55 protein-coding genes (2 of these 55 only partly in view) are annotated in these 54,677 nt (G+C 66.7%); 30 read left to right on the top strand and 25 right to left on the bottom strand.

All coding sequences use genetic code 11. The features are described 5' to 3' along the window. Together ACTHQV_RS04065 and ACTHQV_RS04060 are read left to right on the top strand one after the other, a co-directional pair. Positions 1 to 821, top strand: the 3' portion of a protein-coding gene (locus ACTHQV_RS04065) for a prephenate dehydratase (protein ID WP_440488496.1). 70 nt of this gene lie to the left of the window's left edge; 821 of the gene's 891 nt are visible here — the last part of the coding sequence; its start codon lies beyond the left edge, outside the window; the stop codon is at positions 819 to 821. A 90-nt stretch (positions 822 to 911) separates the two neighbouring features. Then, positions 912 to 1,775 carry a TIGR00730 family Rossman fold protein gene (locus ACTHQV_RS04060; RefSeq protein WP_440488495.1) on the top strand — a complete coding sequence of 288 codons (864 nt, stop codon included), beginning with the start codon at positions 912 to 914 and terminating at the stop codon, positions 1,773 to 1,775. Positions 1,776 to 1,898: 123 nt separating this feature from the next. Here the strand turns inward: ACTHQV_RS04060 and ACTHQV_RS04055 are convergent, their stop codons facing one another. Further along, positions 1,899 to 3,467: a lysine--tRNA ligase gene (locus ACTHQV_RS04055; protein ID WP_440488494.1), complete on the bottom strand. Its 1,569-nt coding sequence runs from the start codon at positions 3,465 to 3,467 to the stop codon at positions 1,899 to 1,901. An 81-nt stretch (positions 3,468 to 3,548) separates the two neighbouring features. Between ACTHQV_RS04055 and ACTHQV_RS04050 the strand changes: the two genes are divergently transcribed. The 5 genes from ACTHQV_RS04050 (at position 3,549) to ACTHQV_RS04030 (ending at position 8,645) form a co-directional block, all read left to right on the top strand. After that, positions 3,549 to 4,442, top strand: a complete 894-nt coding sequence (locus ACTHQV_RS04050; protein ID WP_440488493.1) for a bestrophin family protein — start codon at positions 3,549 to 3,551, stop codon at positions 4,440 to 4,442. A gap of 49 nt (positions 4,443 to 4,491) precedes the next feature. Then, on the top strand, positions 4,492 to 4,812 hold the full coding sequence (locus ACTHQV_RS04045) for a hypothetical protein (RefSeq protein WP_440488492.1): 321 nt from the start codon (positions 4,492 to 4,494) through the stop codon (positions 4,810 to 4,812). A gap of 73 nt (positions 4,813 to 4,885) precedes the next feature. Continuing rightward, complete coding sequence (locus tag ACTHQV_RS04040; RefSeq protein ID WP_440488491.1) at positions 4,886 to 7,588, top strand: ATP-dependent DNA helicase; 2,703 nt, start codon at positions 4,886 to 4,888, stop codon at positions 7,586 to 7,588. Further along, entirely contained in the window at positions 7,585 to 8,118 is a 534-nt protein-coding gene (locus ACTHQV_RS04035; protein ID WP_440488490.1) for a SixA phosphatase family protein, read from the top strand. Before ACTHQV_RS04040 ends, ACTHQV_RS04035 begins: the two co-directional genes overlap by 4 nt. A 71-nt stretch (positions 8,119 to 8,189) precedes the next feature. Continuing rightward, positions 8,190 to 8,645, top strand: a complete 456-nt coding sequence (locus ACTHQV_RS04030; RefSeq protein WP_440488489.1) for an ASCH domain-containing protein — start codon at positions 8,190 to 8,192, stop codon at positions 8,643 to 8,645. A 40-nt stretch (positions 8,646 to 8,685) separates the two neighbouring features. Here ACTHQV_RS04030 and ACTHQV_RS04025 read toward each other — a convergent pair whose 3' ends face one another. Beyond that, positions 8,686 to 9,957 (bottom strand): N-acetylmuramoyl-L-alanine amidase, encoded by a 1,272-nt coding sequence (locus tag ACTHQV_RS04025; RefSeq protein WP_440488488.1) that lies wholly within the window; start codon positions 9,955 to 9,957, stop codon positions 8,686 to 8,688. 463 nt (positions 9,958 to 10,420) lie between these two features. On the opposite strand from ACTHQV_RS04025, the gene ACTHQV_RS04020 reads away from it, so the two are divergent. After that, positions 10,421 to 13,150, top strand: coding sequence for an Rne/Rng family ribonuclease (locus tag ACTHQV_RS04020; RefSeq protein ID WP_440488487.1), 2,730 nt, complete (start codon positions 10,421 to 10,423; stop codon positions 13,148 to 13,150). A 57-nt stretch (positions 13,151 to 13,207) separates the two neighbouring features. Here ACTHQV_RS04020 and ACTHQV_RS04015 read toward each other — a convergent pair whose 3' ends face one another. Further along, complete coding sequence (locus tag ACTHQV_RS04015) at positions 13,208 to 14,611, bottom strand: PAS domain-containing protein (RefSeq protein WP_440488486.1); 1,404 nt, start codon at positions 14,609 to 14,611, stop codon at positions 13,208 to 13,210. 234 nt (positions 14,612 to 14,845) lie between these two features. Between ACTHQV_RS04015 and ACTHQV_RS04010 the strand changes: the two genes are divergently transcribed. Next, a complete protein-coding gene (locus ACTHQV_RS04010) occupies positions 14,846 to 15,355 on the top strand; it encodes a MucR family transcriptional regulator (protein WP_440488485.1) in 510 nt (169 codons plus the stop codon). Positions 15,356 to 15,389: 34 nt separating this feature from the next. On the opposite strand, the gene ACTHQV_RS04005 is transcribed toward ACTHQV_RS04010, so the two are convergent. From ACTHQV_RS04005 to ACTHQV_RS03995, 3 genes are all read right to left on the bottom strand, one after another. After that, positions 15,390 to 16,493 carry an ATP phosphoribosyltransferase regulatory subunit gene (locus tag ACTHQV_RS04005; RefSeq protein WP_440488484.1) on the bottom strand — a complete coding sequence of 368 codons (1,104 nt, stop codon included), beginning with the start codon at positions 16,491 to 16,493 and terminating at the stop codon, positions 15,390 to 15,392. A gap of 103 nt (positions 16,494 to 16,596) precedes the next feature. Then, positions 16,597 to 18,174, bottom strand: a complete 1,578-nt coding sequence (serA, locus tag ACTHQV_RS04000; RefSeq protein ID WP_440488483.1) for a phosphoglycerate dehydrogenase — start codon at positions 18,172 to 18,174, stop codon at positions 16,597 to 16,599. Between the two features lie 123 nt (positions 18,175 to 18,297). After that, positions 18,298 to 19,431, bottom strand: coding sequence for a phosphoserine transaminase (locus ACTHQV_RS03995; RefSeq protein WP_440488482.1), 1,134 nt, complete (start codon positions 19,429 to 19,431; stop codon positions 18,298 to 18,300). 183 nt (positions 19,432 to 19,614) lie between these two features. Here ACTHQV_RS03995 and ACTHQV_RS03990 point away from each other — a divergent pair, with 183 nt between their 5' ends. The 6 genes from ACTHQV_RS03990 (at position 19,615) to ACTHQV_RS03965 (ending at position 24,752) form a co-directional block, all read left to right on the top strand. Further along, on the top strand, positions 19,615 to 20,061 hold the full coding sequence (locus ACTHQV_RS03990) for a response regulator (RefSeq protein ID WP_440488481.1): 447 nt from the start codon (positions 19,615 to 19,617) through the stop codon (positions 20,059 to 20,061). 71 nt (positions 20,062 to 20,132) lie between these two features. Continuing rightward, the gene (locus ACTHQV_RS03985) at positions 20,133 to 21,488 is read left to right on the top strand and encodes a M48 family metalloprotease (RefSeq protein ID WP_440488480.1); all 1,356 of its coding nucleotides are present in this window, start codon (positions 20,133 to 20,135) and stop codon (positions 21,486 to 21,488) included. 2 nt (positions 21,489 to 21,490) lie between these two features. Next, entirely contained in the window at positions 21,491 to 22,222 is a 732-nt protein-coding gene (locus tag ACTHQV_RS03980; protein WP_440488479.1) for a DsbA family protein, read from the top strand. A 39-nt stretch (positions 22,223 to 22,261) separates the two neighbouring features. Continuing rightward, positions 22,262 to 23,197, top strand: a complete 936-nt coding sequence (locus ACTHQV_RS03975) for an ABC transporter ATP-binding protein (protein ID WP_440488478.1) — start codon at positions 22,262 to 22,264, stop codon at positions 23,195 to 23,197. Then, positions 23,194 to 23,961 carry an ABC transporter permease gene (locus ACTHQV_RS03970; protein ID WP_440488477.1) on the top strand — a complete coding sequence of 256 codons (768 nt, stop codon included), beginning with the start codon at positions 23,194 to 23,196 and terminating at the stop codon, positions 23,959 to 23,961. The genes ACTHQV_RS03975 and ACTHQV_RS03970 overlap by 4 nt, the downstream gene beginning before the upstream one ends. 11 nt (positions 23,962 to 23,972) lie before the next feature. Next, on the top strand, positions 23,973 to 24,752 hold the full coding sequence (locus ACTHQV_RS03965) for an SDR family oxidoreductase (protein ID WP_440488476.1): 780 nt from the start codon (positions 23,973 to 23,975) through the stop codon (positions 24,750 to 24,752). Between the two features lie 204 nt (positions 24,753 to 24,956). Here the strand turns inward: ACTHQV_RS03965 and ACTHQV_RS03960 are convergent, their stop codons facing one another. Further along, a complete protein-coding gene (locus ACTHQV_RS03960; protein WP_440488475.1) occupies positions 24,957 to 27,077 on the bottom strand; it encodes an AsmA family protein in 2,121 nt (706 codons plus the stop codon). A gap of 156 nt (positions 27,078 to 27,233) precedes the next feature. On the opposite strand from ACTHQV_RS03960, the gene rpmI reads away from it, so the two are divergent. Together rpmI and rplT are read left to right on the top strand one after the other, a co-directional pair. Continuing rightward, a complete protein-coding gene (gene rpmI / locus ACTHQV_RS03955) occupies positions 27,234 to 27,437 on the top strand; it encodes a 50S ribosomal protein L35 (RefSeq protein WP_056457646.1) in 204 nt (67 codons plus the stop codon). A gap of 13 nt (positions 27,438 to 27,450) precedes the next feature. After that, positions 27,451 to 27,822 carry a 50S ribosomal protein L20 gene (rplT, locus tag ACTHQV_RS03950; protein ID WP_055757215.1) on the top strand — a complete coding sequence of 124 codons (372 nt, stop codon included), beginning with the start codon at positions 27,451 to 27,453 and terminating at the stop codon, positions 27,820 to 27,822. A gap of 71 nt (positions 27,823 to 27,893) precedes the next feature. On the opposite strand, the gene ACTHQV_RS03945 is transcribed toward rplT, so the two are convergent. Then, entirely contained in the window at positions 27,894 to 28,532 is a 639-nt protein-coding gene (locus tag ACTHQV_RS03945; RefSeq protein ID WP_440488474.1) for a TetR/AcrR family transcriptional regulator, read from the bottom strand. Between the two features lie 112 nt (positions 28,533 to 28,644). Between ACTHQV_RS03945 and ACTHQV_RS03940 the strand changes: the two genes are divergently transcribed. Then, positions 28,645 to 30,882 (top strand): TonB-dependent receptor, encoded by a 2,238-nt coding sequence (locus ACTHQV_RS03940; RefSeq protein ID WP_440488473.1) that lies wholly within the window; start codon positions 28,645 to 28,647, stop codon positions 30,880 to 30,882. Positions 30,883 to 31,030: 148 nt separating this feature from the next. After that, the gene (locus tag ACTHQV_RS03935) at positions 31,031 to 32,257 is read left to right on the top strand and encodes a spinster family MFS transporter (protein WP_440488472.1); all 1,227 of its coding nucleotides are present in this window, start codon (positions 31,031 to 31,033) and stop codon (positions 32,255 to 32,257) included. Positions 32,258 to 32,374: 117 nt separating this feature from the next. On the opposite strand, the gene ACTHQV_RS03930 is transcribed toward ACTHQV_RS03935, so the two are convergent. The 6 genes from ACTHQV_RS03930 to ACTHQV_RS03905 form a co-directional block, all read right to left on the bottom strand. After that, positions 32,375 to 33,946, bottom strand: a complete 1,572-nt coding sequence (locus tag ACTHQV_RS03930) for a peptide chain release factor 3 (protein ID WP_440488471.1) — start codon at positions 33,944 to 33,946, stop codon at positions 32,375 to 32,377. A gap of 134 nt (positions 33,947 to 34,080) precedes the next feature. Continuing rightward, positions 34,081 to 34,950, bottom strand: coding sequence for an aldose 1-epimerase family protein (locus ACTHQV_RS03925; RefSeq protein WP_440488470.1), 870 nt, complete (start codon positions 34,948 to 34,950; stop codon positions 34,081 to 34,083). Then, positions 34,947 to 37,310 (bottom strand): phenylalanine--tRNA ligase subunit beta, encoded by a 2,364-nt coding sequence (gene pheT / locus ACTHQV_RS03920; protein ID WP_440488469.1) that lies wholly within the window; start codon positions 37,308 to 37,310, stop codon positions 34,947 to 34,949. The genes ACTHQV_RS03925 and pheT overlap by 4 nt, the downstream gene beginning before the upstream one ends. Further along, positions 37,307 to 38,476, bottom strand: a complete 1,170-nt coding sequence (pheS, locus tag ACTHQV_RS03915; protein WP_440488468.1) for a phenylalanine--tRNA ligase subunit alpha — start codon at positions 38,474 to 38,476, stop codon at positions 37,307 to 37,309. The genes pheT and pheS overlap by 4 nt, the downstream gene beginning before the upstream one ends. 127 nt (positions 38,477 to 38,603) lie before the next feature. Further along, positions 38,604 to 39,122 (bottom strand): YceD family protein, encoded by a 519-nt coding sequence (locus ACTHQV_RS03910; RefSeq protein WP_440488467.1) that lies wholly within the window; start codon positions 39,120 to 39,122, stop codon positions 38,604 to 38,606. Beyond that, complete coding sequence (locus tag ACTHQV_RS03905) at positions 39,119 to 39,631, bottom strand: ubiquinol-cytochrome C chaperone family protein (RefSeq protein WP_440488466.1); 513 nt, start codon at positions 39,629 to 39,631, stop codon at positions 39,119 to 39,121. The genes ACTHQV_RS03910 and ACTHQV_RS03905 overlap by 4 nt, the downstream gene beginning before the upstream one ends. Positions 39,632 to 39,748: 117 nt before the next feature. Here ACTHQV_RS03905 and ACTHQV_RS03900 point away from each other — a divergent pair, with 117 nt between their 5' ends. The 6 genes from ACTHQV_RS03900 to ACTHQV_RS03875 all read left to right on the top strand — a co-directional run bounded on the left by ACTHQV_RS03900 (position 39,749) and on the right by ACTHQV_RS03875 (position 45,176). After that, entirely contained in the window at positions 39,749 to 40,225 is a 477-nt protein-coding gene (locus ACTHQV_RS03900) for an outer membrane protein assembly factor BamE (RefSeq protein WP_242118779.1), read from the top strand. A 125-nt stretch (positions 40,226 to 40,350) separates the two neighbouring features. Then, positions 40,351 to 40,860, top strand: coding sequence for an RcnB family protein (locus ACTHQV_RS03895; protein ID WP_440488465.1), 510 nt, complete (start codon positions 40,351 to 40,353; stop codon positions 40,858 to 40,860). A 251-nt stretch (positions 40,861 to 41,111) separates the two neighbouring features. After that, entirely contained in the window at positions 41,112 to 42,488 is a 1,377-nt protein-coding gene (locus ACTHQV_RS03890; RefSeq protein WP_440488464.1) for a glycosyl transferase family protein, read from the top strand. 353 nt (positions 42,489 to 42,841) lie between these two features. Further along, positions 42,842 to 43,459, top strand: a complete 618-nt coding sequence (locus tag ACTHQV_RS03885; protein ID WP_440488463.1) for a hypothetical protein — start codon at positions 42,842 to 42,844, stop codon at positions 43,457 to 43,459. A 47-nt stretch (positions 43,460 to 43,506) separates the two neighbouring features. Further along, a complete protein-coding gene (locus ACTHQV_RS03880) occupies positions 43,507 to 44,421 on the top strand; it encodes a sulfite exporter TauE/SafE family protein (RefSeq protein ID WP_440488462.1) in 915 nt (304 codons plus the stop codon). Beyond that, complete coding sequence (locus ACTHQV_RS03875) at positions 44,418 to 45,176, top strand: TIGR02186 family protein (protein WP_440488461.1); 759 nt, start codon at positions 44,418 to 44,420, stop codon at positions 45,174 to 45,176. Before ACTHQV_RS03880 ends, ACTHQV_RS03875 begins: the two co-directional genes overlap by 4 nt. Positions 45,177 to 45,202: 26 nt before the next feature. Here the strand turns inward: ACTHQV_RS03875 and ACTHQV_RS03870 are convergent, their stop codons facing one another. From ACTHQV_RS03870 to ACTHQV_RS03820, 11 genes are all read right to left on the bottom strand, one after another. Further along, positions 45,203 to 45,700, bottom strand: coding sequence for an MmcB family DNA repair protein (locus tag ACTHQV_RS03870; RefSeq protein ID WP_440488460.1), 498 nt, complete (start codon positions 45,698 to 45,700; stop codon positions 45,203 to 45,205). A gap of 61 nt (positions 45,701 to 45,761) precedes the next feature. Next, the gene (locus tag ACTHQV_RS03865; protein WP_440488459.1) at positions 45,762 to 46,379 is read right to left on the bottom strand and encodes a cell wall hydrolase; all 618 of its coding nucleotides are present in this window, start codon (positions 46,377 to 46,379) and stop codon (positions 45,762 to 45,764) included. A 152-nt stretch (positions 46,380 to 46,531) separates the two neighbouring features. Further along, the gene (locus tag ACTHQV_RS03860) at positions 46,532 to 46,867 is read right to left on the bottom strand and encodes a DUF1491 family protein (RefSeq protein ID WP_440488458.1); all 336 of its coding nucleotides are present in this window, start codon (positions 46,865 to 46,867) and stop codon (positions 46,532 to 46,534) included. Further along, complete coding sequence (locus tag ACTHQV_RS03855; RefSeq protein ID WP_440488457.1) at positions 46,864 to 47,355, bottom strand: PaaI family thioesterase; 492 nt, start codon at positions 47,353 to 47,355, stop codon at positions 46,864 to 46,866. The genes ACTHQV_RS03860 and ACTHQV_RS03855 overlap by 4 nt, the downstream gene beginning before the upstream one ends. Next, entirely contained in the window at positions 47,315 to 47,782 is a 468-nt protein-coding gene (locus ACTHQV_RS03850; protein ID WP_440488456.1) for a PTS sugar transporter subunit IIA, read from the bottom strand. The genes ACTHQV_RS03855 and ACTHQV_RS03850 overlap by 41 nt, the downstream gene beginning before the upstream one ends. Before the next feature lies 1 nt (position 47,783). Beyond that, positions 47,784 to 48,383 (bottom strand): ribosome hibernation-promoting factor, HPF/YfiA family, encoded by a 600-nt coding sequence (hpf, locus tag ACTHQV_RS03845; protein ID WP_066692624.1) that lies wholly within the window; start codon positions 48,381 to 48,383, stop codon positions 47,784 to 47,786. A gap of 58 nt (positions 48,384 to 48,441) precedes the next feature. Further along, positions 48,442 to 49,128: a DNA polymerase III subunit epsilon gene (gene dnaQ / locus ACTHQV_RS03840; RefSeq protein WP_440488455.1), complete on the bottom strand. Its 687-nt coding sequence runs from the start codon at positions 49,126 to 49,128 to the stop codon at positions 48,442 to 48,444. Positions 49,129 to 49,135: 7 nt separating this feature from the next. Continuing rightward, the gene (gene coaE / locus ACTHQV_RS03835; protein ID WP_440488454.1) at positions 49,136 to 49,732 is read right to left on the bottom strand and encodes a dephospho-CoA kinase; all 597 of its coding nucleotides are present in this window, start codon (positions 49,730 to 49,732) and stop codon (positions 49,136 to 49,138) included. 60 nt (positions 49,733 to 49,792) lie between these two features. Continuing rightward, the gene (locus ACTHQV_RS03830) at positions 49,793 to 50,602 is read right to left on the bottom strand and encodes a shikimate dehydrogenase family protein (RefSeq protein WP_440488453.1); all 810 of its coding nucleotides are present in this window, start codon (positions 50,600 to 50,602) and stop codon (positions 49,793 to 49,795) included. Further along, a complete protein-coding gene (locus tag ACTHQV_RS03825; protein ID WP_440488452.1) occupies positions 50,599 to 51,195 on the bottom strand; it encodes a Maf family protein in 597 nt (198 codons plus the stop codon). Before ACTHQV_RS03825 ends, ACTHQV_RS03830 begins: the two co-directional genes overlap by 4 nt. Next, on the bottom strand, positions 51,192 to 52,010 hold the full coding sequence (locus tag ACTHQV_RS03820; RefSeq protein WP_440488451.1) for a pyruvate, water dikinase regulatory protein: 819 nt from the start codon (positions 52,008 to 52,010) through the stop codon (positions 51,192 to 51,194). Before ACTHQV_RS03820 ends, ACTHQV_RS03825 begins: the two co-directional genes overlap by 4 nt. 307 nt (positions 52,011 to 52,317) lie before the next feature. Here ACTHQV_RS03820 and hemE point away from each other — a divergent pair, with 307 nt between their 5' ends. The 5 genes from hemE to rho all read left to right on the top strand — a co-directional run. Then, positions 52,318 to 53,352, top strand: coding sequence for a uroporphyrinogen decarboxylase (gene hemE, locus ACTHQV_RS03815; RefSeq protein ID WP_440488876.1), 1,035 nt, complete (start codon positions 52,318 to 52,320; stop codon positions 53,350 to 53,352). Next, positions 53,349 to 53,804 (top strand): CopD family protein, encoded by a 456-nt coding sequence (locus tag ACTHQV_RS03810; protein WP_440488450.1) that lies wholly within the window; start codon positions 53,349 to 53,351, stop codon positions 53,802 to 53,804. Before hemE ends, ACTHQV_RS03810 begins: the two co-directional genes overlap by 4 nt. 11 nt (positions 53,805 to 53,815) lie before the next feature. Next, the gene (locus ACTHQV_RS03805; RefSeq protein WP_440488449.1) at positions 53,816 to 54,154 is read left to right on the top strand and encodes a hypothetical protein; all 339 of its coding nucleotides are present in this window, start codon (positions 53,816 to 53,818) and stop codon (positions 54,152 to 54,154) included. Between the two features lies 1 nt (position 54,155). Beyond that, the gene (locus ACTHQV_RS03800; protein WP_440488448.1) at positions 54,156 to 54,497 is read left to right on the top strand and encodes a hypothetical protein; all 342 of its coding nucleotides are present in this window, start codon (positions 54,156 to 54,158) and stop codon (positions 54,495 to 54,497) included. A 144-nt stretch (positions 54,498 to 54,641) separates the two neighbouring features. Next, positions 54,642 to 54,677 carry the 5' end (the start) of a transcription termination factor Rho gene (gene rho, locus ACTHQV_RS03795; RefSeq protein ID WP_066692595.1) on the top strand. Its footprint extends 1,221 nt past the window's final position, so 36 of the gene's 1,257 nt are visible here — the first part of the coding sequence; it begins with the start codon at positions 54,642 to 54,644; the stop codon falls past the right edge of the window.

Genomic DNA, 54,677 nt, shown 5'->3' with positions numbered 1-54,677 from the left:
ATCGCGCGGTGGCGTTTCAGGGCGCGCCCGGCGCCAATTCGCACGTGGCACTGGCACAGGCGTTTCCCGACGCGCTGCCCCTGCCCTGTTTCGGCTTTGCCGACGCGATCGACGCGGTGCGTTCGGGCAAGGCCGATTGTGCGATCATCCCGATCGAGAATTCGCTGCACGGCCGCGTCGCCGACATCCATTTCCTGCTGCCCGAATCGGGGCTGGTCATCACCGGCGAACATTTCCTGCCGATCCGCCACGCGCTGCTGGGGCTGGGTCCGATCGAGGCGGTGCGCCAGGCGATGAGCCATGAACAGGCGCTCGGCCAGTGCCGCCATTGGCTGAGCGCGCGCGGGATCGAGCCGGTGGCGCATCCCGACACGGCGGGTGCAGCCGCCTCCGCCGCAGCGATGGCCGATCCCAGCGTCGCCGCGCTCGCCCCGCCGGCCGCCGCCAAACTCTACGGGCTGGAGGTGTTGGCCGACGACATCGCCGATGCCGACCACAACACGACCCGCTTCGTCGTCCTCGCCCGCGCCGCGCCGCCCGAGCCGCCCGCCGGTCCGTGCATGACGACACTCGTGTTCGAGGTGAAGAACGTGCCGGCCGCACTCTACAAGGCGATGGGCGGTTTCGCGACCAACGGCGTCAACATGACCAAGCTGGAAAGCTATCAGCGCAGCGGCACCTTCGCCGCGACCGAATTCTTCTGCGATATCGAAGGACGCCCCGGCGAGCCGCATGTCGACCGCGCGCTGGAGGAACTGCGCTTCCATAGCAAGAGCATGCGCCTGCTCGGCAGCTACGGTCGCGCACGCGAGCGGGGCTAGGCTCGTGCGAACCCCGTCCGGCGCACACCGTTCGGGCGGCGTTCGCGGCCATTGCCGTTTGAGGGTCCGCACCCTACAACCCTGTCACCTATGACCGATACAAAAGTACCGTCCCGCGTGTTCCGCGGGGCCAAGCAGGAGGCCGAGGCGGCCCGCGCCCAGCTTTCCACGCCGCAGACCGAGCATCCCGCCTATCGCCTGGCGTTTCAGGACATGGAGTTCCTGCTGCGCGAGGATCTGCGGCCGGTGCGCTTCCAGCTGGAGTTGCTCAAACCCTCGCTGCTGCTCGACGAGGCGAACATCGCCTCGACCTTCGTCATCTACGGCTCGGCACGGATCCCCGAGCCCGAAAAGGCCGAGGTGCTGCTCGACCTCGCGCAGGACGACAAGGCACGCGCGATCGCCGAACGCATCGTCGCCAAGTCGCATTATTACGACGTCGCGCGCGAGCTTGCCTTCAACGCCAGCCAGTTTCCCAACGATCTGAACGGCAAACGGCATTTCGTCGTATGTTCGGGCGGCGGTCCGTCGATCATGGAGGCCGCCAATCGCGGCGCGAACGAAGCCGGTGCCGAATCGATCGGTCTCAACATCGTCCTGCCGCACGAACAGGCGCCCAACCCGTACGTCACCCCGGCGCTGTCGATGCAGTTCCACTATTTCGCGTTGCGCAAGATGCACTTCCTGCTGCGCGCCCGCGCGGTGGCGGTGTTCCCCGGCGGCTTCGGCACGTTCGACGAAAGTTTCGAGCTGCTGACGCTGATCCAGACCGGAAAGATCGAACCGATCCCGGTGCTGTTCTACGGCCGCGAATTTTGGGACCGGGTCGTCAACTGGGACGCGCTGGTCGAGGAAGGCGTGATTTCGGAACGCGACCTCGATCTCATCACCTTCGTCGAAACGGCGGAGGAAGGGTGGAACGTGGTCAAGAAGTTTTACGAGGACCGGAAATAGGCGGACCTTCTCCCCTCCCTGGCAAGGGAGGGGGCGGGGGTGGGTTGGCCGGTTGTAGTGCGCTACCGTTCCCTCGCGGGCCGACCCACCCCCAACCCTCCCTTGCCAGGGAGGGGAGCAAACTTACCGCGCCAGCGCCTCGGCGATCAGCTTGCGGCTGTTGTCGATGCCGTACAGCGCGATGAAGCTGCCCATGCGCGGTCCCTGCGACGTGCCGAGCAGCGTTTCGTAACAGGCCTTGAACCAGTCGCGTAAGGATTCGAAGCCGGCGGTCTTGCCGATCTCGTACACCGCGTTCTGGATCTGCTCGGCACCGGCATCGGCGGGCATCGCCGCGAGGTCGGCGTCGAGCCGTTCGAGCGCCGCGCGTTCGATCTCGGTCGGGGCGCGGCGGTCGGGCTTGTCGGCGACATCGCGGACATAGGCCAGCGCATGGTCGATCAGCGCGTCGAGCGCCGGATAGCGTTCCGGCGAAGCATCCTCGACATAGTTCGCCAGATAGCCCCACACCTGCGCCTTGGTCGCGTCGCCCATTACGCCCACGAGGTTGAGCAACAGTCCGAAGGTCACCGGCAGCGTCTCGGCCGGCGGCGGGCCGCCATGGATGTGGTGGACCGGGTTGCCGAGTCGCTGTTCGACCGCCTGATCGGCGTAATTGGCGCGGAACTGCCAATATTCGTCGATCGCGCGCGGAATGACGCCCAGATGGAGCTGCTTGGCCTTTTTCGGCTCGCGATAGGCGTAGAATGCGACGCTTTCGGGCGGGCCGTAGGTCAGCCATTGTTCGAGGCTGAGGCCATTGCCCTTCGACTTCGAAATCTTTTGCCCATGTTCGTCGAGGAACATTTCGTAGTTGAAGCCCTCGGGCGGGCGGGCGCCCAGCACGCGGGCGATCTTCGACGACTGGGTCACCGAATCGATCAGGTCCTTCCCCGCCATTTCATAGTCGACGCCGAGAGCCACCCAGCGCATCGCCCAGTCGACCTTCCATTGCAGCTTCGCGCCGCCCGACAGGATCGATTGTTCGACACGGGTGTCGCCATCGCTGAACGCGACCATGCCGGTCTCGGCGTCCAACACCTCGACCGGCACCTGCAACACGATGCCGCTCGTCGGGCTGATCGGCAGCACCGGCGAGTAGGTCGCGCGGCGTTCTGCGCCGAGCGTCGGTAGCATGATGTCGAGGATCGCCTGATAGTGCCGCAGCACGCCCTTCAGCGCATCGTCGAACTTCCCGCCGCGATAATAATCGGTCGACGAAGCGAATTCATACTCGAAGCCGTACTGGTCGAGGAAGCGGCGCAGCCGGGCGTTGTTGTGCGCGGCGAAACTGGCGTGCGTCCCGAACGGATCGGGGATTTCGCTAAGCGGCTTGCCGAGATGTTCGCGCAGCATGTCGCCGTTCGGCACATTGTCGGGTACCTTGCGCAGGCCGTCCATATCGTCCGAAAACGCGATCAGGCGGGTCGGCTGATCCGACAATTCCTCGAACGCGCGACGCACCATCGTCGTGCGCAACACTTCGTTGAACGTGCCGATATGCGGCAGTCCCGACGGGCCATAGCCGGTTTCGAACAGGATCGGTGCGCCACCGGGCTTGCCGTCCGGATAGCGCTTCAGGAGCTTGCGGGCTTCCTCATACGGCCAAGCCTTTGAAACCAATGCTGCATTGCGAATAGCGGGGTCGATCATCCGCCCCAGATACGCGGTCGGCCGCAATATTTCCACCGGTTGCAACGCAACCTTGATGCAGGTTGGGCGTAGCGTGATGCGATGATCGTATCTGACGCACCCCGCCTGTCCCGCATCGTGTCCGAAGTCTGGAAACCGGCACTGGCCCTGTTCATCTGGGACGTGATCGTCACGGTCGTGTATTTCGTGCTGCCGTTCAAGGCGCCGTCGCTGCCGCTGACCATCTTCGGATCGGCGCTGGCGCTGTTCCTCGGCTTCCGAGTCAATTCCGCCTATGCCCGGTGGTGGGAGGGGCGGTCGCTATGGGGGCTGATGATCAACGCCTCGCGCAACCTGGCGCGCGGCGCGATCTCGTTCATCGGGCCGGAGAATGACGGTCAGAAGCGGGACCTCAAGCGATCGATCGTGCTGCGCCATATCGCCTATGTCCATGCGCTACGCTGCCAGTTGCGGCGGCTGGATTCGAAGGACGAGGTGCACCGGTTCCTGTCGCGCGACGAGGCGGGCGAGCCGTTGGGGCGGACCAACGTCGCCAACGGGCTGCTCGACGGCACCGGCGCACGCATCGCCGAGGCGCAGCGGCGCGACTGGATCGACAGCATCCAACAAACCAGCCTTGAAAGCGTGCTGATCGACATCGCCAATGCGCAGGGCGGCATGGAGCGGATCAAGAACACGCCGTTGCCGGTGCAATATCGCTTCCTGCCGTCGCTGTTCACCCGGCTGTTCTGCATCGTACTGCCGATCGGGCTGGTCGAGACGCTGGGCATCGCCACCCCGCTCGGGTCGGGTCTGGCGGGGCTGATGTTCCTGGCGGTGTTGCAGATCGGCGAAGATCTGGCCGATCCGTTCGCCAATACCGTCCACGACCTGCCGTTGACCGCGATGTGCCGCACGATCGAGATCGACCTGTTGCAGGCAATCGGCGATCCCGCACCCGAACCGGCCAAGCCCGAGAAGGGCGTGTTATGGTGACGGAACGCGGCAACGCCCGAAATGGTTGAGCCATCGACGGAGGACGACGATGGCCGACGAGCACAAACCGACGAAGAAGATGGCGGCGAACGCCGAAAAGGGCCTGAAGCTGCGCGAAAAATTCGATCGCGGCGGGACCGAGGTCGGCGTGAAGCGCGCCAAGCAGATCGTCGACGGCGGACCGATGTCCGACGAAGACGTCAAATCCATGCACAGCTATTTCGCGCGGCATGGCGTCGACAAGGATGCCAAAGCGCATAATTGGGGCGATGATAAGGACCCTTCCGCCGGTTATATCGCGTGGCTGCTATGGGGCGGCGACGAAGGCAAAGAGTGGGCCGACCGCCAGCGCGAGAAGATAGAGGACTAAAAGTCCTCCCCGGCACAGGGAGGATTTTTGTGTTCCACTTCCGTTCTGACCCCATGCGCGGTAAGGCTCGCAAATGTTCCCCTACCCCGCCCTGCACGCCAGCCATTCGGGCGTCTGGATCGCCGACGCCGATGGCACGCGCGAGGTCAGCCGGGGGGAGGCGATCGCGTGCGTCGCCGATACGCCGACCATCGTCCTCAACGCCCCGCTGATCGGGCAGCGGCTGGGCTATGCCGAGCTGTCGGGCCTCGACCTGCTCGAACTGTTCGCCTTCGTCCATCCGGCGCGCTTCGCGGTGCCGACGCCCAAGGGGATCGCGCAGGCGGTGAACCTGACGCCGCCGTCCGACGAGGCGAGTGTCGCGACTTTGCTGCGCACGGCGGCGGCGGCGCTGATCGCGACTGCCTCGGCACCCTGGAGCGAACAGGAGGGCGCATGGACCGCCGCGCAGTCGCTGTTCCGGCTGCGCTGGCCCTGGGCGCCGGCGCTGGGACAAGTGCTGCCCAAGCCCGCGACCGCCGAACGCTGGCTATTTGCGAAGCTGCCCGAATGGGAGGAGGCACCGCCACGTGGCGCACCGCGTACCGTGACGCTTGCCCCCGATGCGGTCGCCGAACGGCTGGCGACGCTGACCGGTCAGGGGGCGGAGACACGCCCCGGCCAGCGCGCCTTCGCTACTGCCGCCGCCGATGCCTTTGCCCCGCGCGTCGCGCGCGATACGCCCAATCTGGTGCTGGCCGAGGCGGGAACCGGCATCGGCAAGACGCTCGGCTATCTCTCGCCGGCATCCTTGTGGTCGCAACAGGCCGATGGCGCGGTGTGGGTGTCGACCTTCACCAAGGCGCTGCAACGCCAGCTGGCGCAGGAAAGCGAGCGCGTCTTTCCTGATCCGGCCGAACGTCGCGAGCGGGTGGTGACGCGCAAGGGACGCGAGAATTACCTGTGCCTGCTCAACCTCGAAGATGCGTTGCAGGGCGGGTTTCAGGGGCGGGCGGCGGTGCTGGCGCAGCTGGTCGCGCGCTGGGCGGCCTATAGCGCCGATGGCGACATGGTCGGCGGCGACCTGCCTGGCTGGCTGCCGACGCTGTTCCGGCGCAACGGGTCGACCGCGCTGACCGACCGGCGCGGCGAGTGCATCTATGCCGGGTGCCCGCATTACCGCAAATGCTTCATCGAACGCGCCGGGCGCGCATCGGCACAAGCGGACATCGTCATCGCCAACCATGCGCTGGTGATGGTCAACGCCGCGCGCGGGCGCGAGACCGGCACCCGCCCGACCCGCTATGTCTTCGACGAAGGGCATCACCTGTTCGATGCCGCCGATGCGATGTTCTCCGCCGCGCTGACCGGCATGGAGTCGATCGAGATCCGCCGCTGGGTGCTGGGTCCCGAGGGCGGCGGGCGCGGGCGCCGGCGCGGGTTGGCCGCACGATTGTCCGATGTCGCCAGCTATGACGCGGCGGGCGCCGAGGCGGTAGCGGCGGCGGTCGATGCCGCACGGCTGCTTCCCGCCGATGGCTGGCTGGCGCGGGTGCAGGAAGGCAATCCGTTCGGCCCGGTCGAGGAACTGCTCGCCTGCGTGCGCGGCGCGGTGTTCGCGCGGGCCAAGGACGGCGAAGCGGGCTATGGGCTGGAGACCGAACTGACCGAACCGCCGCCCGAACTGGTCGATGCCGCCGGGCCGGCCGCACAGGCGCTCGACGCGCTGCTACGGCCGCTCATTGCGCTCGGCAAACGGCTCGAGGCGGTGCTGACCGAGGGCCCCGACTGGATGGACGGTCCGGCGCGGGCGCGGATCGAGGGAGCGATCGCCTCGCTCGGCTGGCGCGCGGAGACGGTGGCGGCATGGGGGCGGCTGCTGGCGCGGGTCGGCGGCCCGGTCGATCCTGATTTCGTCGACTGGCTGGCGGTCGACCGGGTCGAGGGACGCGAGTACGACATGGGCCTGCACCGCCACTGGCTCGACCCAAGCCGGCCGTTCGCCGAAACGGTGCTGAAGCCCGCGCACGGCGTGCTGGTGACGTCGGCGACGCTGCGTGCAGGCGGCGACTGGGATGTGGCCGACGCCCGCGTCGGCGCGCCGCACCTGATGCGACAGCCGACCCATTTCGCCGCGACCAGCCCGTTCGCCTATGCTGATCAGGCAGAGGTGCTGATCGTCACCGATGTGAAGCGCGGCGACCTTCCCGCCCTCGCCAATGCCTATGGCCGGCTGATCGTCGCGGCGGGCGGCGGCACGCTCGGGCTGTTCACCGCGATCCGGCGGCTGCGCGGCGTCCATGCCCGCATCGCCGACCGGTTGGCGCGTGACGGATTGCCGCTCTACGCGCAGCATGTCGACCCGATCGACACCGGTACGCTGGTCGACATCTTCCGCGACGACCCCCGCGCCTCGCTGATCGGTACGGATGCGCTGCGCGACGGGGTCGACGTGCCCGGCCATTCGCTGCGCATGGTGGTAATGGAGGGGGTGCCGTGGGTGAAGCCGGGCGTCCTTCATGCGGCGCGAAGGCTGGCGGGGGGTGGCAGTGCCTATGACGACCGGATGGTGCGCGCGCGCCTTGCACAGGCATTCGGGCGGCTGATCCGCCGTGCCGACGATCGCGGGTTGTTCGTGCTGCTGTCGGCGGCGATGCCGTCGCGGCTGCTGGGCGCGTTCCCCGATGGGACACCGGTCCGGCGCTGTACGCTGGACGAAGCGGTCGCGCGTGCCCTTTCCTTGGGTACAGAAGTGGGGCATGGGGCGGATGCCCTGCCGATGGAGCCCCTGCCATGAAGACGCTGACGCTGCTGCGCCACGCCAAGTCGAGCTCGGACGATGCCATCGTGCGCGATTTCGACCGGCCGCTGAACGCGAAGGGCGCCCGCGCCGCGACCGCGATGGGCGCGCATGTCCGGCAACTGGGCCTCAAGTTCGATCATCTGGTCGCCAGCCCCGCGGTGCGCGTGGTCGAGACGCTCGATCATTTCCGCCGCGGCTATGGCACGCTGCCCGACGAACAGAGCAACCGGGCGCTGTATCTGGCATCGGAGGGGACGTTGCTCGACACGATCCGCGCGCTGCCGGCCGAGGTCGATCGCGCGTTGCTGGTCGGGCATAATCCGGGGCTTGAGGATCTGGTCCTGCTACTGTCGGCCGAAAGCAACCCGCTGCGCGGCACCGTCGAGGAGAAGTTTCCGACCGCCAGCGTCGCGGTGCTCGAACTGGACGGCGACTGGGCCAGCGCCTGCGATGGCTGCGGGCATCTGGTCACGTTCGTCCGGCCGCGCGACCTCGATCCGTCGCTCGGGCCGAATCACGACTAGCAGCCGCTCGTCGTACGCTGCCCGCCGAAAGGCTGCGGGAATCCCATTACGGACGCATTGAGGGAAGCATCGTGGCACATCCGTCGATCAAACGGCTGTGGGACCGGTATCGGGCCGCCATCGTCGGTGCGTCTAGCGGACCGCCGATAGCGGAGTATTTCTGCGACAATGAGGCGGACGCCAACCGCTGCGCGGATCTGATCCTCGCCGGTATCAAACGGGCAACTGCTTCGGCGTTGGCATCGTATCAGGAAACTGGAGAACCCCTTCCCGAGCCCGGCAAGCTTCTGATCGTGACGAACTGGTCTGGCGAAGCGCAGGGAATTATCAGAACGCACACCGTTACGGTGCGCCGGTTCGGTGACGTTCCGCCTGCATTTGCGATGCTCGAAGGCGAAGGTGACGGTACCCTGACCTGTTGGCGCGAGGCACACCGCGCTTTTTGGGAACGGACGCTCCCGGGTCATGTCATCGACGACGACTTACTGGTAGTTTGTGAGGAGTTCGAGTTGATCGCAACGGCATAACCGCTCCCGAGCGACGATAGCCCTCAACACGCTGTTCACCTCACCGCGCCGCCATCCGCCGCGCGAAGTGGATTTCCACCGCCTGCGACACGCTCTTCGCGATCGCCTTGCGCCCTTCGACCGAATCGAGCCGCTTCGCATCGCCTTCGTTCGACAGATAGCCGGTCTCGAACAGGATCGAGGGCAGGTCGGGCGCCTTCAGCACCATCAGCGACGCCATGCGGTGATAATTGGACTTGAGCGGGATCACCCCCTTCGCCTCACGACCCAATAACCGCGCGAAGCCGGCCGATTCGTTCATCGTCTCGCGCTGCGTCAGGTCGATCAAGATCGAGGAAATGTCGGCCGATTGCCGGCCGAGATCGACCCCGGCAAGGATATCGGCCTTGTTCTCGCGCGCCGCCAGCCGCGCGGCTTCGCGGTCGGAGGCGACTTCGGACAGGGTATAGATGCTGGCACCGCTGGCATCGGGATTGTCGGCGCTGTCGCAATGGACCGAGATGAACAGGCTGGCCCCCAGCCGTCGGGCGATGGCATAGCGTTCCTGCAGCACCAGAAATTGGTCGCGGTCACGGGTCATCGCCACGCGCACCCGGCCGCCAGCAAGCAGCGCATCGCGAATCGCGCGTGCGGTCTTGAGCGTTAGGTCCTTCTCGCGCAGGCCGCCATGCGGCGAGATCGCGCCGGGATCATGCCCGCCATGGCCGGCATCGATCACCACCAGCGGCCGGTCGGCATCGCCCGCCACCTTGGGCAGCGGCAGGCCGCGCCGGGCACGGGCGACCGGTACCGGCACGGTGGCGGTCGCGCGCTGGCGCCGATCGACGACCATCGCTGCCGACGACGAAGCGGGCACGATCGCGCCGACCACCGGTTGCGGCTGGAACCGCATCCGCCCGGCACCGGCCGCCCGCGCGAAGCGCCGGGCATCGACCGGACGCAGGTCGAGCGTCAGGCGGCGTCCGCCATCGGCGAAGCTGCCGCCGGTGACCATCGCCCCTTCGGACAGGTCGAGCACGATCCGGCTGCCATTCTCGCCGCGCACCCCCTGCCGCACCGTCCGCACCGCGCCGCCCGCCGCGCTGCGGCCACCGGGGCGGATGCCTTCGAGGTCGACGACGATGCGATCGGGTCCGGCCATCGCAAAGCTGCTGGCCGCGCGTGCTGGCGAATCGAGACGGATGACGATCCGGTCGTCCGCCACCTCGACCGCGTCGATCCGCTGCGCGGCGGCGGGCGATGCGAACGCGGAGCATGACAGGGTCAGCGCGACCGCCTGTCCGATCCCGAAGCTGGTCCAGCGCACAGCCATGACGAAGCGCCTCTTCCCCCTTTTCGCAAGCTCGTGCCGTACCGACTCCGGCCGTAAACGGCGCCTAATAATCATGGTGAAGCTTAATTTAACCTAAAACACTGCCTAAGAGTACCGTGTAAGGAAGCATGGCCGCGCTGTTGCCGTTCCCGATGGCGGATGCTACGCCTACCCCCACGTCGGTGCCGGGCCTGTCCCGGCGGAGCCGACGCGACATCCCGCGCGCAACCGCCTGCGGGATTTATTCAGGTTGATGTTCGCATGTGGCAAGTTCCGTCCCGTTCCGCCTGTGCCGCTGTCGCGGCCGGCGTCGGGGCGACGGTTGTCCGCCCGGAAATTCCCGGACTGCCCGTGCGAGCAGACGCATATCCCAGCAATCGCGCGCAGGCACCGGGCACAGACCCCGCCGCGCGTTTAGGCGCGCCGACTGGCACAGCCGTCCCGCGCGCCCGGAGAGACTATCATGACCACGCGGATGTTGATCGACGCTCGCCACCGGGAGGAAACCCGGGTCGCCGTCGTCAAGGGTAACCGGATCGAGGAATTCGATTTCGAATCGGCCGAGCGCAAGCAGCTCAAGGGCAATATCTATCTGGCGAAGGTGACGCGGGTCGAACCGTCGTTGCAGGCGGCATTCGTCGATTATGGCGGCAATCGCCACGGCTTCCTCGCCTTCAGCGAAATCCACCCCGATTATTACCAGATCCCGAAGGAAGACCGCGACGCGCTGCTGGCCGAGGAAGCCGCACACGCCGCCGAGGAAGCGGCGCTGCGCGCGGGCGAGCATGACGACGATGTCGATTATGACGATCACGATCATGACGACGATGCCGAGGGCGGTGTCGAAGTCGTCGAGCGTGACGAGGACGAGGACGACACCCACGACGAGGAAGAGGGCGAAGACGCCCCCGCCCCGCGCAAGCGCAAGGCGGGCGGCGACGATGCCGCGGTCGAGGCGCTGCGCCAGCGCCGGCTGAACCTGCGTCGCCGTTACAAGATCCAGGACGTGATCCGCCGGCGGCAGGTGCTGCTGGTACAGGTCGTCAAGGAAGAGCGCGGCAACAAGGGCGCGGCGCTGACCACCTATCTGTCGCTCGCCGGCCGTTACTGCGTGCTGATGCCCAACACCGCGCATGGCGGCGGCATTTCGCGCAAGATCAGCTCGGCCGCCGATCGCAAGCGGTTGAAGTCGATCATGGCCGAACTGACGCTGCCGGCGTCGATGGGCTGCATCGTCCGCACCGCCGGGCTCCAGCGCAGCCGGCAGGAGATCAAGCGCGACTTCGATTATCTCGCCCGCCTGTGGGACGGCATCCGCGAACAGACGCTGACCTCGTCGGCGCCGGCTTTGGTCTATGGCGACAGCGACCTCATCAAGCGCGCGATCCGCGATATCTACAACAAGGATATCGACGAGGTGATCGTCGAGGGCGAGGACGGCTTCCGTCACGCCAAGGACTATATGCGGCTGCTGATGCCCGCCCATGCCCGCCGGGTGAAACAGTACGCCGACGCCGTACCGCTGTTCCAGCGCGCGCATGTCGAGGATCAGCTGGCCGCGATGTACAATCCGGTCGTGCAGCTGAAATCAGGTGGCTATCTGGTCATCAACCCGACTGAGGCATTGGTGTCGATCGACATCAACTCGGGAAGGTCGACCCGCGAACACAATATCGAACAGACCGCGACCGCGACCAACCTAGAAGCGGCGCAGGAAATTGCGCGGCAGCTACGCTTGCGCGACATGGCCGGTCTGGTCGTGATCGACTTCATCGACATGGACCATGGATCGAACGTCCGTAAGGTCGAGAAGGCGATGAAGGAGGCGCTGAAGAACGATCGCGCCCGCATCCAGGTCGGCCGCATCTCCGCCTTCGGCCTCATGGAAATGAGCCGCCAGCGGCTGCGCACCGGTGTGCTCGAGGCATCAACCCGCCAGTGCCCGCATTGCGAGGGTACCGGGCTGGTCCGCACCGCATCGTCGGCGGGGCTGTCGGCGCTGCGCCTGATCGAGGACGAGGCCGCGCGCGGTCGCGGCTCGCTGATCCAGCTTCGCGCCAGCCAGGAAGCAGCGTTCTACGTCCTCAACAAGAAGCGCGCCGACATCGCCGAGGTCGAGGACCGGTATGGCGTGACCGTCGAGATCGTGCCCGATGCCGAGATCGAAGGCGCGCGCATGGCGGTCGAAGCGTCCGGCCCGCCGCCCGCGCATCCGCCGAAGATCGAACCGCTGGTCGTCATCGACGACGAGGACGATGCCTATGACGACATCGAGGACGAGATCGACGAGGAGGTCGAGGAGGACGCGGTCGAGGAAGTCGCCCGCGCTCCGCGCGGCGACGACGAGGGCGAAGGCCGTGGCAAGCGTCGCCGCCGCCGCCGTGGGCGTCGCGGTCGCAACCGTGAAGAAGGCGACGTCGAGGGCGACGCCGGCGACGATGCCGATGGCGAGGTGGACGCCGACGAACCGGTCGAGGCCGATGCCGGCGAAGGCGACGTTGCCGACGAAGCGGCTCCCGAAGCGGAAACCGCCGATGAAGGCAGCCGGCGCAAGCGTCGCCGCCGCGGTCGTCGCGGTGGCCGCCGCAGCGAAGGCGCGTTCGATGCCGCCGATGGTGCCGGCACCGTCGCCGATCTGCCGGCCGGGGACGATGCCGTAGAACCGGTTGTCGCCGAAGAGCCCGCGCCTGCGGAACCCGTCGCCGAGCCCGAAACGGTCGAGGCCGAACCGACGCCCGCGCCGAAGCGGACCCGTCGTCGCCCGAGCGCACGTGCCAAGGTCGAGGCGGTCGCCGAACCCGCTCCGGCGGAACCGGTGACGATTGAAGCCGGCGATGCCGCGCCGGTCGTGGTGCCCGATCCGGTCGAGACGCCGACCGTCGAAGCCGAACCGGTTGCCGAAGCGCCCAAGCCGAAGCGGACCCGCCGTCGCAAGGCCGATGCCGAGCCGGCAGCGGCTGCAGAGGCAGCACCGGTCGAGCCCGAAACGGCACCCGCACCCAAGAAGCGCCGCGCGCCGCGTCGCAAGGCCGCCGAGCCGGTCGAGGCGGCTGCAGTAGAAACTGCACCGGCGCCCGAACCGGTCGCTGCCGAACCGGCGGTCGCTGAACCGGCGGAAGTCGAGGAGGCAGCGGCCGATGGTGAGAACCCGACGCCGCGGCGCGGCTGGTGGCAGCGCACCTTCGGCAACTGATCGCCACGATCGGTGTCACGAACGAAAGGGCGGCCCAATGGGTCGCCCTTTTTCGTATCAGTCGGCGGCGTCGGTCCGCGGTTCGCGTACCAGCGCGTCGCAGGCGACCTCGATCCGCACCGCCAGTCCTTCACGCCGCCAGTCGCGGGCGATCGTGCCCGCCAGCTGCTGTTCGATGCTGAGGGTCGCCAGCCGGGTGCCGAAGCCCGCCGTATCGGGCGGGCTGTCGATCGCCGGGCCACCCTGTTCGCGCCAGTCGATGGTCAGGGTGTTGCCGCGACAGGTCGTCTCGATCGAAACCTGCCCGTCGGCCGTCGACAGCGCGCCATATTTCGCGGCGTTGGTCGCCAGTTCGTGGAACAGCAGCGCGACCGGCGTGGCCCCGCGATCGTCGATCGCCACGTCGTCGCCGGTCACCTGCCACTGCTCGGCGGCATAGGGCGACAGCAGGTCGCGCAGCACATGATGCAGCGTCGCCTCGCCGACCGAGGGTCGCGACACCTCGCTATGCGGCCGGGCGAGATCGTGCGCCGCACCCAGCGCCGCGACGCGCGCGGCCAGTTCGTCGGCAAAGCCGCGCATCGCCGGCATCCGTCGCGCCGACATGCGGATCAGCCCGGTAATGATCGCAAAGATGTTCTTGATGCGGTGGCTGAGTTCGCGGCTGAGGATATCGTTCTGCTCGGCGGCGCGTTTGGCCGAATCGATATCGGTGCAGGTTCCGATCCAGCGGACGATCTGCCCCGCCGCGTCGCGCACCGGCAGCGCCCGCCCCAGCACCCATCGATATCGGCCGCTGTGATGGCGCAGGCGATATTCGATCTCGTAATCCTCGCCGGTCGTCAGGCTGTGGCGCCAGCGGGCCCAGGCCCGGTCCTGGTCGTCGGGGTGGAACATACCGTTCCACCCTTCGCCATTGGTCGATCCTTCGGGCATGCCGGTAAAACGATACCACTGCGCATTGTAATAATCGTGATGCCCGTCGGGGCGGGTGGCCCAGACCATTTGCGGCATCGCATTGGTCAGCGTGTCGAGTTCGGCACGGGTGGCGGCCTGCGCGCTCTCGGCCTCGCGCCGCGCCGCGTCGCCGCTCGCCACCGCCAGCCAGCGCGGATTTCCCGCGGCATCGGGCGCCGTCGCGGTAACGGTGAAGACGGTTTCGCCCGCGTCGCCGCCGATCCGGACGACGAAGGGTCGGCGACTTGCCGTCCCCGCCCGCCAATCGTCGGTCGCTGCCGCCCGTGCTTCGGGCGTTAGCGAACAGAGCCAAAGATCACCCGGCAATGCCGTGCCGATCTCGTCGCGCCATGGACGATTGGCCCACAGGATTCGTCCGTCGCGGTCGGCGGTCCATGCCGGAACCGGTATCCGATCGGCGATCTCGCGCCAGACGGGATCACTGGTTTCGATCACCGGCACGTCCATTCGTCGTTCGTCCTTCTGTCGTTCGCGGCGCAACATTGCCGTGCGCTAACTGTCCCGCTTCTGGCCCCGTCCGAGCAATTGTCGCTAGACAGTTATGCCCTGGACCTTTCGGCCGTCCTCAAGTCAATCTAGGATAATCCATTGCCACCAGCCGGTTGAAAGAGGTAAAATATTTCCCATAAATGTTTCAAAACTGCCTTCCGTCCAGATCGGACCCATTGACCTGAAGGTTGATGCGACGCAAAGCCAGCATCAGAAAAGGAGAACTCCATGTCCGAAGACGGATCCGAACTGAACGCGATCGAACTGGCGACCGAACTGACCATCGCCTGGTTGAACAACGGCAACAACCGCGTCGCCGCAGAGGATGTTCCGACCTTCCTCCAAACGATGCACGCGACGGTTCTGGGTCTGGCATCGGGCAACGTCGAACCGGAAGAGGCCGCGCCGCAGCAGGAACATGTCGCCGCGGTTTCGGTGCGCAAGTCGCTGGCGTCGAAGGACCACATCATCTCGATGATCGACGGCAAGCCGTACAAGACGCTGCGCCGTCACCTTGCCGGTCACGGCCTGACGCCGGAGACCTATCGCGAGCGCTATGGCCTGCGTCCCGACTATCCGATGGTCGCCGAAACCTATTCGCAGAGCCGTCGCGACATGGCCAAGCGCATCGGCCTCGGCCGCAAGGCGCGCGGTGGCGATACCGACGAAGCCGCTGTCGAGGGCGAAGCCGGCGATGCGCCGCGCCGTCGCGGCCGCAAGCCCAAGGCTGCCGAATAAAGCGATCGGGGCGGCCATTGTGCCGCCCCTTTCGTCATGCGAGCGGTACGACCGTGCCGTCCGCCCAGCGATGCGTGCACAGCTGCGCCTCGGGCGTATCGTCCGCCTCCAACGCCGCGACCGTTACCCAGCCTTCGCCGCGCAGCCGTGCCGCCGCCGCCCGATCGGTACCGATCGGCAGGAACAGCCGCCGCCGGTCCTTGGCGCCCAGCCCGGCGTCGAGTAGCGCATCGGCGTAGAGCGAGAAACCCACCGCCGGTTCCTCGCGGCCATCGGCATGACACACCGTATAGCTGCCGCCGCGCCCGATCTCGCCCAGCACCCCTTGCGCGAACAGCGAGAAGCCGAGCCAGCTCTGATATTCGAAGCCGTGCCGCTCGGTCGGATCAAGCGTCACTGCCACGCGACCCGCGAGCGTCCCCGCGACCGCCTCGATCGCGTCGAGCCGCGACGCCAGCCGTCCGGCCTGATCGGTCGCGCGCAGCCGGGCGAGCGCGGTGTCGAACGGCCCCGCCGCCTCGACCAGCGGCAGATAGGCCGGATCGATCGCCGCGACCCGCCCGGCATCCTTGGCATCCAATGCCGCGATCAGCGCGTCATGCTGCGGCCCCGGCGGATCGCCTGCCAGCGTCGCGACCAGATCGGGCAGGGTGAAATCGATCGAGATGCCGGTGACGCCCGCCGCCGCCAGCGCCTCGACCGCGACGGTCACGATCTCGGTCGCCGCCGCCACGCTGTCGAGCCCGATCAGTTCGGCCCCCATCTGCCGCGACGCGCGGCGCGGCGCCAGTTCGCCTGCGCGCAGCTTCAGCACCGGCCCGGCATAGGACAGCCGCACCGGGCGCGGATGATGGCCCATGCGCGTCGCCGCGATCCGCGCGACCTGTGCGGTGATGTCGGGCCGGATCGCCAGCGTCCGCTGGCTGACCGGATCGACGAAGCGCACCGCATCGGTCGCCGCCGTCCCCTTCAACCGTCCGGCCAGCCCCGCCTCGAACTCGGCGAGCGGCGGGTCGACCTGTTCATAGCCATAGCCATGCGCGACGCCCAGCACCGCCCCTTCGAACCGGCGCAGGCCATCGGCGGCGGGGGGCAGGCGGTCGTGAAACCCTTCGGGCAGGAGGCCGGTATCGTTCATGGCGCTTCCCCTAGCGCGAGTCGCGACGCGGCGAAACCGTGCCCGACGGCAAAACGGGCCGCCGGATCGCTCCGACGGCCCGTCCCTTGCGTTCGAAAGCCGATCAGAATTTGAGCGGCATGACCGTCTTGACGCCCGGAAGCGAGCGGACCTTCGCCACCAGTTCGGGCGTGACCGCTTCGTCGACCGACAGCAGCACCACCGCTTCGCCGCCGGCATCGCGCCGGCCGAGGTGGAAGGTACCGATGTTCACCCCCGCTTCGCCGAGCGTCGTGCCGATGCGGCCGATAAAGCCCGGCGCGTCCTCGTTGACGACATAGAGCATGTGTCCGGCCAGATCGGCCTCGACCTTGATGCCGAACAGTTCGACCAGCCGCGGCTGGGCATTGCCGAACAACGTACCCGCGACCGAGCGCTCGCCGGCTTCGGTCTTCAGGCTGACGCGGATCAGCGTGTGGTAATCGCCCTCGCGGTCGTTGCGGACTTCGCGCACTTCGATGCCGCGCTCTTTCGCCAGGAACGGCGCGTTAACCATGTTCACCGTGTCCGACTGAACGCGCAGGAACCCGGCCAGCACCGCGCCGACGATCGGCTTCTGGTTCAGTTCGGCCGCGGCCCCTTCGCTGTGCACCGACACGCGCGCGATAACGCCGGTGGTCAGCTGCCCGACCAGCGAGCCGAGCTTTTCGGCGAGCGCCATGTACGGCTTGAGGCGTGGAGCCTCTTCGGCCGACAGCGACGGCATGTTCAGCGCGTTGGTGACGCCGCCCGATACCAGGAAATCGGCCATCTGTTCGGCGACCTGGATCGCGACATTGACCTGCGCTTCGCTGGTCGACGCACCCAGATGCGGGGTCGAGATGAAGTTCGGCGTGTTGAACAACGGCGACTCCTTCGCCGGTTCCTCCACGAACACGTCGAGCGCCGCGCCCGCGACATGGCCGCTGTCCAACGCGGCCTTGAGTGCCGCCTCGTCGATCAGCCCGCCGCGCGCGCAGTTGATGATGCGCACGCCCTTCTTCGTCTTGGCAATGTTCTCCGCCGACAGGATGTTGCGGGTTTGGTCGGTCAGCGGGGTGTGCAGGGTAATGAAGTCGGCGCGCGCCAGCAGCTGCTCGAGCTCGACCTTCTCCACGCCGATCTCGATCGCGCGTTCGGGCGACAGGAACGGATCGAAGGCGATGACCTTCATCTTCAGGCCCTGCGCGCGGTCGGCGACGATCGACCCGATATTGCCGGCACCGATCAGCCCCAGCGTCTTGGCCGTCAACTCGACACCCATGAAGCGGTTCTTTTCCCACTTGCCCGCCTGGGTCGAGGCATCGGCCTCGGGCAGCTGACGGGCGAGCGCGAACATCAGCGCGATGGCATGTTCGGCGGTGGTGATCGAGTTGCCGAACGGCGTGTTCATCACGACGACACCCGCAGCCGACGCGGCGGGAATGTCGACATTGTCGACGCCGATCCCGGCGCGGCCGACGACCTTCAGATTCTTCGCGGCGTCTAGGATCGCCTTGGTCACCTTCGTCGACGAACGGATGGCGAGACCGTCATAGTCGCCGATGATCGCGATCAGTTCCTCGGGCGTCTTGTCGGTAATCTCGTCCACCTTGACCCCGCGTTCGCGGAAGATCTGGGCGGCTTTGGGGTCCATCTTGTCGGAAATCAGAACTTTAGGCATGGTTGGTTCCTTACCTCCCTCTCCCCTTCAGGGGAGAGGGCCGGGGAGAGGGGAAGTCGGGGAGCGGGCGGAAAGGTGGCGCGACAGCCCCTCTCCCAACCTCTCCCCTGAAGGGGAGAGGGGTTAAGCGGCCGCCTTCGCCGTCGCGTAGGCCCAGTCGAGCCACGGCCCGAGTGCCTCGATATCCGCCGTATCGACGGTCGCGCCGCACCAGATGCGCAGGCCCGCCGGCGCATCGCGATAGCCCGCGACGTCATAGGCGGCACCTTCGGCCTCGAGCAACGACGCCATCTTCTTGATGAGCGCCTCGTCGGCACCCTCGACGGTCAGGCAGACGCTGGTCTTCGACCGGGTCGCCGGATCGGCGGCGAGATGGCCGAGCCAGTCGCGCTCCGCGACGATCTTGTCGAGCGCGGCGGCATTGGCGTCGCTGCGCGCGATCAGCCCGTCGGCACCCAGCGACTTCGCCCATTCGAGGCTGAAGATCGCATCCTCGACCGCCAGCATCGACGGCGTGTTGATCGTCTCGCCCTTGAAGATGCCTTCGGTCAGCTTGCCCTTCGACACCAGCCGGAAGACTTTGGGCAGCGGCCATGCCGGGGTGTAGGTCTCCAGCCGTTCGACGGCGCGCGGGCCGAGGATCAGCACGCCATGCGCGCCCTCGCCGCCCAGCACCTTCTGCCAGCTGAACGTCGCGACGTCGATCTTCGCCCAGTCGATATCATAGGCGAACACGCCCGAGGTCGCGTCGGCGAACGACAGCCCCTCGCGGGTCTCGGGGATGAAGTCGGCGTTCGGCACGCGCACGCCCGACGTGGTGCCGTTCCAGGTGAACAGCACGTCGTTGGTCCAGTCGATCTCGCCGAGGTCGGGCAGCTGGCCGTAATCGGCGCGCACGACGGTCGGGTCGATCTTCAGCTGCTTGACCGCATCGGTCACCCAGCCTTCGCCGAAGCTTTCCCACGCCAGCGCGGTGACGGGGCGGGCGCCTAGCATCGTCCACATCGCCATTTCGAACGCGCCGGTGTCCGATCCGGGCACGATGCCGATGCGGTGCGTGTCGGGCAGCTTGAGCAGCTCGCGCATCAGATCGATGCAATATTGCAGCCGCTGCTTGCCGATCTTCGAGCGGTGCGACCGGCCGAGGCTGACGGGGTTGAGGCGGTCTGCGGACCAGCCCGGCGGCTTGGCGCAGGGGCCGGACGAAAAATAGGGACGCGCAGGGGTCGTCGCCGGTTTCGGCGGAAGCTCGGTCATGTCAGTCTCTCCTCACAGAGAGCACGCGCTGCGTTGGGACAGCGTGGCCCGCCGCGGCCATTAGCGGCGTCGTTGCGGCGATACAACCCATGTTGTTGCGATGTTCGGCGGTTTTGCGCACGATCCTTGCCCGAACCGGAAACTGGAACCGGATGCGACCTTACGGCGTTGCCACCCATTGATATGTCCCATGCGTACCCTTCCTCGCCTACCGTCCTGATCGTCGAGGACGAGATGCTGGTTGCAATCGACCTGGAAGCGTCGCTGGAGGAACATGGCTATCGCCCGGTCGGCATTGCTGCCGACATGAGCCGAGCAATGGAACTGGCGACGACGCGCCCCGACGTGGCGCTGGTCGACTGTAACCTGCGCGACGGGCCTACGGGACCGATGATCGGGCGGATGCTCGGCCGCAACTATGGCACCACGGTCATCTTCCTGACCGCAAATCCCAATCTGCTGAACGAAGGGATCGATGGTGCGCTCGGCGTGGTGTCGAAACCGTGTGGCTATGATTCGGTCGGGCGGATCGTCGATTTCGCGGTCCGTGCGCGCGGCGGCGACCTGTCCGAACCGCCGCTCGGCATCAAGCTGTTCGGCACGCCCCCGGAACTGCGCGCGATCGCTTAACTCGCGGTTCAGCGCGTCCCAGCCATAGCCGGCGTTGACCCGTGTCCGGCCGATGGCCGATAAGGACGTTCATGAAGCGCGCGCTGGGCGGCATCGCTGCCGCCATTCTCCTGTTCGTACAGCCGGCCGCCGCGCAGTCGCTGCTGCGCGATGCCGAGACCGAGGCATTGCTCAACGACATGTCGCGGCCGATCGCGGTCGCGGCCGGGCTCGACCCGCGCAACTTCAACGTCGTGCTGTTGCAGGACAAGTCGATCAACGCCTTCGTGGCGGGCGGGCAGACCGTCTATATCCATTCGGGGCTGATCGACGCCGCCGACGACGCCAACGAGGTGCAGGGCGTCATCGCTCATGAAATCGGTCATATCGTCGGCGGGCACGTGCCGCTGGCCGGACGCGGCATGGCGCCGGCGACCGGCATCACCGTACTCAGCCTGTTGCTCGGCGTCGCGGCGATGGCGGCGGGCGCGGGCGAAGCGGGAGCGGGGATCCTCGCCGCGGGACAGCAGGCGGCGATGAGCAGCTATCTGGCGTTCAGCCGGACGCAGGAAAGCGCCGCCGACGCCGCCGGCACCCGCTTCCTGCGCAGCGCCAATGTCTCGGGACAGGGGATGCTGGACTTCTTCAAGAAGCTCCAGAACATGGAATATCGCCTCGCCATCCCCCAGGACAACAGCTACCAGCGCACCCACCCGTTGAGCGGCGAGCGCATCGCCAACCTGACGCAGGACGTACAATCCTCGCCCGCGTTCAAGGCGCAGACCGATCCGGCGCTGGAAGTGCGGTTCAAGCGGGTGCAGGCGAAGCTGCGTGGCTATGTCAGCGATCCCAAGGATACGCTGCGCCGCTACCCGGCCAGCGACCAGAGCGTCTACGCCCATTATGCCCGCGCCTATGCCTATCAGAAATCGGGCTATCCCGAGCAGGCGGCGGACGAGACGCTGGCGCTGGTCAAATCGGCGCCCGACGACCCCTATTTCCTCGAGCTCGAAGGGCAGATCCTGCTCGAATCGGGCAAGCCCAAGGAAGCGCTGTCGGCACTGCGCGAGGCGACCGAGCGGACGCGGTCGTCGCCGCTGATCGCCGCCAGTTTCGGCCACGCGCTGATCGCGGCGGAGGACCCGGCGCTGCTCGACGAGGCCGAACGGGTGCTGAAACAGGCGGTGGCGCGCGACAACCAGAACCCGTTCGCCTGGTATCAACTCAGCATCCTCTACGAACGGCGCGGCGATCCCGCGCGCGTCGCGCTGGCGATGGCGGAATATACGGCGCTGATCGGCGACAATGGCATGGCGCTGGCCAGCGCGCGGCGGGCGATGGCGTTGCTGCCGCAGGGGTCGACCGACTGGATCAGGGCACAGGACATACAGATGACGTCGCAGACCGCTCTCGAGGAAGAGAAGCGCAATCGCAGGCGGCGGGGCTGACCATGAGCCGGATGGGTAGCATCGCAATGCTGGCCGCGGCGGCGGTGGCGGGTGCCGGCGGGGCGATCGTCGCGCAACGGGTGGCAACCGACCGGACGGCGACCGAAACGGTCGTGCGCGACTATATCCTCGCCAACCCCGAAATCCTGCCCGAAGCGATGCGGCGGTTGCAGGCGAAGGAAGCGGGCAAGGCGGTGGCGGCCAACCGCGCGGCGATCGTCGACCCCTTTCCGGGCGCCATTGCCGGCAATCCCGATGGCGATGTCAGCGTCGTCGCCTATCTCGACTATGCCTGCGGCTTCTGCCGCGCCAGCCTGCCCGCGATCAGCGGGCTGATCGCGAGCGACCCGAACGTCCGCATCGTCTATCGCGAACTGCCGATCTTGTCGCGTGACAGCCGCACCGCTGCCGAATGGGCGCTGGCGGCGGCGTTGCAGGACAAGTTCAAACCGTTCCACGACGCTCTCTACGCCGCCGGCCGCGTCGATGCCGGATCGATCGAGGCGGCGGCACGGACGGCCGGGCTCGACCTGAACGCCGCGCGCGCCGCGATCGCATCACCGCAGATCGCGGGCGAGATCGAACGCAACCTGAAGACCGCCGGCGTCCTCGGCTTCAGCGGCACGCCGTCCTGGGTGGTCGGCGATCAGGTACTGGGCGGCGCCCAGACGCTGCCGGCACTTCAGGCGGCGGTGGCGGAAGCGCGCAAGGCGAAGGCGACACCGGCCGCCTGAGCCTTTCCTCCGTCATCAAACCATGGAACAAGCCCTGCCATGGAAACCATTCTTTCGATCCGGGGCGTTGCCAAGACGTACAAGTCCGGCACGGTCGCGTTGCAGCCGACCGATCTCGACATCGGCAAGGGCGAGATCTTTGCGCTGCTGGGCCCGAACGGCGCGGGCAAGACGACGCTCATCAGCATCGTGTGCGGTATCGTGACGCCGAGCGAAGGGACGATCACCGCCGCCGGGTTCGACACGGTAAGCGACTATCGCGAGACGCGGACCCGGATCGGTCTGGTGCCGCAGGAATTGCTGACCGACGCGTTCGAGACGGTGCTGGCGACGGTCACCTTCTCCCGCCGGCTGTTCGGGCGGCATGCCGACCCGGCCTTTATCGAGCGGCTGCTGCGCGACCTGACCTTGTGGGACAAGCGCGACGCGAAGATGACCGAGCTGTCGGGCGGCATGAAACGCCGGGTGATGATCGCCAAGGCGCTGGCCCACGAACCCGACATCCTGTTCCTCGACGAACCGACCGCAGGCGTCGATGTCGAACTGCGCCGCGACATGTGGCGGCTGGTCCATGAGTTGCGCGAACGTGGCGTCACCATCATCCTGACCACCCATTATATCGAGGAGGCCGAGGAAATGGCCGACCGGGTGGGCGTCATCGCCAAGGGCCGGCTGATCCTGGTCGACGAGAAGGCGGCGCTGATGCGGAAGCTCGGCAAGAAGACGCTGACGCTGACCCTGAGCGAACCGATCGCCGAGGTGCCCCCTGCCCTGTCGCACTGGCCGCTGACCCTGTCCGACGAGGGCCATGCGCTGACCCTGTCGTTCGATGCCAAAGCCGAGGATAACGGCGTGCGCGCGCTGTTACGCGCCGCCGACGAGGCGGGGATCGCGTGGAAGGATATCGCGACCAAGCAGTCGAGCCTCGAGGATATCTTCGTCGGGCTGGTGCATGAGCAGGAGGGCCGGGCATGACCTTCAACTGGCATGGCGTGCTGGCCATCTATCGCTTCGAACTGGCGCGGTTCGGGCGGACGATCTGGACGTCGCTGGCGACGCCGGTCATCACCACCTCGCTGTATTTCGTGGTGTTCGGCACCGCGATCGGCAGCCGGATGAACGAGGTCGGCGGCGTGCCCTATGGCGCGTTCATCGTTCCCGGATTGATGATGCTGACCATGCTGACCGAAAGCATCTTCAACGCCAGCTTCGGCATCTTCATGCCCAAATGGTCGGGCACCATCTACGAACTGCTCTCGGCACCGGTCTCCACGCTCGAAACGCTGGTCGGCTATGTCGGCGCGGCGGCGAGCAAGTCGTGTATCGTCGCGTTGGTGATCTTTGCCACCGCGCATCTGTTCGTCGACGTGCAGGTCGCCCACCCCTTCTGGGCTTTATGCTATCTGCTGCTGGTCGCGGTCACCTTCTGCCTGTTCGGCTTCATCCTCGGGCTATGGGCCAAGGGGTTCGAACAGTTGCAGGTCATTCCGCTGCTGGTGGTGACGCCGCTGACCTTTCTGGGCGGCGCCTTCTACTCGATCGACATGCTGCCGGGCGTGTGGCGGACGATCAGCCTGTTCAATCCGATCGTGTATCTCATCAGCGGGTTTCGCTGGACCTTTTTCGGGGTCGGCGATGTTCCGGTAGCGGCCAGCCTCGGTGCGACCTTCGCGTTCCTGTGCATCTGCGTCGCGGTGATCACCGTGATCTTCCGCACCGGATGGCGGCTGAAGAAATAGGGGAGTCCGCAATGGATCTGGGAATTGCCGGCCGCAAGGCGATCGTGTGCGCATCGAGCGCCGGGCTGGGTCGCGCCTGCGCTTTGGAACTGGCGCGCGCCGGGGTCGATGTCGTCGTAAACGGGCGCGATGCGGCGAAGCTGGCGGCGACAGCCGCGGCGATCCGGGAAGAAACCGGGGTGACGGTGACCGAGGTCGTCGCCGACCTGTCGACCGACGAAGGCCGCGCCGCGCTGCTCGCCGCCTGTCCCGATCCCGACATCCTCGTCAACAACAATGGCGGGCCGCCGGTCAAACCCTATACCGAGCTGGCGGCAGACGGCATCCGCGCCGGGCTGGAGAGCAATTTCGTCACTCCGGCGTTGCTGTTGCAGGCGGTGTTGCCCGGCATGGTCGAACGCGGCTTCGGGCGGGTGGTCAACATCACCTCGGGCTCGGTCAAGATGCCGTTGCCCGGCCTCGACCTGTCGAGCGGCGCGCGCGCCGGCCTGACCGGCTTCGTCGCGGGAATTGCGCGTCAGGTGGCGGGATCGAACGTGACGATCAACGGCCTGCTGCCCGGATCGTTCGACACCGCACGCATCGCATCGATGAGCGAGGCGGCGGCGCAGAAGAACGGCACGACGCCTGCGGAGGAAAAGGCGAAGCGGGCCGAGGCGATCCCGGCCAAGCGAATCGGCGACCCGGCGGAGTTCGGCGCGGCGTGCGCATTCCTGTGTTCGGACCGGGCCGGCTTCATCACCGGGCAGAGCCTGTTGATCGATGGCGGGGCGTTTCCGGGGATTATGTGATTTTCACGCGAAGGCGCGAAGAGATTGCGCCGATCGCCAGACGTCGATTCCTTTGTCAAGCGGCGTCGCCCCAGCGCAGGCTGGGGCCACGGGCGGCTCCTGCCGCGTGCTATCAGCGGGAGATCCCAGCCTTCGCTGGGAGGACGACCGTGTTCGGGCATGTCGATCGATCTGCGCTCTTCGCTTCGCGCCTTCGCGTGAAAATCAGAAAATCCCGAGAAACTTCTTGCGCTGTTCCTTGCGCTCGCCGCGGTTCGACCGCCCGTCTTCGGCCTTGGCGGTCGTCCCCCGCCCCACATCGTCCCGCGCCTCGCCATCCTTGGTCCGCTGCGCCCGGGCGGTCGCGCCGGCGAGGATCGGGCCGCACGCCGCGCCCTTCGCATCGCCGGGATCGACGAACGCCAGCACCCCGGCCAACGGCGTCGCCACGACCGCAAGGCCAAGGCCAGCACCGGCGCGACCGAGCAGTTCGGGGCTGATGACCGAATAGCGTGGCGAAGCGAAATAACCGCCGATGCCCACCGGCGACTGGCCGGCGAACAACGAGAATCGCTTCGAATCGGCGCGCACGGCCAGGTCGATCGATTCGTTGCGGAAACTGAAACCGCCACGCCCGATCATCACATTCTTCTGCGTATCGATCAGGATCGGGTCGGCCGCCGCCACCCCGCTGCGCACGGTAAAGCCGATCAGCCCGCAATTGATCCGCACCGGTTCCTTCAACCGTCCCTCGAACATCTTCTGCGCAAAGGTGCCGAGGTCGAGCTCGGACAACTGCACGTTGCGCGTCCAGAAACTGCCGGCGGGCAGGATGATCGCGATCCGGCCGTTCGAACTGGCCAGCGAATCATGGACGGTGTCGCCGGTGCCGGTCAGCTTCACCCGCGCCTTGACCGTGCCCGACGTTCCCGCTTCCTCGACGCCCCAGCCCGCCAGCAACCGTCCCATCGGCGTCGGCGACAGGCGGATGTCGTAGTCCGTGACGGCGGGGCGGCGCCGCGCGTCGATCACCACGTCCGACGCGACATTGCCGCGCGCCATCGCAAAGGTCAGCGGCGAGAGTTTGAGCAACCGGTCGTTCAGGTCCAGCGTCAGGTCGACGTCGGATACCGGCAGGCTGCGCGCGCGGACGCTGGCAACCTTGTAGCGGACCTTGGCGTCGAAATTGCGCAGCGCCTCGACGTTCAGCTTCGCATCGGGAAGCAGGCGGGGGGCGCCGCCCGCGCGTTCGATCACACCCGCCGCGCCTTGGGCCTCGACCCGTTCGAGGTCGTAGCCGACGAACGCCGACATATCGACGATATCGAGTGTGCGCGACGTCAGGTCGGCGGTCAGCAGCAGGCGCGGTTCGCGCTGCGTCACGGTCAGGCTGCCGGCCAGATCGCTGTCGCCGAACACGCCCTTTAACCGGGTGAATTTCCAGTCGGGACCGTCCTTGGTCATCCGCCCGGTCAGGCGATAGGTGCGGGTGTCGGGGGTCACGATGCCGAGCACCGCGAACACGTCCGACAGGTTGCGCCCGCGCAGCCGCACGGCAAGGTTCGATCCGTCGAGCTCGGTCGGGCCGGGCAGGGTACCGGCAAGGATCGCGACCGACCGCGCGACCTCGATCCGGGCGGTCAGTTGATTCTGCCCGCCGCGAATCGTCGCATCGGGCGACTGCAACTGTCCGGTCAGGCGGAACGGGCGTCCGCGCACCGTCCCCTGCCCGGTCGCGCGGATCGCGCCGGCGAATTGCGCGTCGCTGGTCTGCACCGTGTCGAGCGTGAAATTGCCGTCGAGCAGGAATTGCGGATCGCGGTAGCGGATGCGCGTGTCGCGGAACGTGCCGGCGCGCACGATCGGCAGGTCCAGCTTCTTGCCCGGCTTGTTCGGGTCGCCGAAGGTCCAGGTATTGCGTTTGCGCGCTGCGTCCCAATGGAGATCGGCGCGTGCCCCGTCGAGTTCGAGCCAGTTGACCCGCCGCCGCCCGAACAGGAAGGTCAGGGTGGCGGTCGAACTGTCGAGCTTTTTCGCTTCGAACAGATTGCCGCCGCCCGCCCAGCCGGGGTTCGATACCGACAATCCTTCGCCCAGGAACTTCAGGTCGATCGGATTGAAGTAGAGTTGGAAATCGCCGGCGACGCGGACGGTGCGGCCGCTCTGCGACGATGCGATCCGCTCGAACGTGCCCTTCAGGAACCGGCCCTTGGTCACGAACAGGATCAGCCAGGCGAGGAACAGCGTCCCGACGATGCCGGCCAGCGTCCTGAGCGCGATCCGCCGCCAGTCGCGGGTGCGGCGGGGGGTGGCGGGGGCGCCGGTCGTCGGGGAAACTTCGGCCATCGCCCCTCAACCGTTCGCAGCCGTAACGAGTTCCGGTGGTTGCGTTCCGCGCCCATCCGGGTTAGGGGCGCGCTCTTTCCACGACCTTTCGGGATTCGCCCGGCCATCTGGGGCTGCCGCGGCAATCCGCACGTCGTGATTTTTGAGGAGACCAAAATGCCCAAGCTCAAGACCAAGAGCGGCGTCAAGAAGCGCTTCAAGTTCACCGCCACCGGCAAGGTGAAGCACGGCGTCGCCGGCAAGCGCCACCGCCTGATCTCGCACAACGCGAAGTATATCCGTCAGAACCGGGGGACCTCGGTCCTCGCCGATGCCGATGTCGCGCACATCAAGGCATGGGCACCCTACGGTCTTCGCTAAGGAGTAACGAGACATGGCACGCATCAAGCGCGGCACGACCACCAAGGCGAAGCACAAGCGGATTTTGGATCAGGCGAAGGGCTATTATGGCCGTCGCAAGAACACCATCCGCATCGCGCGCCAGGCCGTCGAAAAGGCCGGTCAGTACGCCTATCGCGACCGCAAGGTGAAGAAGCGGACCTTCCGTGGTCTGTGGATCCAGCGCATCAACGCCGGTGTCCGGGCGGAAGGCATCACCTATTCGCAGTTCATGCACGGCTGCAAGCTGGCCGGCATCGAACTCGACCGGAAGGTCCTGGCCGATATCGCGATGCACGAGGAAGCCGCCTTCAAGGCGATCGTCGCGCAGGCAAAGGCCGCCCTGCCGGAGCAGGCCGCCGCGTAACGCGCTGCGGTTCCTGTTTGCGGGATGAAAACGCCGGTGGGGCAACCCGCCGGCGTTTTTCGTTGTACGGCCTACACCTGCCCGGTCTCGACCTTGTCGCCATGCGCAGCGACCATTCCACGCGCCAGCAACGTCGCGACCGCATCGGCCACGTCCTCGGGCGTCCGGTCTTCGTCCCACACCCCGTATCGCAGGCCCAGGAACACGTTCATGCCCATGATCGCCCAGGCATGCACTTCGGACACCTCGCGCGACACTTCCCCCCGATCCGCCGCCGCACGCAGCCTCGCCGCAATCCGGTCCGCCGTCGTCGAATAATGCCGGCGGAAACTGGCCGGATCGACGAACTCCGCCTCGTCGATGATGCGGTAGATTTCCTTGTGCGCCCGCACGAAGCGGATGAATTCGAGCAGCCCGGCGCGCTCGGCCGCGATCTGTCCCTCCGCCTCGCGAATCGCCGGCGCGACATGATCGCGCACCTGCGCCGACATGTCGGCGACCAGCGCGCGGAACACCGCGTCCTTCGAATCGAAATAGGTGTAGAAACTGCCGAGCGCCACGCCTGCCCGCCGGGTGATCGCGCTGATCGATCCTTCGTGAAATCCCTTCTCCCCGAACTCGGCGGCGGCAGCGTCGAGGATCGCGCGGCGGGTGCGGCGACCGCGTTCGGTGCGCGGCATCTTGTCGTCGCTGACGCCCGTCTCGGCCATCTGTTCGCTCTCCCGGTCCGGGAAAGTTGAAACCCGGTTCATCTTTCAGTATAGCCAAGCGCAACGACGTACAACCCGGCCAAACGGGTGGCGTCCATGCAGGGAGAGGTCGATGCGTCGCACGTTCGGAATTCGCGCCGGTTTGCTGATGGGGGCGGCGCTCGTCGCATCGCCCGCACTCGCACAAACCACCGAAACGCCCCCCGAAACTCTGGCCGCATCGGCGTCGGTGGTCGCGGATCAGGGTGACGGCGACATCGTCGTCACCGCCCGCCGCCGCGCCGAAAGCGTCATCGACGTGCCGATCGCCATGTCGGTGGTGACCGGCGATCAGCTGACCCGCACCGGTGCGGTCGATATCACCGCCTTGCAGGACAAGACGCCCAACCTGACGCTGCAGATCGCGCGCGGCTCCAACTCCACGCTGATCGCCTTCAGCCGCGGCGTCGGCCAGCAGGATCCGCTCTGGGGCTTCGAACCGGGTGTCGGCCTGTATCTCGACGACGTCTATGTCGCCCGGCCGCAGGGGGCGGTGCTCGATATCTTCGACGTCGAACGGGTCGAGGTGCTGCGCGGGCCGCAGGGAACGCTCTATGGCCGCAACACGATCGGCGGCGCGATCAAATATGTGACGAAGCGGCTGGGCAACGACTTCGCCGGCACCGCACGCGCATCCTACGGCGCGTATAATCAGCTAGACCTGATCGGGCAGGTCACGGTGCCGCTCGGTGATACGTTGTCGATCGGCGGCGCGGTCGCGCGCTACAAGCGCGACGGTTACGGCCGGAACCTGACCACTGGTGCCGACCAATATGACAAGGACGTGCTCGCCGCGCGCGTCTCGGCCGAATGGACCCCGACCGACAGCATCTTCGTCCGCCTCGCCGGCGATCGCACGCTCGACCGGTCGAACCCGCGCCACGGCACCCGGCTGCTCGCGAACGGTACCGACCCGCGCTATGCGCCGACCCCCAGCGTCTACGACACCCGCGCCGGCATCGGCGATCGTAATCGCGTGGTGGCGCAGGGACTGTCGCTGACCGGCGAGTTCCAGCTATCCGACCTGCTGACCTTCAAATCGATCAGCGCGTACCGCGAAGGCGCCACCAACACCGTCATCGATTTCGACAACACTGCGCTCCCCACCCTCGACGTGCCCGCCGAATATGACGACTGGCAATTCACCCAGGAACTGCAACTGCTGATCCAGGGCGATCGGTTGCAGGGCGTCGTCGGCCTCTATTACCTCGATGCCGACGCCTCGGGCGCCTTCGACACCGTGCTCGGCCTCGCCAACACCACCACCCTGACCTCGGGACAGGTAAGGACCAAGAGCTATGCCGCGTTCGGCGATATCAGCTACGACCTGACCGACCGGCTGAAGGTGTCAGCCGGCCTGCGCTATACCAAGGATGACAAGACCGGCACCGTCTTCCGCCGCAACTATACCGGCATCCGCTCGCCCCGCTTCGGCAATGCCGCCGCCGTGCCCGGCCTGATCCGCACCGATTACACCAACGATCGCAGCTTCGACCAGTTCACCCCGCGCGTGTCGATCAGTTACGAGCCGCGACAGGACCTGAACCTCTATGCATCGTGGGGCAGGGGGTTCAAATCGGGCGGATTCGACATGCGCGGCGACGCGGTGTTCACGCCGACGACCGTCAATGGCTATGATCCCGAAAAGATCACCAGCTACGAAGTCGGCATGAAGGGCGCGTTCCTCGACCGCACCCTGTTCCTGAACATGGCCGGCTATTATTCGCGCTACACCGACCAGCAAGTCACGATCCAGGTGCCCAACGTCAATGGCGGCATCGCCAGCTTCGTCGACAATGCGGGCAAGGCGGACATTTACGGGCTGGAGATAGAGGGGCGGATGGTCCCGTCCCGCAATTTCTCGGCACAGGTCTCGTTCGGCTACACCAATGCCGATTACAAGGAATTCCTGACCTTCATCGGCGGCGGCACCACGCCGGTCGACGTATCCAACCAGCGTGTGTTCCAGAATACGCCCGAATTCACCGCCGCCGCATCCTTCACCGCCTCGACCGATTTCGCCGGTGGATCGCTGTCGGTAACGCCCGAAGTCACGCTGCGCAGCGATTATTCGCTGTTCGAAATTCCGACGCCGGCACTCGATCAGGACGGCTATGCGCTGGTCAACGCCGCGGCCAACTGGATTTCGGGCGATGGCCGCTATCGGATCGGCATGGCGCTGCGCAACCTGACCGATCAACGCTACCGGGTAGGGGGCTATAATTTCCCCGGCGCGCTCTTCGGCAATTCGATCATCGGCTATTACGGCCCGCCGCGCACGGCAACGGCGACGTTCGAGGTGAAGTTCTAAATCCTCCCCGGCACGGGGAGGGGGACCGCCGCGCAGCGGTGGTGGAGGGGGGCCTCCGCTTCCACCACGGTTGCGTTCGCGGCGATCCCCCTCCACCAGCTTCGCTGGTCCCCCTCCCCGTAAACGGGGAGGATTTTCGAGTAGCCCAATGAAAAACGCCCGCATCACCCTTGCCATGTTGCTGCTGGTCTACAGCTTCAACTTCCTCGACCGGCAGATCCTCTCGATCCTTGCCCAACCGGTCCAGCGCGACCTCGGCCTCGATGACGGACAGATGGGGATGCTCGGCGGCCTTGCCTTTGCCGCGCTCTATTCGACGCTGGCGATTCCGCTCGCGTTGATCGCCGACCGCACCAGCCGCACCTGGGTCATCACGGTCAGCCTTGCCGTGTGGAGCGGCTTCACCGCGCTGTGCGGCACCGCGCAGAATTTCACGCAAATGTTCCTCTACCGCCTCGGCGTCGGGGTGGGGGAGGCGGGTGGCGTCGCCCCATCCTATGCGCTGATCGCCGACACCTTCCCCCCCGAACGCCGCGCCCGCGCGCTCGCCATCTATTCGCTCGGCATCCCGCTGGGCGCGGCGGGGGGCGTGCTGCTCGGCGGCTATATTGCGCAGGCAGTCGAGTGGCGCACCGCCTTCTACAGCGTTGGTCTGGCCGGACTGGTCATCGCCCCCTTCTTCCGCTGGATCGTCAAGGACCCGCCCCGTGCCGCCGCCAGCGCCGACCGCATCCCCGTCGGCCGTGTGTTCGGCATCCTCGCGCGCAAGCCCAGCTTCTGGCTGCTCGCCTTCGGCGCGGCGGCGGGGTCGATATGCGGCTATGGCGTCGGCTTCTGGCTGCCCAGCCTGATGATGCGCAGCTTCGGGCTCGATCTGGTCCAGACCGGCCAGTTCTTCGGCGCGCTGCTGCTGACCGGCGGGGTCGCCGGTATCCTGCTCGGCGGCTCGCTCGGCGACCGGCTGGGCGCGCGCGACGAACGCTGGTACGCGCTGCTGCCCGCGCTCTGCTATGTGCTGGGCACCCCGCTGTTCATCGCCGGGGTGCTGTCGAATGGCTGGCTCGCCGCCTTCACGCTGTTCGTCATCCCGCAGGCGCTGGTCTATGTCTGGCTCGGCCCGGTGCTGACCGCCGTGCAGCACCTCGTCCCCGCCCATATGCGCGCCACCGCCTCGGCCTGTTTCCTGCTCATCAACAACCTCATCGGGCTGGGGATGGGCAGCTGGGTCGTCGGGCAGCTGTCGAAGGGTTTGGCGCCTGCCTACGGTACCGAATCGCTACGCTATGCGATCGCCGCCGCCCTGTGCCTGTATCTGGTCGCCGGTGCGCTGATGGCGCTCGCCAGCCGCCGGCTCGGGCGCGACTGGGTGGCGTAACCGCGTTCGCCTGCAAGCCGTATCCCCGCGAAGGCGGGGATCCAGGGCCAAGCAACGTGTCGTACCCTCCGAAACCCTGGACCCCCGCCTGCGCGGGGGTACGGTCGTAACAAGAGACTACCGCTCCCGCGTCGCCGCGAACGTCACCTTCGAATAGCGATCGGCGATATAGCCGACCTCCCACGCGCTCTTCGCCAGAAACACCGGATTGCCGTCGCGGTCCTTCGCCATCGCCGAACGATGCAGGTCGGTGAACGCCTTCAGATCCGCCGGATCGCTCGCCGAAATCCACCGCGCCGTCTCGAACGGCGCCATTTCCAGCCCCGCCGCGACCTTGTATTCGACGTCCAGCCGGCTCAGCAGCACTTCCAGCTGCAACTGTCCGACCACGCCGATGATCCAGTTCGACCCGATATCGGGGTAGAAGACCTGGGTCACCCCTTCCTCGGCCATGTCGTCGAGCGCCTTGCGCAACTGCTTGGTCTTGGTCGGGTCCTTCAACGCCACGCGCCGCAGGATTTCGGGGGCAAAGTTCGGCAGACCGGTGAAACGCACATCGGCCCGCTCCGACAGCGTATCGCCCACCCGCAGCGTCCCGTGGTTGGGAATGCCGATGATGTCGCCCGGATAAGCCTCATCCGCTAGTTCGCGTTCGCGCGCGAAGAACAGGATGGGGGAGTGGATCGCAATCGGCTTGCCATGGCCGGTCGGGGTCAGCTTCATGCCGCGCTTGAACGTCCCCGAGCACAGCCGCATGAACGCGATCCGGTCGCGGTGATTGGGGTCCATGTTCGCCTGCACCTTGAACACGAACCCGGTCACGCGGTCGTCGGTCGGGTCGACCGCGGCCGGCTCGGCCGGCTGCGGGCGGGGCGGGGGGGCGTGGCGCGCGATCGCATCGATCAGCGAATCGACCCCAAACTCCTTCAGCGCCGACCCGAAATAGACCGGGGTCAGGTCGCCCGCGCGATACGCCGCCGCATCGAAGCCGGCATAACCGCCCGTCGCCAACTCGGCCTCTTCGCGCAACCGCTCGGCCCCTTCGACCGACAGCACCGCGTCGATCCGTTCGTCGTCCAGCCCGGTGAACTGCTCGACCTTGCCCTGAAAATCCTTGGTCCCCGCCTCGGGCTGCAACAGCCGGTTGTCGACCAGGTCGTAAATACCCTCGAACTGCCCGCCCATGCCCGCCGGCCACGTCATCGGACACACGTCGAGTTGCAGCATGTCGGCGACTTCATCGAGCAGCGCGAACGGATCGCGCCCCTCGCGGTCGACCTTGTTGACGAAGGTGATGATCGGCACGCTGCGCAACCGGCATACTTCGAACAGCTTGCGCGTCTGCGGCTCAATGCCCTTGGCGGCGTCGATCACCATCACCGCCGAATCGACCGCGGTCAGCGTGCGATAGGTGTCTTCGGAGAAATCCTCGTGGCCCGGCGTGTCGAGCAGGTTGAAGGTCAACCCGTTCCGCTCGAACGTCATCACCGACGAGGTGACCGAAATCCCGCGCTGCTGCTCGATCTTCATCCAGTCCGACCGCGCTCGCCTGGCGGCACCGCGCGCCTTGACCTCACCCGCCAGATGGATCGCACCGCCGAACAGCAGCAGCTTTTCGGTCAGCGTGGTCTTGCCGGCGTCGGGGTGGGAGATGATCGCAAAGGTGCGGCGATCGGAAATATGGTCCATCGCCGGCCTTTAGTGCCGGGCGGAGAGGGCGGCAAGATTGGGTTCGTGTCGCGGGGGAAGAAGGCGGGTTCGCGCGAAGGCGCGAAACCCAGCCTACCTTCTTCGCTTCGCGTCTCCGCGCCTTCGCGTGAAAATCAACCTTCCAACGTCACCGCCATCGCCGCCCGATGCGACTGCCCTGGCGCAACGCGGTGGATACCCGGCTTGTCGAAGATATCGCCGGCAAACCCTTCCGGATCCGCAATCCCGTCCCACGGCTCGATACACACGAAGCTTGCACCCGGCTTGGTCCAGATACCCAGCTTGGGCATCCCCGGAAAATCGACCCGCAACTGCGGCCCGTCTCCCGCCCCATAGCGGACCCAAGTGCTTCGAACTGGATCGAAAACCAGCGCATCCTTCGCGAACAGTTCGTCGGTCAGCGTCAACACCCGGTCGACCACCGGATCGGGCCGCCGCTCCGGCGCGATCGTCCCGTTGTCCGCGATCGCCGCGACCGTGCCAACTTCCGCGTCCGAAAACACCATCCGATGCTCCGCACGGTCGCGGCCATAGGGCAGCGGCCACGCGAACGCCGGATGGAACCCGATGCTCGCCGGCAGGTCGCGCTCACCGGTATTCGTAACCGTTACAACGCTGTGCAGCGTCGCACCGTCCAGCGAATGTTCCACGTGGAGCATGAACGCGAACGGGTATTGCTTCCGCGTCTCTTCATCGTCGACCAGTTCGAACCGGACGGACGTGTCGCTCTGTGCAACCTTCGCAAACTTCCGCCGCCGCGCAAACCCGTGCTTGGCCATGTGGAAGACTTCACCATCCAAATGATAGCGATCGTCCTGCACCGCGCCGATGATCGGGAACAGGATCGGCGCATGCCCGGTCCAATAGGCCGGATCGGCATTGGTCATCAGTTCGCGACCGTCCGCATCCTTGATCGAATGCAGCTCGGCACCCAGCGGTTCGACCGCTACGGTCAGCGTACCATTGGTCAGGGTCACGGTCATGCGCGCAGGCTCCCGCCGATCTTGGTCGCCGCAGCGACGATCTTGTCCGATATCGCCTTCAATTCGGCATCGGTGAAGCTCTTGGCGCCGGGCTGCAATGTGACCTCGATCGCCAGGCTCTTATGCCCCGGCTCGACGCCGGCGCCTGCGAACACGTCGAACAGCCGCGCATCGACGATCGCCGCCTTGTCGGCGCCGCGCACCGCACGCACCAGCTGGTCACCGCTGACGCTGTCGGCCACCACGAACGCGAAGTCGCGCGTCACCGCCTGCAATGCCGGCGGCGCATAGGCCCCGCGCATCGCCCCGCCGCCGCGCTTGGCCGGCAGTGCGTCGAGATACAGTTCGGCCGCAACCGTGCCCGCGGGCAGGTCGAACGCCTTGGCGATGGTCGGGTGCAACACGCCGAAGCTCGCCAGCACCGTCTTCGGCCCCAGCCTGAGCGTCGCCGACTGCCCCGGATGATAGACGTCGCCCGGCGCCTCCATCACCTGCAGATTGCCGACCGGCGCCCCCGCCGCCTCGAGCAGCGCCAGCAACTCGCCCTTGGCATCGAACGCGTCGAAGCCCTGCGCCTTGCCACCGCGCCAGCCGCGCGGGGCCCGCTCGCCCGCGAACACGATGCCGAGCGTCATATGCTCGCCGTCCGCCAGATAGCGCCGCCCGATCTCGAACAGCTTCACGCTGCTCGCCCCACGCTTCAGGTTGCGGGCCGCTGCACTCAGCAGTCCGGGCAGCAGCGATGGCCGCATGATCCGCATATCGTTGGCGATCGGATTGACGACCTCCCACGCGCCGCCACCGAATGGCGCGGCTTCGTCCTCGGCGATAAAGCTCCACGTAATCGCCTCGGCCAGCCCGCGAGCGGCCGCCGCACGCCGGATGCGCCGCTCCAGCTTCTGTTCGGGTGTCGCGGTCGGCACCGCCACGCCCGCCGGCCGGTCGAGCGGAGTCGAGGGCACCTTGTCCAGCCCTTCGATGCGGACGATTTCTTCGACCAGATCGGCGGTGCCGTCGATATCGCGCCGCCAAGACGGCACGGTCACTTGCCAGCCATCGCCGACCGAGAACCCCAGCCGTTCGAGGATATCGCGCTGCCGATCCTCGGCGACATCCAGCCCGCCCAGCGTCGCCACCCGCTCGGGCTGATGGGTGATGGTGCGCGGCGCGACCGGCGGCGACCCTGCCTTCGTCACGCCACTCGCGGTCCCACCGCACAGCCGCAGCACATAATCGGTCGCGATGGCGAGTCCCTGATCCAGAAACGCAGGATCGACCCCCCGCTCGAACCGCGTGCGCGCATCGCTGGTCAGCGCCAGTTTCTGCCCGGTCCGCGCGATCGCTTCCGGCGTGAAATAGGCGCATTCGATCAGCACGTCGGTGGTCGTCGCCGACACGCCCGAATGCTCGCCGCCCATGATGCCGCCGATATCGTGCACGCCCGCATCGTCGGCGATCACCGTCTCGCCGCTGCCCAGCGTGTACGTCTTGCCGTTGAGCGCGACGACGCTCTCGCCCGCCACCGCCTGACGCGCAACCAGCCCGCCGGTCAACTTCGCCAGGTCATAGACGTGCAGCGGCCGCCCCAGATCGAACATCACGTAATTGGTGATGTCGACCAGCGTCGAAATCGGCTTCTGCCCGATCGCGTTCAGCCGCTTGCGCATCCACTCGGGCGACTCACCATTGGTCAGCCCGCGCACCGCCTGCGCATAAAAAGCCGGACAGCCCGCTACATCCTCGACCCGCACGTCCGGCCCGTCACCCTCGCCGGCAACGACCGGCACCGCCAGCGGCTTCAACGTCCCATAACCCGCCGCCGCCAGATCGCGCGCGATGCCGCGTACGCCCATGCAGTCCTGCCGGTTGGGCGTGACGCTGACGTCGATCACCGGATCGTCGAGCCCGGCATAGGCGGGGAAGGGGGTACCGACCGGCGCATCGTCGGGCAGCTCGATGATCCCGTCATGATCGTCGCCCAGCTCCAGTTCGCGGGTCGAACACATCATGCCGTTCGATTCGACGCCGCGGATCGCCGCGACCTTCAGCACCATGCCGTTGGCGGGCACCGTCGCACCCGGCATGCCGAACACGCCGACCAACCCGGCGCGGGCATTGGGCGCGCCACACACCACCTGCAACGGGCCGTCCCCGGCATCGACGGAGAGCACCTGCAACTTGTCCGCCTGCGGATGCCGCTCGGCGGTCAGGACACGGGCAACGCGGAACGCCGCCAGCTTCTCGCCGGGATTCTCGACGCCCTCGACCTCTAGCCCGATCCGGGTCAGCCCTTCAAGGATCGTGTCGAGCGGTGCGTCGGTGTCGAGATGCTCGCTGAGCCAGCCATAGGTGAACTTCATGCCGTCACTCCCCCCGACAGCGTGGGCACGTCCAGCGCCGAGAATCCGTAATGTTTCAGCCAGCGGAGGTCGCCGTCGAAGAACGGGCGCAGATCGTCCATGCCGTATTTCAGCATCGCCAGCCGGTCGACGCCGGTGCCGAACGCAAATCCCTGCCACTCGTTCGGGTCCAGCCCGCACGCTTCGATGACCTTCGGATGGACCATGCCGCTGCCCAGCACTTCCATCCAGCCGCCATTGCCCTTGCTCGGATCACCGCCGACCACGCGCCGACCCTTTTCCAGCGTATAGCCGATATCGACCTCCGCCGACGGTTCGGTGAACGGGAAATAGCTCGGCCGCAGCCGCAGCACGATGTCGTCGCGCTCGAAATAGGCTTTCAGGAACGTCTCCAGCGTCCATTTGAGATGCCCCATATGGATGCCGCGATCGATCACCAGCCCCTCGATCTGATGGAACATCGGCGTGTGCGTCGCATCGCTGTCGCTGCGATAGACCCGGCCCGGCGCGATGATGCGGATCGGGGGTTTCTGCGCCATCATCGTGCGGATTTGGACGGGGCTCGTGTGCGTTCTGAGGACGTAGCGTTCGGGGGCGCCGGTGGCGGAGCCACCGTCGTCGGACGGCGCCTGGGCGCCGCCGGCCGCGCTTGCGGTTCCCTCGCCCTGCGGGCTTCGGCGCTGCGCGTAAAACGTATCATGCATCGCCCGCGCCGGATGCGTCTCCGGAATGTTCAGCGCGGTGAAGTTGTGCCAGTCATCCTCGATCTCCGGACCAGTCGCGACGGCAAAGCCCAGATCGGCAAAGATTTCGGCCAGCTCGTCCATCACCTGCGAAACCGGATGCACCCCGCCCGGCGCCGGCCGGTCGACCGGCAGCGTCAGGTCGACGCGCTCGCTCGCCAGCTTCGCCGCCAGCGCCTTCGCCTCCAGATCGGCCTTGCGTGCGGCGATCGCGGTCGTCACCGCCTCGCGCAGCGCATGGATGCCGGGGGCGACCGTCTGGCGTTCCTCGGGCGACAGGCCACCCAGCGTCTTGAGCAGGCCGGTCACCGCCCCCTGCTTGCCCAGCGCATGGACACGCACCGCCTCCAGCGCATCGACGCCCGGGGAAGCATCGACGGCGGCAAGCAGGTCGGCACGCAATTGGTCGAGATCGGGGGTCACGGTCGCTCCGGTATCGGGATATCCGGCCGGCTTTATTGCGGAACGGATGCGAAGCCTAGGCCGTATCGACATCGGGGACCCAACCCCACACTCCCGCGCGTTCCGCCACCCCATTTTCCACCGGACTCTATTTCTTGAGCAGATCCTTCAAGCCGCCGAGCGCCGACAGCGGCCCCGCCTCTTCTTCCTTCAACACACCCGCCGCGCGCAACGCTTCCTCGGCATGCGGGCCGCGCGGATAGGGGTCGAGCGCAAGGGCGAGGGTTTCGGCCGCTGCTTCGCCGAGGTCGATCGACGCGCCGGTATAGAACATCGTGTCCATCGCCTCGTCGTCCAGCTCGAGCTCCCCGCCCTCGACGCTGCCTTCGGGCAGGAAGCGCAGGGTGAAGGGTTCGTCGACCGACTCGGGCACCGGTTCGCCGCTTGCGACGCAGGGTTGCGCGACCTCCGCCTTCAACCGCCCGGTAGCGACGATGCCGGCGGCGTCGCGGCGCAGGCTATAGTCTGCCTCCAGCGATTCGAGCGCGAGCAGGCCGAACCGGCCCATCAGCCGGCGGCGTTCGTCGGCATCGGCCGCGATATGCTGGCGGGTTTCGCCTTCGCCGATATGGTCGATGCGGACGGGGCGGTGGAATTCGGGGGTCATTCGGGCAGCTTTCCGGCAAGAAGATCGTCGACCGATACGGTATCGAGCGCGGCGCGCAGCCGTCGCAGATGCGCCGCGACATAGACGAGAGCATGGGCATCGGGTTCGACGCCGCGATAGAGGTTGCGGACCAGGGCGGCTTCGAACGAACCGTCGGCCAGCCCGTCGCGATACGCGCCGAGCCGCCCACCGAGCATCGCCATCATCCGTCCGATATGCTTGCCAACGACCATGTCGCCAAAGCCGATCTGGCGCAGCTGTCCGTCCATATCGTCGACGAAACATTCGGCGAGCGACGCGGCGGGTGCGGCCCCCGCCCCCTCGCTCTCCAGCCGCAGCATGACCATCGCGAGGATCGCAGCGATCATGTCGAACCGGCCGTCGAGCGTGTCGGGCACTTGGCCTTCCAGATACCAATGCGGTTGCCGCCCGCGCGCGACGACCGCGTCGTACAGGGTGGCGGCGGCCCGCGGGGGCGGCGCACGACGGAACAGGCGGGGCAGGCGCATGGCTCTCCGGCAAGACAAGGGCGCGCTTGTGGATGGCGCGGGTCCGTCATATTGAACGCGTGGCCGCGCGATGCAATCGGGCGTGGCCCGGTCGCGCGTTCGCTGGACGGAGATTTTATGGTTCGCTTCCCCACCCGTGGCGCAGTGGCGCTGATGATCGCCTGTGCCGCGGCGGGCCTGGGGGGCTGCACGAAGCTGCGCAGCCATCAGGGCTATGTCATCGATCCCGATCTGGTCAATGCGGTGCAGCCGGGCGTCGATACCCGTCAGTCAGTGCTGCAGACGCTGGGCACGCCGACCTTTGTCGGGCAGTTTTCCGACCGCGAATGGTTCTATCTGTCGCGCGACAGCCGCAACCTGGCGTTCAACCGTCCGCGCGCCGTCGACCAAACGACGCTGAAGATCACCTTCGATCAGGCGGGCAATGTGACCAAGATCGACCGGACCGGCATCGACCAAGTCGTCGGCATCAGCCCGTCGGACAAGAAGACGCCGACGCTGGGCCGTGAATCGAACTTCTTCAGCGATCTGTTCGGCAATATCGGCACGGTCGGCGCGCCGGGTACCGGCGGGCCGGGGCCGGGCCAGCAGTAATGGGGCGGGCAGACGGCCGCTACCGGGCCCGCACAACCCTTTCAGAAAGCTGACCAGCGCATTCGCCGATCGTTCAGCGCGACTCGGGCATCCCGTCGTCATCCACCGAGGACGGGAGAGAGTATATGCGTAAGATCATCCTCGCCATGCTGGCCGCGACGGTCGCCGTGCCGACCTTCGCCGCACCTGCCGCCGCGCAATCGGCGCGCGAATTGCGGCGCGACCGGGCCGACTATATCGACGCGCAACGCGAATATCGTCAGGCGCTGCGCCATGGCGATCGCCGCGACATTCGCGACGAACGCCGCGACCTGAACCGGGCGCGTGCGGATTATCGCCAGACGCTGCGCGAGCGGCAGTGGCGGCGCGACGACTGGCGCGGCTATCGCAACGGGCATCGCAATTTATATGCACGCGGCAGCTGGAACGCGCCGTTCCGCTATCAGGCATTTCGCCCCGGTTCGGCGGTCGGACGTCCCTTTTATGGACAGCGTTACTGGGTGAGCGATCCCGGCCGGTATCGCCTGTCGCCGGCGCGTGGCGCCCAGCGCTGGGTCCGGCATTATGACGATGTCGTGCTGGTCGACACCCGGCGTGGACGCGTGATCGACGTGGTCCGCAACTTCTACTGGTAAAATAACGGGCTGGGCCACTGGCCCGGCCCGCGGTTCGGCCGCGCCGTCAGTACGCTCGGCGCGGCCGGTGCGCGGGGGCACCAGTCCCGAAAGGGGATTTAGGACCGGTTTTGCGAACGTCCGGGACTCGCAACGGTTCAACCGCAACGCACAAAAATCTGAACCATGTCGCTCATGCTTTTAGGTGAGGCGGCTTGCCGTGCCGCCAGCCGTCCGACTAGTTTCGTATACGGGGCAAATCGGGGGCTGAGATGGATGCGGCGGTCGCGTGGATCGACGGCATTGCGCGCGAAACCATGTTGTTCGCCGCGATCGGGTTCCTGATCGGCGGTATCGACGATCTGGCGGTCGATGCCGCCTATTTCGTTCGCGCGATCCGCCGGCGGTGGCGCGGTTCGAAGGTGCCGGTGCTAGCCGATTTTCCGGCCGCAAGCTGTACCGGGCGGATCGCGGTGCTGGTGCCAGCGTGGGACGAGGCCGCCGTGATCGGCGCGATGCTGCGCGCAACGCTCGGCCGGTTCGACCATCCCGACTGGCGGCTCTATGCCGGCGCCTATCCCAATGATGCGGCGACGATCGCGGCGATCACGGCCGTGGCGGCGGAGGACGATCGGGTCCGGATGGTGCTGACGCCGCGCCCCGGCCCGACGACCAAGGCCGACTGCCTCAACGCACTGTGGCGCGCGGTGTTGGCCGATGGCGCGGCACAGGGCAGGGCGTTTACCGCGATCGTGCTGCATGATGCCGAGGATGTCGTGCATCCCGGCGAATTGCGGCTGTACGACCATCTGCTGTGCCACGCCGATGCAGTGCAGATCCCGGTGCTGCCGCTGCCCGATCCCGCGTCGCGCTGGGTATCGGGCCATTATATCGACGAGTTCGCCGAATCGCATGGGCGGCAATTGCCGGTGCGTCATGCGCTGCGCGCGGGATTGCCGTTCGCCGGCGTCGGCTGCGCAATCTCGATCGCGATGCTGGCGCGGATCGCCGCGACGCGCGGTGGCGCGCCGTTCGACGAAGCCAGCCTGACCGAGGATTACGAACTGGGCCTGACCGTCCGGGCGCTCGGCGGGCGGGGGGTGTTCGTCCATGCACGCGAAACGCCGGATGGCCCGCCAGTCGCGGTGCGCGCCTATTTTCCGGCGACGCTTGCCACCGCGATACGACAAAAGGCGCGGTGGATGACCGGCATCGCGCTGGCGGGATGGGACCGCACCGGCTGGCATCGCGGCTGGCGCGATCATTGGATGCGGATGCGCGATCGACGCACGATCCTGGCGATCCCGGTGCTCGCCATCGCTTATGTCGCGCTGCTGGCATGGGGGCTGGACGAAGCGGTGCATTGGTGGCGCGGCAGCGAACCGGCGGCGATCGACGGCGACATGCTGTGGGTGTTGTACGCCAATGTCGCGCTGTTCCTGTGGCGGATGGCGGTGCGGTTCGAAATGGTGCGGCGTGCCTATGGCTGGCGGGAGGCGCTGCGATCGATTCCGCGTGTGTTCGTTGGCAATTTCGTGGCGCTGTTCGCCGCGCGACGGGCGGTGGTGCGCTATGCGGCGCTGCTGCGCGGACGGCCGGTGCGGTGGGACAAGACCGCGCATCATTTCCCAACCGACCTTCCCGCATGATGGGACCAGGGCGCGGCCGCCCGGTCCGGTTTCTGGCGATCGTCACGATCGGCTGGGTCGGCATGCGCGTTGTGCTGTTGCTGCCCGATGCGGTGGAGGTCGTGACACGGGGCGCGGCAGGGTTAGCGGTGCCGAAGGTCGTGGCTGCGCCAATGGCGAACCGCCGGAGTTTATCAACTCTTTTTCCACAGGTTTTTCGACAGGTTTATCCTCAGCGACGGATGACCCGATCCAGGACGATGCCGACGGGCCAGGTAGAATTGGCATTGGTCGCACCCGCTGCAGCGGTGGCGCAACCAACCGTGGCGGCTTTGGACACGCCCATACTGTCACGACCCGACCTGCCGCCAGGTATGGTACGGCCGAGGCTGAGTGGCAGCGCGTGGTTGGCAGTGCGGGGTGGATCGGCGATCGGCGGTCCGGTGCAACTGGGTGGCGGGCAGGCTGGGGTACGGGTGCGGCTGCCGGTGAGTGCCAGCAACCGCATCGCGCTGGTCGGACGGGTCGCTGCGCCGCTGGCGGGGCAGGGAAGCGAGGCTGCGATCGGTGTCGAATGGCGGCCAGGCGGGGGTGCCGTCGCGGTCGTCGCCGAACGACGGATCGCGCTCGACGGGGGCGGCAACGGAACGGGCCTGGGCGTCATCACTGGCCTCGACCGCGCGATCGGCGAGCGGATCGTCGTCGAAGGCTATGCCCAGGCCGGCGTCGTGCTGCGGGCGGGGACGCAGCCCTATGCCGATGGTGCGGCGCGGGCACTGTATCGCATCGGGTCGGGACGATTGCGGCTGGGCGTCGGCAGTTGGGGCGTGGCGCAGCGCGAAGGGGCGCGCCTCGATATCGGGCCGTCAGCGGTCGCGGTGCTGCCGCTCGGCAGCCAGACGGTGCGGCTGTCGCTCGACTGGCGGCAGCGGGTGGTGGGACGGGCGGCACCGGGATCGGGACTGGCGCTGACGCTCGGCAGCGACTTTTGAGGGCAGCGACTGGCCGTACGACCGCGAACGCGGTAACCGGGACCGCCATGGACCTCTACCTTCCCATCGCCAACCTATCGGTCAATGCGCTGGTCATCGTCCTACTGGGCGGTGGGGTCGGGTTCCTGTCGGGCATGTTCGGGGTCGGCGGTGGGTTCCTTACCACGCCGCTGCTGATCTTTTACGGCATCCCGCCGACCGTCGCCGCCGCATCGGCCGCCAGCCAGGTGACCGGGGCCAGCGTGTCGGGGGTGTTTGCGCATCTGCGGCGCGACGGGGTCGATTTCCGCATGGGATGGGTGTTGGTCGCGGGCGGCGTGTTGGGCTCGATCGCCGGGGCGGGCATCTTCCGCCTGCTGCAATCGAGCGGGCAGATCGATACCGTCATCGCTATCCTGTACGTCGTGATGCTTGGGTCGATCGGCGGGCTGATGCTGAAGGAGGCGATCGGTGCGGTGCGGGTGTTGCGCGGCGCCATCCCGCCGCGTGCGGCGCGGCGGCGGCACCATCCATTGGTCGCGGCATTGCCGCTGCGCTGGCGCTTCTATGCGTCGGGGTTGTATATCTCACCCTTCGCGCCTTTGCTGCTGGGGTTCGCGACCGGCATCCTGACCGTGCTGCTGGGGGTCGGCGGCGGCTTCATCCTTGTGCCGGCGATGCTGTATCTGCTCGGCATGGGGACGCGGGTGGTCGTCGGCACCTCGCTGTTCCAGATACTGTTCGTGACCGCCGCGGCCACGATGGTCCATGCCCTGACGACCAAGGCGGTCGATATCGTGCTGGCGGTGCTGCTGCTGATCGGATCGGTGACCGGTGCGCAGATCGGCGCGCGGTTCGCGCAGAAGGCCAAGCCCGAATATCTCCGCCTGGCGCTGGCGATCATCGTGCTCGCGGTGGCGTTCCGCATGGCGCTGGGGCTGGGATGGCGGCCCGACGAAATCTTCACGGTGCAGCCGGCGTGAAGCAGGCGCTGACCCTCGCGCTGCTGGCCCCGCTGACGATGGCGGCGGCGCCGGTGCTGGTGCCCGACGTGTCGACCCGCGACGTGCGGATCGCGTACAGCTTTACCGGCGCGGAACTGCTGCTGTTCGGGGCAATCCTCTATCCCGGCGGGCGCGTGCCGCAGGGTGACACCCCGGCGGAGGTCGTGGTGGTGGTTAAGGGGCCGCCCGAATCGATCATGGTGCGTGAGAAGGAAAAGGTTGCCGGTATCTGGGTCAACGCCGACCGGATGCGCTATCGCTCCGCCCCGTCCTTCTACGCAATCGCTTCGGCGCGACCGATCGAACGGATCGTCGATAAGCGGACGCGGGCGATCTACGAACTGGGACTCGACAGTTTGCAATTGTCCCCCAGCGCCGGTACGTCGGCGGAAGATCAGGCGCGTTTCGTCAAGGGATTCGTCGGCCTGCGCGAGCGGGCCGGACTGTATGTCGAGGCACCCGATGCGGTCGAAATCACCGACGACGTGCTGTACCGCGCCAACATCACCATTCCGGCGCGGGTACCGGTGGGCAAGTTCACCGCGGAAACCTTCCTGATCCGCGACGGGCGGGTGCTGGCGGCTGCGGTTCGCGACATCGATATCCGCAAATCGGGGTTCGAGCGGTTCGTGGCGATGGCGGCGGAACAGGCTTCGGTGCTGTACGGGCTAGCGGCGGTATTGCTGTCGGTCGGGTTCGGCTGGGCGGCAGGCGCGCTTTGGCGGCGGTTCTGAATGAGAGGGTAGACCCCTCGCGTCACTCAAAATCCTTGGATCGCCTCCGGGTCGATCGCGCCGATCAAGCGGCGGGCGGCGCGGCGGGCGAAGGCGAGCGTGCAGCGTTTGCGGACATGGGCGGGCAGAGGGGTCGTCGAAGCTTCGCGCAGGATCGTCGCTTCATAGCGATCGGCGACGATGATGCCGGTGCGCTCGGGCAGGAACGCCTCGCCGCCGAGCGGCCCGACATCGAACCCAGCTGGGACCGCCCAGAAATAGCGGTCGCAATGCCCAAGATAATCGGTCCATTTGCCGTCGCCGAGCAGGTCAGCGCGCGATACCTTGATCTCGACGATGACGATCTGGCCCCGCGCATCGATCGCCATCAGGTCGGCACGGCGTCCACCGTCGAGCGGGACTTCGGCCATCGCGGTCAGATCATGCGCCAGCAGCATGCGGGTGACGCCGCGGGCAACCTCGGCAGCGATCAGTGGATGGGAGTCGGGCGCGGGCGGCAGGGCGCCGAGGGCTAGGCTGGCCATGCCCGCATAATAGGAACATTATGCGAACGAGGGAAGCACCTTTCGCCGTACCGATCACACGTCAGCGATAAAAAACGTGATTGCCGAGCAATGCGACGCGGGTGTGGTTCCATTTCGGGCTGACGCGGCGGGCATGGAAGAACAACGCCCCTTCGGCGGGGCTGTCCCACAGGTCCTGCGTGGCGATCCGGGCGATGGCGACCGCGGTCTTCCATGCCGGGCGGCTGGTGTCGACGTCGGGCAGGCGACCGCCCTTCACGAACGAGAATTGACCGCGCTGGGTCAGCACGCCGCATACCGATGTGGGGAAGCGACCCGAGGTCGTGCGGTTGAGGATGACGTCGGCGACGGCGAGTTGGCCGGCGAGTGGTTCACCCTTGGACTCATAATAGACGCCGATCGCGAGACAGTTGAGTTCTTCGTCGTCGATCGTGGCGGTCTGGGCGGCGACGGCGGCGTCTAGCGTCGAGAAATCCGCATCGATATCGGTAGCGACAGCGGACTTGGTGATTTCCTGAACGATTTCAGCGGGAGCGGCGAATTGCACCGGAACCTTTGCCGGGGTCGACAGGTTGTTGACACGTCCGGGCGAGGCGGTTTCCTCGGCCGATAGCGGTGCGCCCAAGCCGGCGAAAAGGGACATGGCGGCGAGAACCGCCATGGGGAAGCGCAGCTTCATCCGTCGTCACTGTCGTGCGGTGAACCGGCACGCCAAACCCGTTCCACGTGGAACCCGTGCGCCTGCCCCCCGACTGCGCCACCGATCGAAATCCTGACCGGTCCAGCGCTGATCTTCGTTGCAGCGCGGGTACGGCCCCAAAGGTTAACAGGTCAATTCGCCCATAGCGTTTCAGCGGCCAACGGTTCGACTGCTGCGACGATCGCCTCTACCACCCATAAATCGGGGTCGCGGGCGCGGCGCCCCTGCCAATAGTCGGTCAGCGCCGCTTCACCCACCATATCCGGTTTGCGCCGGACGATGCGCGACCGTCCGTCGAGGTCGCGTTCGCGTTCGAACAGGCGGGCGATGCCGTCGCGGTCGATCGCCAGCAACAGGATGATGCCGGAGTCCCGATCACCCTTCGCCAATATCATCGCGCTCCCGCCGGCCTGCTCCACAGCCCGCGCGAAGGCGTTGACGCGCAGTGCCGTCGGCAAGTCGTTCATGGCTGGGCGTAGCCGGGCAAGGTGGCGAGGGGAATGCGGCTCTTCATGAAGGTGCCGGTACCGCGTGCCGCTTCCTCGCCGTCACCATCGATCAGATGGGCGTCGGCGATGAACACCCGGCGCTTGCCGCTGACCCAGCGCCCCTCGGCAATCACCCGCCCGGGACCGAGCGGCCGTTGCAGCAACAGGTTGAAGGCGGTCGTCAGCAGAAAGCGATCGGTGACCAGACTGTTCGCCGCATAGAAGGCGGCATCGTCGAGCATCTTGAAATAGGTCGTGCCATGCGCCGCGCCGGCAGCATGGAAATGCCGTTCGCCGATGGTGAAGTGGATGCGCGCCACGCCGGCTTCGACGATTTCGAGCCGGGAATCGAACAAGCGGTTGATCGGGGCGGCGGCATAGAGCGCCTCCAACGCCCGGAAATGCGCCGCCTCGCCGGCGGGCGTCTCAGGCGGCGTCACGTGCCTCGACACCCGACAGCAGCGCATAGAGCGCGTCGGCCGATCCCGCTCCACGCAATTTGGCGCGGAACGCCGTATCGCGCAGCGCGCGCGAGATCCGCGCCAGCGCCTTCAGATGATCGCCACCGGCATCGGCGGGCGAGAACAGCGCGAAGATCAGGTCGACCGGCAGTTCGTCCACCGCGCCGAAATCGATCGGCCGGGCGAGGCGGACGAACACGCCATGCACCGCGCCCGGCCGGTCGAGCCGGGCGTGGGGAATGGCGATCCCGCCACCGAATGCCGTGGTGCCCAGCTTTTCGCGATCGGCCATGCGATCGGCAAGCAACTTCGCATCGGCCCCGGTCACCGGTTCGGCGACGGCGGCGATGTGGGCGAACAACGCCTTGCGGGTGCCGGCGGAGCTATCCGCCAGCACCGTTTCAGGTGTCAAAAGATCATGGAAATCGTACAAGTCAGGCTGCGCGATTGGGCTCGACCCAGCCGATCGTGCCGTCATGGCGGCGATAGACCATGTTGAACGATCCGGTGCCGCTATTCTTGAATAGCAGCGCATTGGTGTTGCGCAGGTCGAGCATCATCACCGCGTCGGACACGCTGGCATCGGGCACGTCGACGCGGGTTTCGGCGATGATGAGGGGAGCGTCGGCAACTTCCTCTTCCTCCTGCTCGCTACCGCCGAACACGGTGTAGCCGGCATTGTCGAAGCCATTGTCGTAACCGCCGGCCTCGTTCATCGCCACGACCTGCGCCGCGTTGCGATCCTTCAGCCGGCGGGTATAGCGACGCAACTGCTTTTCGATCTTGTCGGCGGCACCGACGAACGCGCCCTGCGCCTCCTGTCCGCTGTTATGCCCCTTGAGCACCAGGCCTTGGGTCACATGACAGACAATGTCGCAGACGAAACCGTTGTCGTGCGGTCCCTTGCTGAAGGTCGCGGTCGCCGAGATCGCGCGCTGGAAATATTTGTCGGCGATGCCCTGGAGTCGCTCCTGGACCATCTCCTTCAGTGCGTCCCCAGTGTCGACCTGGTGCCCCGAAACCCGGATGTCCATGTAATCCTCCGTCATTGTGAAATCGTGTGAGCCGCTCGAAGCGGGTGGTGTCAACGCCTCACATCGGCGACTGGCCCCATAACGGGTCCTTCAATGTCGCGACGAAGGCGGCGTGGACGGCAAGTTCGTCGGCGCTGGGTGCAAACTGGCGCGGCGGCCGTGCGCGCGACGGGGCGATGGTCTCGATCGTCTCGACGGTGATCGTCGGCGCCGCATCCAGACCGAAGCCGATCTGGCGACCGCCCATCAGTTCGACATAGACCTGTGCCAGCAACTGGGCGTCGAGCAGGGCGCCATGCAGCACGCGGCGGCTGCGATCGATGCCGAAGCGGACGCATAGCGCGTCGAGCGTGTGCTTGGCGCCCGGATGGCGGCTGCGTGCCATCGCCAGCGTATCGACCATCCGCGACAGGCAGATCGGATCGCGTCCGCAGGCGCCCAGTTCGCCATTCAGAAAGCCGAAGTCGAAGGTGGCGTTGTGCGCGATGAGCGGACTGTCGCCGATGAACGCCAGCAGATCGTCGATCGCGGTATGAAAGGCGGGCTTGTCGGACAGGAAAGCATCGGACAGACCATGCACCGCCTCCGCCTCCTTCGGCATCGGCCGGCCGGGGTTGAAATAGGCGTGATAGACATTGCCCGTCTCGACCCGATTGACCAGTTCGACACAGCCGATCTCGACCAGTCGGTCGCCTTCCGAAAATTTGAAGCCGGTGGTTTCGGTATCGAACACGATCTCGCGCATTACGACCTTATCCGCCTTCGCCGCCCCCCATGCAAGCGACCAGCACGGCGACCTGCGCCTTGGTCGCGGCGAGTGTGGTGTCGGTGTAGATAAGATGCGTCGCGCGCTGTCGTTTTGCGGCGTCGGGCAGTTGCGAGGCGAGAATCGCGGCAAAGGCCGACTCGGTCATGGTCGGGCGGGCAAGGACGCGGGCGCGCTGAATCTCGGGGGCGGCGGTGACGACGGCGACGGAGTCGCAGCGTGCGTCGCCGCCGGTTTCGAACAGCAACGGCACGTCGAGCACGACCAGCGGCGCGTCGGCATGGTCGTACAGGAAGCGCTGACGTTCGGCGGCGACGGCGGGGTGGACAATCGCTTCCAGCCGACGGCGCGCCAGCGGATCGTTGAAAATGCGTTCGCGCAGGGCAGGGCGATCCACGCCGGCCGGACCAGTGGTGCCGGGGAAGGCGGCCTCGATCGCCGGGAGCAACGCGCCGCCCGGTCCTTGCAGGGCATGGACGGTGGCATCGGCATCGAACACCGGCACGCCGAGATCGCGGAACATGCCGGCAACCGTCGACTTGCCCATGCCGATCGAGCCGGTCAGGCCGAGGATGTGGGTCATGGCTTCACCGCCGCCCCCATAACCTTAGGCAGGCGGGGGTTCGGTTCGATCGCAAATTTCTCACGCCAGCAATCGTGCGCGCAGTTCGTCGTCGCGGTCGCGAGGGGGGGGCGCACCGAAGAACAGTTCGAACGCGAACGCCGCCTGTCCGACCAGCATCTCCAGACCATCAACGGTATCCAGCCCGCGATCATGCGCCTGCGCCAACAGCGGCGTTTCGATCGGGGCATAGACTGCGTCATAGACGACCGCATCCTGCGGCAACGGCGTCAGATCGATGTCGAGCGGCGGCTGACCGGTCATGCCGAGCGTGCTGGCATTCACCAGCAACTTGACCGACGGCAGCGGCGCGGAGAGGGGCAGCGCGTCGCCCTTCAGGCCGAAGGTGGCAAGCAGCGCGGCGGCCTTGAGCGGATTGCGGTTGAGAATCGTCACCCGACCGACCCCAAGTTTAGACAGCGCGAACAGGATCGCGCGCGCAGCGCCGCCGGCCCCGATCACCGCGACCGGTTGCCTGGTCAGGTCGAGACCGGCGATCGGAGCGTGGAATCCGGCGGCGTCGGTGTTGGTGCCGATCCAGTCGCCGCCTTCGCCGCGGAACACGGTGTTGATCGCCCCGATCGATCCGCGCACGTCGCCGGGATCGGCGACGTGGTCGAGCGCGGCCAGCTTGTGCGGCACGGTGACGTTACAGCCGCGCCAATTCGGGTCGGCGCAGCGCGCGGTGAAATAGTCCGCCAGCGCCTCCGGTTTCACGTGGAACCTTTTATACTCGGCATCGATGCCGAGCTGATCCAGCCAGAAGCTATGGATCAGCGGCGATTTGGATTGGGCGATCGGGTCGCCGATCACTTCGGCATAGGGTTTCATGCGGGCAACATTCCCCGTTGGCGCAAATAGCGCGCGATTTCGAGCAAGGGCATGCCGAGAATCGTCCAGTGATCGCCGTCGATGCGGTCGAACAATTGCACCCCCGGCCCCTCGATCCGGAAACAGCCGACACAGCCGCCAATGGCGGGCCATTCGGCATCGAGATAGGTTTCGATGAACGCGGCGGATAGCGGGCGGACGGTCAGCTTGGCATGGCCGATATGGCGCCAGACCGGACGTCCGCCCTCGACGAAGACCGCCGCGCTGAACAGATCGTGGCGACCACCCGACAGCGCGCGGAGATGCGCGGCGGCATCGGCGCGATCGACCGGCTTGTCGAGGACAGTGCCATCGGCGAGTGCAACGACTGAGTCCCCGCCCAGCACCATTGCCCCGCCGACGCGGGTGCCGGCGCGCATAGCCTTCATTTCGGCGAGCGCATCGGCGAGGTCGCGGGGTTTGAGATTCTCGCTCGCCAGCGCCGCCTTGGCCGCTTCTTCGTCGAGACCGCTCGGGATGGCATCGTGTGGAATGCCGGCGGCGTCGAGCATCGCCCGGCGCGTAGCGCTCATCGAGGCAAGAACGAAGCTCATGCGCGCGGCTCCATGCGGCGTTCGTTGCACAGGGTGATGATCGCCGCCGCGGTCTCCTCGATCGAACGGCGGGTGACGTCGATCACCGGCCAGCCATTGTCGGCGAACATCCGCCGCGCGAACGACAGCTCGCGGACCACCGCATCCTGTTCGACATAATCGGTGTCGGGCATCTGGTTGAGCGACAACAGCCGGTTGCGCCGGATCGCGATCAGCCGGTCGGCACTGGTCGTCAACCCCACGACAAGCGGGCGGTGCAGCCTGAACAGAATCGGTGGCGGCGGGCTTTCGACGACGATTGGGATGTTCGCTGTCTTGTACCCGCGATTGGCGAGATAGATCGAGGTCGGCGTCTTCGACGAGCGCGACACGCCGGCCAGCACGATATCGGCCTCTTCCCAATCCTCCGACGCGATGCCGTCGTCATGGGCGATGGTCCACTGGATCGCGTCGACGCGGGCAAAGTAGGCGGCATCAAGACTGTGCTGGCGGCCCGGTCGCGCCTTTGCTTCCTGGCCCAACAGGCTCGACAGCGCGTTGCTGACCGCGTCCATCGGCGCGACGATCGGCAAGCCGAGCGCGGCGCAGCGGGCCTCGAGCATGCGCCGGATCGCCGGATTGACCAACGTATAAAGCACCAGCCCGGGATTGACCGCGATCTCCGCCAGGATGCGTTCGAGATGCGCTTCGGATCGCACCATCGGCCAGAAATGGCGCATCGTGTCGACATCGTCGAACTGCGCCAGCGCCGCCTTGGCGATATTCTCCAGCGTCTCACCGGTGGAGTCGGACAGGAGATGGAGGTGCAGCCGCATCGGGGGCCTTTCTGCACAAGGCTGTGGATAAGTCGGGGGCAGGGGCTAGCGTAACTCGCCCCCGCCGCCAAGCTGTGGAAAAGCCCGATATCGCTCCAGAGTTATCCACAATCCCGGCACAGGCGGCGATTCAACCCACAGCCTGTGGATAATGTGGACGGCGTCGGGTGAATCGGCGGACTCCTGCGGCTTTGCGCCCGTCAATCTGTTGGCATTTCGGGTAATCCACCATAAGCCCCGTTACCCACCGCCCAACCACTTCCAACCACCCAATTAGAATCTACTTATTAGTAGAGGAGTGACGACGCTGACCGGTTCTCCCTCTCCGAAACCGCTTCTCCGGGTGCTGGCCGGCGAGAAGCAGTCTGTGCCGCCAATGTGGCTCATGCGACAGGCCGGACGCTATCTGCCCGAATATCGCGCGTTGCGGGTGGAGAAGGGTGGGTTCCTCGATCTGGTGAACGATCCCGCCGCTGCAACCGAAGTGACGTTGCAGCCGCTCCGCCGCTTTGCGTTCGACGGGGCGATCCTGTTCAGCGACATATTGATGGTGCCCAACGCGCTGGGGCAGAAGCTGTGGTTCGAGGCGGGCGAGGGGCCGCGGTTGGCGCCCGAGTTGCGAACGCGGGTGGCGATCGATGCGCTGGTGCCCGATGCGGCGATCCTCGACCCGGTCTACGCGACAGTACGCGGAGTTGCGGCATCGTTGCCCAAAGCGACGACGTTCCTCGGCTTCGCGGGATCGCCGTGGACAGTCGCTACCTACATGATCGCCGGCAAGGGCAGCCGTGAGCAGGCCGAGGCGCGGCGCATGGCCTATGGCGATCCGGCGGCGGTACAGGCACTGATCGACCGGATCGTGGCGATGACGATCGACTATCTCGTCGGTCAGGTCGAGGCGGGCGTCGAGGCGGTGCAGTTGTTCGACAGCTGGTCGGGGAGCCTTGCCCCCGCCGAGTTCGAACGCTGGGTGATCGCGCCGACGGTGGCGATCGTCGAAGGATTGCGCGCACGGGTCGATGTGCCGATCATCGGCTTTCCCAAGGGGGCGGGCGGCAAGCTTGCCGCCTATGCGCGCGAGACGCGGGTCGATGCGATCGGGCTGGACGAGACGGTCGATCCAGTCTGGGCTGACCGCACCCTTCCTACGGGCCTGCCGGTGCAGGGCAATCTCGACCCGCTGCTGCTGATCGCCGGTGGCGAGGCGTTAGATGCCGGGATCGACCGAGTGCTGGCGGCGTTCGCCGACCGGCCGCACGTCTTCAACCTCGGCCATGGCATTCAGCAGGACACGCCGATCGCGCATGTAGAGCGACTGGTGGCACAGGTGCGGGGGCAGTGAGCGGGTTCCTGGGCGGCGCCTATCTTTGGGTAAAGGCGGCGCATATCGTGTTCGTCATCTTCTGGATGGCGGGACTGTTCACGCTGCCGCGCTATCTGGTGCATCATCAGGAGGGGTTGGGCGATCCCGCCGAGCCGCCGCGCTGGATCCGGCGCGAGGCGTTGCTCAAGCGGATGATCCTGACCCCGGCGATGGTAATCGTCTGGGTACTGGGGTTGTTGCTCGCCGCCAATGTCGGGCTGTTCGACGGGGGGGCGGGGCTGGGCTGGCTCCATGCCAAATTGTTAGGGGTGGTGCTGCTTAGCGGCTATCATGGCTGGGCGATCGGCTATGCCCGCAAGCTGGCGGCAGGGCGGCCGACGCTGACCCCGAAGCAGTTGCGGCTGGCGAACGAATTGCCGGCGCTGGCGGCGATCGCGGCGGTGGTGCTGGCGGTGGTGAAGCCGTTTTAGGGGGAGCGGATATGTGGACGATGCTGGTCGCGTTGCAGGCGGCGGCGACGCCGGTGCCGGCGGCGGTAGAAGCAGACCTTACCTGTCTGGCGGTCATCGCAATGTCGGTCGAGCGCGCCACGCCCGAGCAGCGTAGCGGGCTGATCGGTGGGCTAATGTATTTTATGGGTCGCATCGATCAGGTGCGCCCCGGCTTCGATTATGCCGGACAGCTGACGCGATTGATGAACGCCAGCGACGCGACGGACAAGCTACGCGCGGCGCAACCGCGTTGTTCGACGATTTTGCGAGAACGTGGCGAGTCGATGCAGCGTTGGGGCCAAGCGTTGCAGAATAGCGGGAAGCGATAATATGCAGCTGGTGCTGGCGGGGATGGTCCTAGGCGTTCCGCCGGCCATGGCCAGTACAAATGACGATCTGCGCTGTATCGCGGCAATCTCGCACTCGCTGGCTACTGCCGAAACGCAGCAACGCGCTGTGCTGACGACGGGCATGGCATATTTCGTCGGGCGTGTCGAAGGCGCGGCGCCGGGAACCGACATCGCCGCTGCGGTCGACCGGATAAAAAGAGCGCCGGACGCGCAGGCTGTGCTCGAACGCGTCGGCTTGTCCTGCGCTCAGCAAGTGCTGGCGAACACGACGCTCTTCGCCCGACTGGATCCGGCGGTCGCGAGGATCGAACAGAACCACTGACAGCGTCACGCGGCTTGACTTGCAGCAAGCCGCGACCTAGGTCGAATGACAGTGGCGCCCGGTCCTCGGTGCGCCCGTCCCAGCTGCTTGCGTCCGCCCTTTCTGCCGACCTTGCCTCTACCTCGCTGATCTGGACCACCCCCAATGCATCTAAAAGACTTAAAGAAACACGCCCCCGCC

Source organism: Sphingomonas sp. SAFR-052, assembly GCF_051965015.1.
Lineage (GTDB): Bacteria > Pseudomonadota > Alphaproteobacteria > Sphingomonadales > Sphingomonadaceae > Sphingomonas.
The sequence above is the reverse complement of the archived record's forward strand: the minus strand, read 5'-3'. Positions and strand labels throughout refer to the sequence as shown.

Bases quoted from the DNA above. Each gene is read 5' to 3' on its own strand.
- ACTHQV_RS04050 (WP_440488493.1), top strand. From the start codon at position 3,549: ATGATCGTATCTGACGCACCCCGCCTGTCCCGCATCGTGTCCGAAGTC.
- hpf (WP_066692624.1), bottom strand. From the start codon at position 48,383: ATGGACATCCGGGTTTCGGGGCACCAGGTCGACACTGGGGACGCACTG.
- rpmI (WP_056457646.1), top strand. From the start codon at position 27,234: ATGCCCAAGCTCAAGACCAAGAGCGGCGTCAAGAAGCGCTTCAAGTTC.
- ACTHQV_RS04025 (WP_440488488.1), bottom strand. From the start codon at position 9,957: ATGGCTGTGCGCTGGACCAGCTTCGGGATCGGACAGGCGGTCGCGCTG.
- ACTHQV_RS03980 (WP_440488479.1), top strand. From the start codon at position 21,491: ATGAGCCGGATGGGTAGCATCGCAATGCTGGCCGCGGCGGCGGTGGCG.
- ACTHQV_RS03820 (WP_440488451.1), bottom strand. From the start codon at position 52,010: ATGCGGCTGCACCTCCATCTCCTGTCCGACTCCACCGGTGAGACGCTG.
- coaE (WP_440488454.1), bottom strand. From the start codon at position 49,732: ATGACCCACATCCTCGGCCTGACCGGCTCGATCGGCATGGGCAAGTCG.
- ACTHQV_RS03910 (WP_440488467.1), bottom strand. From the start codon at position 39,122: ATGACCCCCGAATTCCACCGCCCCGTCCGCATCGACCATATCGGCGAA.
- pheT (WP_440488469.1), bottom strand. From the start codon at position 37,310: ATGAAGTTCACCTATGGCTGGCTCAGCGAGCATCTCGACACCGACGCA.
- ACTHQV_RS03960 (WP_440488475.1), bottom strand. From the start codon at position 27,077: ATGGCCGAAGTTTCCCCGACGACCGGCGCCCCCGCCACCCCCCGCCGC.
- ACTHQV_RS04035 (WP_440488490.1), top strand. From the start codon at position 7,585: ATGAAGACGCTGACGCTGCTGCGCCACGCCAAGTCGAGCTCGGACGAT.
- ACTHQV_RS03940 (WP_440488473.1), top strand. From the start codon at position 28,645: ATGCGTCGCACGTTCGGAATTCGCGCCGGTTTGCTGATGGGGGCGGCG.
- ACTHQV_RS03825 (WP_440488452.1), bottom strand. From the start codon at position 51,195: ATGAGCTTCGTTCTTGCCTCGATGAGCGCTACGCGCCGGGCGATGCTC.
- ACTHQV_RS03935 (WP_440488472.1), top strand. From the start codon at position 31,031: ATGAAAAACGCCCGCATCACCCTTGCCATGTTGCTGCTGGTCTACAGC.
- ACTHQV_RS03855 (WP_440488457.1), bottom strand. From the start codon at position 47,355: ATGCGCTGCTGTCGGGTGTCGAGGCACGTGACGCCGCCTGAGACGCCC.
- serA (WP_440488483.1), bottom strand. From the start codon at position 18,174: ATGCCTAAAGTTCTGATTTCCGACAAGATGGACCCCAAAGCCGCCCAG.
- ACTHQV_RS03800 (WP_440488448.1), top strand. From the start codon at position 54,156: ATGCAGCTGGTGCTGGCGGGGATGGTCCTAGGCGTTCCGCCGGCCATG.
- ACTHQV_RS04045 (WP_440488492.1), top strand. From the start codon at position 4,492: ATGGCCGACGAGCACAAACCGACGAAGAAGATGGCGGCGAACGCCGAA.
- ACTHQV_RS04060 (WP_440488495.1), top strand. From the start codon at position 912: ATGACCGATACAAAAGTACCGTCCCGCGTGTTCCGCGGGGCCAAGCAG.
- ACTHQV_RS03890 (WP_440488464.1), top strand. From the start codon at position 41,112: ATGGATGCGGCGGTCGCGTGGATCGACGGCATTGCGCGCGAAACCATG.
- ACTHQV_RS03945 (WP_440488474.1), bottom strand. From the start codon at position 28,532: ATGGCCGAGACGGGCGTCAGCGACGACAAGATGCCGCGCACCGAACGC.
- ACTHQV_RS04010 (WP_440488485.1), top strand. From the start codon at position 14,846: ATGTCCGAAGACGGATCCGAACTGAACGCGATCGAACTGGCGACCGAA.
- ACTHQV_RS04020 (WP_440488487.1), top strand. From the start codon at position 10,421: ATGACCACGCGGATGTTGATCGACGCTCGCCACCGGGAGGAAACCCGG.
- ACTHQV_RS03990 (WP_440488481.1), top strand. From the start codon at position 19,615: ATGTCCCATGCGTACCCTTCCTCGCCTACCGTCCTGATCGTCGAGGAC.
- ACTHQV_RS04015 (WP_440488486.1), bottom strand. From the start codon at position 14,611: ATGTTGCGCCGCGAACGACAGAAGGACGAACGACGAATGGACGTGCCG.
- ACTHQV_RS03970 (WP_440488477.1), top strand. From the start codon at position 23,194: ATGACCTTCAACTGGCATGGCGTGCTGGCCATCTATCGCTTCGAACTG.
- ACTHQV_RS03905 (WP_440488466.1), bottom strand. From the start codon at position 39,631: ATGCGCCTGCCCCGCCTGTTCCGTCGTGCGCCGCCCCCGCGGGCCGCC.
- ACTHQV_RS03860 (WP_440488458.1), bottom strand. From the start codon at position 46,867: ATGAACGACTTGCCGACGGCACTGCGCGTCAACGCCTTCGCGCGGGCT.
- ACTHQV_RS03995 (WP_440488482.1), bottom strand. From the start codon at position 19,431: ATGACCGAGCTTCCGCCGAAACCGGCGACGACCCCTGCGCGTCCCTAT.
- ACTHQV_RS03880 (WP_440488462.1), top strand. From the start codon at position 43,507: ATGGACCTCTACCTTCCCATCGCCAACCTATCGGTCAATGCGCTGGTC.
- ACTHQV_RS03985 (WP_440488480.1), top strand. From the start codon at position 20,133: ATGAAGCGCGCGCTGGGCGGCATCGCTGCCGCCATTCTCCTGTTCGTA.
- rplT (WP_055757215.1), top strand. From the start codon at position 27,451: ATGGCACGCATCAAGCGCGGCACGACCACCAAGGCGAAGCACAAGCGG.
- ACTHQV_RS04005 (WP_440488484.1), bottom strand. From the start codon at position 16,493: ATGAACGATACCGGCCTCCTGCCCGAAGGGTTTCACGACCGCCTGCCC.
- ACTHQV_RS03975 (WP_440488478.1), top strand. From the start codon at position 22,262: ATGGAAACCATTCTTTCGATCCGGGGCGTTGCCAAGACGTACAAGTCC.
- ACTHQV_RS03895 (WP_440488465.1), top strand. From the start codon at position 40,351: ATGCGTAAGATCATCCTCGCCATGCTGGCCGCGACGGTCGCCGTGCCG.
- ACTHQV_RS04055 (WP_440488494.1), bottom strand. From the start codon at position 3,467: ATGATCGACCCCGCTATTCGCAATGCAGCATTGGTTTCAAAGGCTTGG.
- ACTHQV_RS03870 (WP_440488460.1), bottom strand. From the start codon at position 45,700: ATGGCCAGCCTAGCCCTCGGCGCCCTGCCGCCCGCGCCCGACTCCCAT.
- ACTHQV_RS03865 (WP_440488459.1), bottom strand. From the start codon at position 46,379: ATGAAGCTGCGCTTCCCCATGGCGGTTCTCGCCGCCATGTCCCTTTTC.
- ACTHQV_RS03830 (WP_440488453.1), bottom strand. From the start codon at position 50,602: ATGAAACCCTATGCCGAAGTGATCGGCGACCCGATCGCCCAATCCAAA.
- ACTHQV_RS03885 (WP_440488463.1), top strand. From the start codon at position 42,842: ATGGTACGGCCGAGGCTGAGTGGCAGCGCGTGGTTGGCAGTGCGGGGT.
- ACTHQV_RS03900 (WP_242118779.1), top strand. From the start codon at position 39,749: ATGGTTCGCTTCCCCACCCGTGGCGCAGTGGCGCTGATGATCGCCTGT.
- ACTHQV_RS04040 (WP_440488491.1), top strand. From the start codon at position 4,886: ATGTTCCCCTACCCCGCCCTGCACGCCAGCCATTCGGGCGTCTGGATC.
- ACTHQV_RS03965 (WP_440488476.1), top strand. From the start codon at position 23,973: ATGGATCTGGGAATTGCCGGCCGCAAGGCGATCGTGTGCGCATCGAGC.
- dnaQ (WP_440488455.1), bottom strand. From the start codon at position 49,128: ATGCGCGAGATCGTGTTCGATACCGAAACCACCGGCTTCAAATTTTCG.
- ACTHQV_RS03805 (WP_440488449.1), top strand. From the start codon at position 53,816: ATGTGGACGATGCTGGTCGCGTTGCAGGCGGCGGCGACGCCGGTGCCG.
- ACTHQV_RS03930 (WP_440488471.1), bottom strand. From the start codon at position 33,946: ATGGACCATATTTCCGATCGCCGCACCTTTGCGATCATCTCCCACCCC.
- ACTHQV_RS03925 (WP_440488470.1), bottom strand. From the start codon at position 34,950: ATGACCGTGACCCTGACCAATGGTACGCTGACCGTAGCGGTCGAACCG.